This window comes from Kribbella sp. NPDC043289 (assembly GCF_056436705.1).
The window spans coordinates 334,505-390,656 of record NZ_JBWKCB010000007.1 but is presented as its reverse complement, the minus strand read 5'-3'; the positions used below and the strand labels follow the sequence as shown (position 1 = coordinate 390,656).

The 56,152-nt window shown below is 69.1% G+C and carries 53 protein-coding genes (2 of these 53 cut by a window edge); 28 read left to right on the top strand and 25 right to left on the bottom strand.

The window, feature by feature from the left end; translation table 11 throughout:
• The 8 genes from AC0662_RS34980 to AC0662_RS34945 form a co-directional block, all read left to right on the top strand.
• On the top strand, positions 1-746 hold the 3' portion of the coding sequence (locus AC0662_RS34980) for an SDR family NAD(P)-dependent oxidoreductase (protein WP_478306049.1). The gene continues 1 nt to the left of window position 1, outside the view; only the last 746 of its 747 coding nucleotides appear in the window; the start codon is cut by the window's left edge — 2 of its three bases fall inside, at positions 1-2; it ends in the stop codon at positions 744-746.
• Positions 743-1,930, top strand: coding sequence for a CaiB/BaiF CoA transferase family protein (locus AC0662_RS34975; RefSeq protein ID WP_478306047.1), 1,188 nt, complete (start codon positions 743-745; stop codon positions 1,928-1,930). The genes AC0662_RS34980 and AC0662_RS34975 overlap by 4 nt, the downstream gene beginning before the upstream one ends.
• The gene (locus AC0662_RS34970) at positions 1,927-3,018 is read left to right on the top strand and encodes a hypothetical protein (RefSeq protein WP_478306045.1); all 1,092 of its coding nucleotides are present in this window, start codon (positions 1,927-1,929) and stop codon (positions 3,016-3,018) included. Before AC0662_RS34975 ends, AC0662_RS34970 begins: the two co-directional genes overlap by 4 nt.
• Positions 3,011-3,784: an enoyl-CoA hydratase/isomerase family protein gene (locus AC0662_RS34965; protein ID WP_452200649.1), complete on the top strand. Its 774-nt coding sequence runs from the start codon at positions 3,011-3,013 to the stop codon at positions 3,782-3,784. Before AC0662_RS34970 ends, AC0662_RS34965 begins: the two co-directional genes overlap by 8 nt.
• 4 nt (positions 3,785-3,788) lie before the next feature.
• A complete protein-coding gene (locus AC0662_RS34960; RefSeq protein ID WP_478306043.1) occupies positions 3,789-4,727 on the top strand; it encodes an MBL fold metallo-hydrolase in 939 nt (312 codons plus the stop codon).
• A gap of 367 nt (positions 4,728-5,094) precedes the next feature.
• Entirely contained in the window at positions 5,095-5,958 is an 864-nt protein-coding gene (locus AC0662_RS34955; protein WP_452200653.1) for an ABC transporter permease, read from the top strand.
• A gap of 8 nt (positions 5,959-5,966) precedes the next feature.
• Positions 5,967-6,860: a carbohydrate ABC transporter permease gene (locus AC0662_RS34950; RefSeq protein ID WP_452200654.1), complete on the top strand. Its 894-nt coding sequence runs from the start codon at positions 5,967-5,969 to the stop codon at positions 6,858-6,860.
• A 4-nt stretch (positions 6,861-6,864) separates the two neighbouring features.
• Positions 6,865-8,481, top strand: a complete 1,617-nt coding sequence (locus AC0662_RS34945; RefSeq protein WP_452200656.1) for an extracellular solute-binding protein — start codon at positions 6,865-6,867, stop codon at positions 8,479-8,481.
• Between the two features lie 57 nt (positions 8,482-8,538).
• Here the strand turns inward: AC0662_RS34945 and AC0662_RS34940 are convergent, their stop codons facing one another.
• On the bottom strand, positions 8,539-9,762 hold the full coding sequence (locus tag AC0662_RS34940; RefSeq protein WP_452200658.1) for an SGNH/GDSL hydrolase family protein: 1,224 nt from the start codon (positions 9,760-9,762) through the stop codon (positions 8,539-8,541).
• Between the two features lie 211 nt (positions 9,763-9,973).
• Here AC0662_RS34940 and AC0662_RS34935 point away from each other — a divergent pair, with 211 nt between their 5' ends.
• Positions 9,974-10,816 carry an ATP-grasp domain-containing protein gene (locus tag AC0662_RS34935; RefSeq protein WP_478306040.1) on the top strand — a complete coding sequence of 281 codons (843 nt, stop codon included), beginning with the start codon at positions 9,974-9,976 and terminating at the stop codon, positions 10,814-10,816.
• Positions 10,813-13,314: a DEAD/DEAH box helicase gene (locus AC0662_RS34930; protein ID WP_478306038.1), complete on the top strand. Its 2,502-nt coding sequence runs from the start codon at positions 10,813-10,815 to the stop codon at positions 13,312-13,314. The genes AC0662_RS34935 and AC0662_RS34930 overlap by 4 nt, the downstream gene beginning before the upstream one ends.
• On the opposite strand, the gene fabV is transcribed toward AC0662_RS34930, so the two are convergent.
• Together fabV and murA are read right to left on the bottom strand one after the other, a co-directional pair.
• The gene (fabV, locus tag AC0662_RS34925) at positions 13,301-14,473 is read right to left on the bottom strand and encodes an enoyl-[acyl-carrier-protein] reductase FabV (protein WP_478306036.1); all 1,173 of its coding nucleotides are present in this window, start codon (positions 14,471-14,473) and stop codon (positions 13,301-13,303) included. The two genes, AC0662_RS34930 and fabV, sit on opposite strands and share 14 nt — an antisense overlap.
• A gap of 2 nt (positions 14,474-14,475) precedes the next feature.
• Positions 14,476-15,762 carry a UDP-N-acetylglucosamine 1-carboxyvinyltransferase gene (gene murA / locus AC0662_RS34920; RefSeq protein ID WP_452200662.1) on the bottom strand — a complete coding sequence of 429 codons (1,287 nt, stop codon included), beginning with the start codon at positions 15,760-15,762 and terminating at the stop codon, positions 14,476-14,478.
• 213 nt (positions 15,763-15,975) lie between these two features.
• Between murA and AC0662_RS34915 the strand changes: the two genes are divergently transcribed.
• Positions 15,976-16,557 carry a cob(I)yrinic acid a,c-diamide adenosyltransferase gene (locus tag AC0662_RS34915; RefSeq protein ID WP_452200664.1) on the top strand — a complete coding sequence of 194 codons (582 nt, stop codon included), beginning with the start codon at positions 15,976-15,978 and terminating at the stop codon, positions 16,555-16,557.
• Here AC0662_RS34915 and sppA read toward each other — a convergent pair.
• Together sppA and AC0662_RS34905 are read right to left on the bottom strand one after the other, a co-directional pair.
• Entirely contained in the window at positions 16,554-18,206 is a 1,653-nt protein-coding gene (sppA, locus tag AC0662_RS34910; RefSeq protein ID WP_478306034.1) for a signal peptide peptidase SppA, read from the bottom strand. The genes AC0662_RS34915 and sppA overlap by 4 nt on opposite strands.
• 74 nt (positions 18,207-18,280) lie before the next feature.
• Positions 18,281-18,613: a hypothetical protein gene (locus AC0662_RS34905; protein WP_452200668.1), complete on the bottom strand. Its 333-nt coding sequence runs from the start codon at positions 18,611-18,613 to the stop codon at positions 18,281-18,283.
• Positions 18,614-18,741: 128 nt separating this feature from the next.
• Between AC0662_RS34905 and AC0662_RS34900 the strand changes: the two genes are divergently transcribed.
• The 5 genes from AC0662_RS34900 to AC0662_RS34880 all read left to right on the top strand — a co-directional run bounded on the left by AC0662_RS34900 (position 18,742) and on the right by AC0662_RS34880 (position 23,928).
• Positions 18,742-19,083 (top strand): STAS domain-containing protein, encoded by a 342-nt coding sequence (locus tag AC0662_RS34900; RefSeq protein WP_478306032.1) that lies wholly within the window; start codon positions 18,742-18,744, stop codon positions 19,081-19,083.
• Positions 19,084-19,257: 174 nt separating this feature from the next.
• On the top strand, positions 19,258-21,240 hold the full coding sequence (locus AC0662_RS34895; protein WP_478306030.1) for a protein meaA: 1,983 nt from the start codon (positions 19,258-19,260) through the stop codon (positions 21,238-21,240).
• A gap of 32 nt (positions 21,241-21,272) precedes the next feature.
• On the top strand, positions 21,273-22,103 hold the full coding sequence (locus AC0662_RS34890) for an aldo/keto reductase (protein ID WP_478306028.1): 831 nt from the start codon (positions 21,273-21,275) through the stop codon (positions 22,101-22,103).
• 32 nt (positions 22,104-22,135) lie between these two features.
• Entirely contained in the window at positions 22,136-23,128 is a 993-nt protein-coding gene (locus AC0662_RS34885; RefSeq protein WP_478306026.1) for a Dyp-type peroxidase, read from the top strand.
• Positions 23,125-23,928 carry a family 1 encapsulin nanocompartment shell protein gene (locus AC0662_RS34880; protein WP_478306024.1) on the top strand — a complete coding sequence of 268 codons (804 nt, stop codon included), beginning with the start codon at positions 23,125-23,127 and terminating at the stop codon, positions 23,926-23,928. Before AC0662_RS34885 ends, AC0662_RS34880 begins: the two co-directional genes overlap by 4 nt.
• A gap of 3 nt (positions 23,929-23,931) precedes the next feature.
• On the opposite strand, the gene AC0662_RS34875 is transcribed toward AC0662_RS34880, so the two are convergent.
• Together AC0662_RS34875 and AC0662_RS34870 are read right to left on the bottom strand one after the other, a co-directional pair.
• A complete protein-coding gene (locus AC0662_RS34875) occupies positions 23,932-24,804 on the bottom strand; it encodes a hypothetical protein (protein WP_478306022.1) in 873 nt (290 codons plus the stop codon).
• Complete coding sequence (locus tag AC0662_RS34870) at positions 24,801-25,439, bottom strand: RNA polymerase sigma factor (RefSeq protein ID WP_452200681.1); 639 nt, start codon at positions 25,437-25,439, stop codon at positions 24,801-24,803. The genes AC0662_RS34875 and AC0662_RS34870 overlap by 4 nt, the downstream gene beginning before the upstream one ends.
• A 173-nt stretch (positions 25,440-25,612) precedes the next feature.
• Between AC0662_RS34870 and AC0662_RS34865 the strand changes: the two genes are divergently transcribed.
• Positions 25,613-26,587, top strand: a complete 975-nt coding sequence (locus tag AC0662_RS34865) for an extracellular catalytic domain type 1 short-chain-length polyhydroxyalkanoate depolymerase (protein ID WP_478306020.1) — start codon at positions 25,613-25,615, stop codon at positions 26,585-26,587.
• Position 26,588: 1 nt separating this feature from the next.
• Here AC0662_RS34865 and AC0662_RS34860 read toward each other — a convergent pair whose 3' ends face one another.
• The 4 genes from AC0662_RS34860 to AC0662_RS34845 all read right to left on the bottom strand — a co-directional run bounded on the left by AC0662_RS34860 (position 26,589) and on the right by AC0662_RS34845 (position 30,357).
• Positions 26,589-27,830, bottom strand: coding sequence for an MFS transporter (locus tag AC0662_RS34860; protein ID WP_478306018.1), 1,242 nt, complete (start codon positions 27,828-27,830; stop codon positions 26,589-26,591).
• Positions 27,827-29,035, bottom strand: a complete 1,209-nt coding sequence (locus tag AC0662_RS34855; protein ID WP_478306016.1) for an amidohydrolase — start codon at positions 29,033-29,035, stop codon at positions 27,827-27,829. The genes AC0662_RS34860 and AC0662_RS34855 overlap by 4 nt, the downstream gene beginning before the upstream one ends.
• A gap of 62 nt (positions 29,036-29,097) precedes the next feature.
• Entirely contained in the window at positions 29,098-29,736 is a 639-nt protein-coding gene (locus AC0662_RS34850; protein WP_478306014.1) for a GntR family transcriptional regulator, read from the bottom strand.
• 132 nt (positions 29,737-29,868) lie between these two features.
• Positions 29,869-30,357, bottom strand: coding sequence for a pyridoxamine 5'-phosphate oxidase family protein (locus AC0662_RS34845; RefSeq protein ID WP_478306012.1), 489 nt, complete (start codon positions 30,355-30,357; stop codon positions 29,869-29,871).
• A 97-nt stretch (positions 30,358-30,454) separates the two neighbouring features.
• On the opposite strand from AC0662_RS34845, the gene AC0662_RS34840 reads away from it, so the two are divergent.
• Positions 30,455-32,344, top strand: a complete 1,890-nt coding sequence (locus tag AC0662_RS34840) for a hypothetical protein (protein ID WP_478306010.1) — start codon at positions 30,455-30,457, stop codon at positions 32,342-32,344.
• Here AC0662_RS34840 and AC0662_RS34835 read toward each other — a convergent pair.
• Positions 32,311-33,024: an isocitrate lyase/PEP mutase family protein gene (locus AC0662_RS34835; protein ID WP_478306008.1), complete on the bottom strand. Its 714-nt coding sequence runs from the start codon at positions 33,022-33,024 to the stop codon at positions 32,311-32,313. The two genes, AC0662_RS34840 and AC0662_RS34835, sit on opposite strands and share 34 nt — an antisense overlap.
• Positions 33,021-33,485 carry a carboxymuconolactone decarboxylase family protein gene (locus tag AC0662_RS34830; protein ID WP_452200696.1) on the bottom strand — a complete coding sequence of 155 codons (465 nt, stop codon included), beginning with the start codon at positions 33,483-33,485 and terminating at the stop codon, positions 33,021-33,023. Before AC0662_RS34830 ends, AC0662_RS34835 begins: the two co-directional genes overlap by 4 nt.
• Before the next feature lie 46 nt (positions 33,486-33,531).
• On the opposite strand from AC0662_RS34830, the gene pdxR reads away from it, so the two are divergent.
• Complete coding sequence (gene pdxR / locus AC0662_RS34825) at positions 33,532-34,914, top strand: MocR-like pyridoxine biosynthesis transcription factor PdxR (protein WP_478306006.1); 1,383 nt, start codon at positions 33,532-33,534, stop codon at positions 34,912-34,914.
• Between the two features lie 301 nt (positions 34,915-35,215).
• On the opposite strand, the gene mmuM is transcribed toward pdxR, so the two are convergent.
• The 7 genes from mmuM to AC0662_RS34790 form a co-directional block, all read right to left on the bottom strand.
• On the bottom strand, positions 35,216-36,244 hold the full coding sequence (mmuM, locus tag AC0662_RS34820; RefSeq protein WP_478306004.1) for a homocysteine S-methyltransferase: 1,029 nt from the start codon (positions 36,242-36,244) through the stop codon (positions 35,216-35,218).
• The gene (locus AC0662_RS34815) at positions 36,228-37,154 is read right to left on the bottom strand and encodes an FAD-dependent oxidoreductase (protein ID WP_478306002.1); all 927 of its coding nucleotides are present in this window, start codon (positions 37,152-37,154) and stop codon (positions 36,228-36,230) included. Before AC0662_RS34815 ends, mmuM begins: the two co-directional genes overlap by 17 nt.
• A 292-nt stretch (positions 37,155-37,446) precedes the next feature.
• Positions 37,447-38,538 (bottom strand): esterase-like activity of phytase family protein, encoded by a 1,092-nt coding sequence (locus tag AC0662_RS34810; RefSeq protein ID WP_478306000.1) that lies wholly within the window; start codon positions 38,536-38,538, stop codon positions 37,447-37,449.
• A 72-nt stretch (positions 38,539-38,610) separates the two neighbouring features.
• Entirely contained in the window at positions 38,611-39,435 is an 825-nt protein-coding gene (locus tag AC0662_RS34805; protein ID WP_478305998.1) for a M55 family metallopeptidase, read from the bottom strand.
• Positions 39,435-40,769, bottom strand: a complete 1,335-nt coding sequence (locus AC0662_RS34800) for an enolase C-terminal domain-like protein (protein ID WP_478305996.1) — start codon at positions 40,767-40,769, stop codon at positions 39,435-39,437. Before AC0662_RS34800 ends, AC0662_RS34805 begins: the two co-directional genes overlap by 1 nt.
• A complete protein-coding gene (kdgD, locus tag AC0662_RS34795) occupies positions 40,766-41,680 on the bottom strand; it encodes a 5-dehydro-4-deoxyglucarate dehydratase (protein WP_452200709.1) in 915 nt (304 codons plus the stop codon). The genes AC0662_RS34800 and kdgD overlap by 4 nt, the downstream gene beginning before the upstream one ends.
• Positions 41,681-41,732: 52 nt before the next feature.
• Positions 41,733-42,611 (bottom strand): LysR substrate-binding domain-containing protein, encoded by an 879-nt coding sequence (locus AC0662_RS34790; protein WP_478305994.1) that lies wholly within the window; start codon positions 42,609-42,611, stop codon positions 41,733-41,735.
• Positions 42,612-42,712: 101 nt separating this feature from the next.
• On the opposite strand from AC0662_RS34790, the gene AC0662_RS34785 reads away from it, so the two are divergent.
• From AC0662_RS34785 to AC0662_RS34770, 4 genes are read left to right on the top strand one after another with little or no spacing between them, the layout of a single operon-like run.
• Entirely contained in the window at positions 42,713-43,723 is a 1,011-nt protein-coding gene (locus AC0662_RS34785; RefSeq protein ID WP_478305992.1) for a tripartite tricarboxylate transporter substrate binding protein, read from the top strand.
• Positions 43,720-44,253, top strand: coding sequence for a tripartite tricarboxylate transporter TctB family protein (locus AC0662_RS34780; RefSeq protein WP_478305990.1), 534 nt, complete (start codon positions 43,720-43,722; stop codon positions 44,251-44,253). The genes AC0662_RS34785 and AC0662_RS34780 overlap by 4 nt, the downstream gene beginning before the upstream one ends.
• Position 44,254: 1 nt before the next feature.
• Positions 44,255-45,763 (top strand): tripartite tricarboxylate transporter permease, encoded by a 1,509-nt coding sequence (locus tag AC0662_RS34775; protein ID WP_478305988.1) that lies wholly within the window; start codon positions 44,255-44,257, stop codon positions 45,761-45,763.
• Positions 45,760-47,007, top strand: a complete 1,248-nt coding sequence (locus AC0662_RS34770) for a glucarate dehydratase family protein (protein ID WP_478305986.1) — start codon at positions 45,760-45,762, stop codon at positions 47,005-47,007. Before AC0662_RS34775 ends, AC0662_RS34770 begins: the two co-directional genes overlap by 4 nt.
• On the opposite strand, the gene AC0662_RS34765 is transcribed toward AC0662_RS34770, so the two are convergent.
• Together AC0662_RS34765 and AC0662_RS34760 are read right to left on the bottom strand one after the other, a co-directional pair.
• Positions 46,982-47,680 carry a FadR/GntR family transcriptional regulator gene (locus AC0662_RS34765; RefSeq protein WP_478305984.1) on the bottom strand — a complete coding sequence of 233 codons (699 nt, stop codon included), beginning with the start codon at positions 47,678-47,680 and terminating at the stop codon, positions 46,982-46,984. The two genes, AC0662_RS34770 and AC0662_RS34765, sit on opposite strands and share 26 nt — an antisense overlap.
• Positions 47,665-48,780, bottom strand: a complete 1,116-nt coding sequence (locus AC0662_RS34760; RefSeq protein WP_478305983.1) for an L-talarate/galactarate dehydratase — start codon at positions 48,778-48,780, stop codon at positions 47,665-47,667. Before AC0662_RS34760 ends, AC0662_RS34765 begins: the two co-directional genes overlap by 16 nt.
• Before the next feature lie 198 nt (positions 48,781-48,978).
• On the opposite strand from AC0662_RS34760, the gene glsA reads away from it, so the two are divergent.
• Positions 48,979-50,493, top strand: coding sequence for a glutaminase A (gene glsA, locus AC0662_RS34755; RefSeq protein WP_478305981.1), 1,515 nt, complete (start codon positions 48,979-48,981; stop codon positions 50,491-50,493).
• Between the two features lie 97 nt (positions 50,494-50,590).
• On the opposite strand, the gene glmS is transcribed toward glsA, so the two are convergent.
• The 3 genes from glmS to nucS form a co-directional block, all read right to left on the bottom strand.
• Positions 50,591-52,411 carry a glutamine--fructose-6-phosphate transaminase (isomerizing) gene (gene glmS, locus AC0662_RS34750; protein WP_478305979.1) on the bottom strand — a complete coding sequence of 607 codons (1,821 nt, stop codon included), beginning with the start codon at positions 52,409-52,411 and terminating at the stop codon, positions 50,591-50,593.
• Between the two features lie 41 nt (positions 52,412-52,452).
• Positions 52,453-52,737, bottom strand: a complete 285-nt coding sequence (locus AC0662_RS34745; protein ID WP_238151128.1) for a hypothetical protein — start codon at positions 52,735-52,737, stop codon at positions 52,453-52,455.
• 96 nt (positions 52,738-52,833) lie between these two features.
• Positions 52,834-53,493: an endonuclease NucS gene (nucS, locus tag AC0662_RS34740; RefSeq protein ID WP_452201885.1), complete on the bottom strand. Its 660-nt coding sequence runs from the start codon at positions 53,491-53,493 to the stop codon at positions 52,834-52,836.
• A 49-nt stretch (positions 53,494-53,542) separates the two neighbouring features.
• On the opposite strand from nucS, the gene AC0662_RS34735 reads away from it, so the two are divergent.
• The 4 genes from AC0662_RS34735 to AC0662_RS34720 all read left to right on the top strand — a co-directional run.
• Entirely contained in the window at positions 53,543-53,866 is a 324-nt protein-coding gene (locus AC0662_RS34735) for a hypothetical protein (protein ID WP_452201883.1), read from the top strand.
• Positions 53,863-54,744, top strand: coding sequence for a class I SAM-dependent methyltransferase (locus AC0662_RS34730; RefSeq protein WP_452201881.1), 882 nt, complete (start codon positions 53,863-53,865; stop codon positions 54,742-54,744). The genes AC0662_RS34735 and AC0662_RS34730 overlap by 4 nt, the downstream gene beginning before the upstream one ends.
• Positions 54,741-55,196, top strand: a complete 456-nt coding sequence (locus AC0662_RS34725; protein WP_452201880.1) for an NUDIX domain-containing protein — start codon at positions 54,741-54,743, stop codon at positions 55,194-55,196. The genes AC0662_RS34730 and AC0662_RS34725 overlap by 4 nt, the downstream gene beginning before the upstream one ends.
• Positions 55,197-55,259: 63 nt before the next feature.
• Positions 55,260-56,152, top strand: the 5' portion of a protein-coding gene (locus AC0662_RS34720; RefSeq protein ID WP_452201878.1) for a 3-hydroxyacyl-CoA dehydrogenase family protein. The gene runs 886 nt beyond the window's last position; the window shows 893 of its 1,779 coding nt (coding positions 1-893); its start codon is at positions 55,260-55,262; its stop codon lies beyond the right edge, outside the window.

The following is a 56,152-nucleotide window of genomic DNA, read 5'->3' as shown; positions in this document are numbered from 1 at the left end:
TGGATACCGAGAGGTTCTCGGGCAAGGTCGCGCTGATCACCGGAGGCGGCTCCGGGATCGGCGCGGCCGGCGCCCGCCGTTTCGCCGCCGAGGGCGGCACCGTAGTGGTCTGTGACCGCTCCTTCGCCGCGGCCGAGAAGGTCGCGGCGGAGGTCGGCGGCACGGCCTACGAGCTGGACGTCACCGACCTGGACCGGACGCTGGAGGTCGTCGCGTCGCTGGAACGTGTCGACGTGCTGGTCAGTGCGGCCGGTGTGGACGTCTGCGACACCGTGCCGAACACGTCACCCGACGAGTGGCGGACGATTCTGGACGTCGACCTGACCGGCGTCTACAACTCGTGCCGGGCCGTGCTGCCGCGCTTCTTCGAGCAGGGCGGTGGCGCGATCGTGACGATCTCGTCGGCGATCGGCACGGTCGGGGAGCGGAACAGATCGGCGTACTGCGCGGCGAAGGCCGGTGTGGAGAACCTGACCCGCGCGATGGCGCTGGACCACGGCCGGGCCGGCGTCCGGGCGAACTGCGTGGCGCCCGGGCTGATCGACACGCCACTGATCCGCAACGGCAAGGTCGGCGGCGCGGACGATCCGGGCGCGATGCAGGCGATGGTCGACCGGCACCACGCGCTCGGCCGGATCGGCCGTCCGGAGGAGGTCGCCGCGGCGATTGCGTTCCTGGCCAGTGACGATGCGTCGTTCATCACCGGCGCGGTGCTGCCGGTCGACGCGGGATGGACGGCGCAATGAAGATCCTGGGTGGATACCGGGTCCTGGACCTGTCCGTGGCGATGGCCGGGCCGCTGGCCGCTATGCGGCTCGGCGACCTCGGCGCCGACGTGGTCAAGGTCGAGCCGGTGTCGGGTGAGTGGCAGCGGCACACGTCCGCGGGCGGTGCAGCCGGGAACGAGGTCAACGCGTCGTTCCTGTCGCTGAACCGCAACAAGCGCAGTCTGGCCGTGGACCTCAAGTCCGACGAGGGCCGCGAGCTCCTGTACGAGCTGGTCCGCACTGCCGACGTGTTCCTGCAGAACTACCGGCCTGGCGTGGCTGCCCGGCTGGGCGTCGACTACGAGACCCTGCGCGCGCTGAAGCCGTCGCTGGTCTACGTCTCCATCTCCGGGTACGGCGAGAGCGGTCCGTACTCCGATTGGCCCGGACAGGACCTGCTGGTGCAGGCCATGAGCGGTGCGCTGTTCAGCTCCGGTCGACCGGACGAGCCGCCGGTCGCTGCGCCGTACTTCCTGGCCGACGCGGTCACGGCGTACAGCGCGTTCGAAGGAGTGCTGGCCGCGCTGCTGCACCGTGAGCGGACTGGTGAAGGTCAGCTGGTCCAGGTGAACATGCTGGACGCTGTGATTGCTTTGCAGATGCAGGAGCTGTCGGTGCACACCGTCGGTGGAGTGCCCCAGACACGGTCCGAGGAGGTCCACGCGCACAGCTACATCAGAGCGCCGTACGGGATCTTCACGACGGCGGATGGGTACATCTCGCTGGCGTTCGCCAACCTGCCGGTGCTGGCTGAGGTGCTGGACGCTCCACAGCTCGCCGGTCTGGACGCGGAGCGGGACGGGTTCGCCCGCCGCGACGAGATCGCCGCTGCGGTGTCGACGGCCCTGCTGCGCGAGACAACGGAGCACTGGCTGCTGAAGCTGCGTGAGCGCGGCGTCTGGTGCGGTCCGGTGCTGTCGTACGACGATCTGCGCACTGATCCGCAGGTGATGCACAACGAGTCGTTCGTGACCTACGAGCACCCGACAGAAGGCACGGTGACAACGCCTGGGTTCCCGTACCGCTTCAGCCGGACGCCGGCCGAAGTCGACCGACCGGCGCCGCTGGTCGGTGAGCACACCGATGAGCTGCTGGCCGAGCTCGGACTGTCGCCGGCGAAGCGACAGGCCCTGTTCGACCAGGGCTCGGTGGTATCGCCGTGACGGTGCTCTTACACGGCCTCACCTGGGACCACCCGCGGGGCTATCGACCGCTGGCCGACTTCTCGTACCCAGGTGTCGAGGTGCAGTGGGACCGGCAGCCGCTGTCGGGCTTCGAGTCCACTCCGCTGGAGGAGTTGGCCAGTCGCTACGACCTGCTCGTCATCGACCACCCGGGGCTCGGTGCGGCGATCGAGGCCGGGGCACTGCTGCCGGTCGAGGACGTCTTCTCGGCGGACGACCTGGCGACGTGGCAGTCGCGGGCAGTGCCGCCGACGTGGGACAGCTATCGGCTGGAGGGGCACGGGTGGGCGCTCCCACTCGACGCTGCGACGCAGACGTGCCTCTACCGGCCGGACCGGTTGGCTAAGCCGCCAGCGTCCTGGTCCGACGTGCTGGAGCAGTCCGGTGTAGTGCTCTGCATCGCTGGGCCGCATGCCGGTCTGATGTTGCTGGGTATGGCAGGAGACCGCTCTGGCGAGCACCTCCTCGACCAGAAGCGTGCTGTGGGAGCGCTGGAGTTGCTGCGTGCTGTCTGGTCGCGGAGTGAGCAGGCGTTCGCCGAGCTCGACCCGATCGGCATCCACGAGCTGATGGGTACGGGCGACCTCGTGTGCTGCCCGCTGGTCTACAGCTACGCCTACTACGGTCAGCCGACCGCTGACCGGGCCGCCTTGGCGTGGTCTGCCGCGCCTCGGCTGTTCGCTGGAGACTCGGTGGGCAACGGCACACTCGGTGGGACCGGGCTGGCCGTGACGCCGCGGGCCTACTCGAAGGTTCTCGCGGTCACAAAGTACGCGCGCGGCCTGCTCGACGTACGGACGCAGCTGGATCTGGTGTCCGCGGTCGGTGGGCAGTCCGCGACCACGGCGGTCTGGGAGTCGCCGGCGGTCGACGCGGCCTGGAACGGGCACTACTCCGCGACGCTCGAAACGGTACGGGCGTCGTACGTCCGGCCGCGGTTCGACGGGTGGATCGGGTTCCAGGACGAGCTGTCCGAGCGGGTGCGCGAGTTGCTGGACAACGACGACGATCCGGCCGCCGCGGTGGACCGGATCGAGGACGACTACCGGAAGGTGCGCGATGGATGACGGCCGGATCCGCTTCGAGACCGACGGGTACGTCGGCCTGCTGACCCTCGACCGTCCCGCGAAACTGAACGCGGCCACCCGGTCGATGAGCACCGAACTGCTCGAGCTGATCCCGCGCATCGACGAGGACCCGTCGATCCGTGCGGTCGTGGTGACCGGGGCCGGCGAGCGCGCGTTCTCGGTCGGCAGCGACATCAGCGAACTCGACCGGTACGACGGCCCGTGGCACTTCCGGAACCGCCGCGACTATTGCGACGCCCTGCGCTCGCTGCGCACTCCGGTGATCGCCGCGGTCAACGGTTACGCGTACGGCGGCGGGCTGGAGCTGGCATTGTCGTGCGACATCCGGCTGGCCTCGTCGACAGCGAGTTTCGCGGCGGCAGAGATCAAGCTCGGCTGGATCGGCGGTGGGGGAGTGACGGCGCTGCTCGCGGCCTCGGTGCCGGCCAGTGACGCGGCGACGATGCTGCTGACCGGTGACCCGATCGATGCCGTCGAGGCGCTGCGGATCGGGCTGGTGAGCAAGATCGTGGCCGCCGACGAGTTGTTGCCCGTCGCAACCGAACTCGCACACCGGATCGCCGCCCGGCCGCCGGTCGCGGCCGCCGCCGCCAAGGCGAACCTGCGGGCGGCCTGGTCGATGGGGCTGGAGGCGGCGATCCAGTACGAGCGCGAGCTGCAGGCAGTTGCCCTGGGCACCCGGGACGCGACCGAGGGACGGGCGGCGTTCGCGGAACGGCGTACCGGAAACTTCGAGGGACGGTGACGATATGGCGACCGAGATCGCTCCCGGGATCCATCAGCTCGCGACGGACTATCCGCACGTGTGCGGGCTGCCGCTCTGGCTGCATGTGATCGACGCGGGATCCGAACTGGTGCTGCTGGACGCGGGGATCGCGTCGACCCCGGAGTCCACGACGGCACCGGAGCTGGCGGCGCTCGGACTCGGGCTGTCGGATCTGACGTTGGTCGTGAACAGTCACGCGCATCCCGATCACATGGGCGGGAACGCCGTACTGCAGAAGCACAGTGGGGCGCGGTTCGCGGCGCCGGCGTTGGAGGCCGGGTGGCTCGAGGACAACGAGCGGTTGCTGGCCGAGCTGTGGGGTTCGGACCCGGACGCGCTGGATCTGACCGAGGCCGAGCGCTCCGAGTTGCTCGAGATGCTCGACGACCGGGTCCGCATCGACGTCCTGCTGCGCGACGGGGATCGGCTGCCCGGCGAGCGAGGTCTGCAGGTGATCACGACGAGCGGCCACAGCCCGGGGCACATCGCTGTGCTCGACGAACCTTCGCGAACACTTTTCACTTTCGACGACGTACAGGGGCGGGGACGGCCGTACCTCGACAGCTCGGTCTGGCTCGCGCCGCTGTACACCGACGTCGTGCGGTATACCAACGGATTGCGCCGGCTCCTCGAGTTGGACTTCGACGCGCTCGTCCCGTCGCACGGCGACGCCCTGGACGCGACCGCCGGGCGCCGGCAGATCGAGGAGAGCCTCGCCTGGGTCGACGACGTGAACACCCTGACCGCGGACCTGTTGCGAGCGAAAGGTTCGCTGACTGTCCGTGACCTGGCCGATGCTATCGGCACCGACCTCGGCGCCTACGGCGGCGTGAACCTGCAGACCGTCCGGATGGCCCGGGCGCATCTCGAACATCTGGCCCAACAGGGTGCTGCAGAGCCCCGCTGGCACCACCGGGGCTGAACCGCCGAACCTGTCGATTTCCTGTCGAACCGGTTCAAACCAGTCGAACTTCCGGAAGACACTGCCGATTCCCGCGAGACGCACCGCGCGGAGCTGCGCGACCCCCCAAGACGCGACAATATCGAACAAAGGGGAACGGAAAGCGCTCTCCCTTGGAGGGCGTCGGCAACCATCATGGGAGTCTCGCGTGGCTCGAACAGAGGCAATTTCCGGTCTCCGGACCGGCCGGTCCACATCGGAGGAAGACACCGCCCAGCCGGGATCCGGTCCACCGGGTTCGGCTACGGACAGTAGGTCCGGCCGGCGTTCGGGAGGGAAGCCGCTGTCCTGGTGGGCGCGCGCCCGCCGGGACAAGGTGCTGCTGCTGATGGCCCTGCCCGGGCTGGTGCTGCTGCTGGTGTTCCACTACCTGCCGCTGCTCGGGAACCTGATCGCGTTCCAGGAGTACCTGCCGTTCGTGCCGCTCGGCCGCAGCGCGTGGGTCGGGCTGGACAACTTCTCGGTCATCTTCAACGGTGATGCCGAGTTCCTCAACGCGCTGAAGAACACGCTGCTGATCACCATCGTCCAGGTGATCTTCGTGTTCCCGGCGCCGATCGCGCTCGCGCTGCTGCTCAACAGCCTGCTGTCGGAGCGGATCAAGCGGGTCGTGCAGTCGGTGCTGTACCTGCCGCACTTCCTGTCCTGGGTGATCGTGATCGCGATCTTCCAGCAGATCCTCGGCGGCAGCGGACTGATCAACAACTTCCTGCGCTCGCACGGGATGAACACCATCGACTTCCTCGGAAACCCGGACGGGTTCATCGCGCTGCTCACCAGCCAGGTGATCTGGAAGGACACCGGGTGGGGGACGATCCTGTTCCTGGCCGCGCTGACGCAGATCGATCCGGGGCTGTACGAGGCCGCGCGCGTCGACGGTGCCTCGCGGTGGCGGCAGCTGTGGCACGTCACGGTGCCCGGCATCCGCAGCCTGATCATCCTGCTGCTGATCCTGCGGCTCGGCGACTCGCTGACCGTCGGTTTCGAGCAGATCATCCTGCAGCAGAACCTGGTCGGCAGACCAGCCAGTGAAGTACTCGACACGTACGTCTACAACAACGGCGTACTAGCAGGCCAATGGGGAGTCTCAGCGGCCGTTGGGTTGGTCAAGGGTCTGTTCGGCGTCGCCCTGGTGATCGGCGCCAACAAGGTCGCACACATCTTCGGTGAGTCTGGGGTGTACCAGAAATGACGACGAATATGAGTGTGCAGAAAGGCATCGACGACGCTCCTGGGATGCCGTCGCGGGCGTTGAAGGGTGTCGTACTGCTGGTGTGTTGCGCGATCGTCATCATCCCGTTCATCGGGGTGATCTCGACCAGCATCGCGAGTCAGGAGCACGTCACGAACTCCGGTGGGTTCGTGCTCTGGCCGGACGCGTTCAACCTGGACGCGTACAAGTCCATCTTCAACGGTGGTGTGGTGCAGCGGGCGCTGGTGATCAGTGTCGTGATCGCCGCCGGCGGCACGCTGATCAGCCTGGCCGGGTCCACGATGCTGGCGTACGCGCTCAGCCGGTCCGGCTCGTTCGGGCAGCGGCCGATCCTGCTGATCGTGTTGTTCAGCCTGCTGTTCAGCCCGGGCCTGATCCCGAACTACCTGGTGGTGAAGGAGTTCGGGCTGCTCGACTCGTTGCTGGCGCTGATCCTGCCGACGGCGATCAGCGGCTTCAACGTGATCGTGCTGCGGTCGTTCTTCATGAGTATCCCGGACTCGGTCCTGGACTCGGCCCGGATCGACGGGGCCGGCGACTTCCGGATCTTCTGGTCGGTCGTGCTGCCGTTGTCCAAGGCGGTGCTCGCGGTCGTCGGGTTGTTCTACGCGGTCGGGTACTGGAACGCGTTCTTCAACGCGATGCTCTACATCAACGACACCGCGAAGTGGCCGTTGCAGCTGGTCCTGCGGACGTACGTCATCAACAACACCGAGCTGAGCAGTGGTGACCTCGGTGGTGCCGGGGCGGATCAGCTGCCGCCGCAGGAGTCGATTCAGATGGCGATCCTGGTCGTGTCGCTGGTACCGATCCTGATCGTCTATCCGTTCCTGCAGCGGCACTTCGCCAAGGGCATGATGACCGGCGCGGTGAAGGGGTAACGACATGACGATCAGCAGAAGAAGACTCCTCGGCGGATCGATCGCCGCGATGGCGACGGCCGGTGGTCTCAGCGGGTGCTCCACGGTGACCCGCTCCGACGACATCGCGGCGCTGAACAAGCCGGTCGCGTTGCCGACGTACAAGAGGTTCGAGGGACCGAAGCCGGACCTGCCGCGGAGCCATCCGTTGATGCCGGACTGCTTCTACAAGTTCCCGGCGGATCCGACGAAGGTGACCGACGGGCCACCGGGCAACGGCGTCGCGGTCACGGGCTCGGCGCCGACGTCGAACCCGATCCCGCCGACGGCGGACCGCAACCCGTACTGGCAGGAGCTGAACAAGCGGCTCGGCGCGCCGCTCGAGCTCAACATCACCTCGGCGGCCGACTACTCGAACAAGTTCGCCACCGCGGTCGCGGGTGACACGCTGGGCGATCTGTTCAACGTCGACGGTGGGTTCGCGTACCTGCCGCAGTTCCTCGAGGCGCGGGCGCAGGACCTGACGGAGTACCTGTCCGGCGACGCGATCCTCGACTACCCGTTCCTGGCGAACGCGCCGGCGGACTCGTGGCGGGGCTGTGTGTTCTCCGGCGGTATCCGGGCGGTGCCGATCCAGCGTGGCGTGATGTCGTCGAACACGCTGCTGGCCCGGCAGGACCTGCTCGATCAGCTCGGCGTCGAACTCGAGACGGCGAACGTCGACGAGCTGATGAAGGTGGCCGCGGCGGTCACCGACGGGAAGAAGAACCGGTGGGCGTTCGCCGTCCCGCCGGCGGCGGCGCTGAGCGCGATGCTCGGGCTGCCGAACGGCTGGGAGGTCCGCGACGGGCGCCTCGTCCACAGCCGGGAGGTCCCGGAGCACAAGCAGATGCTGTCGATCACCAAGCAGATGCAGGCGCAGGGCCTGATCCATCCGGACGGCATCGCGAAGGCCAACCAGAAGGTCTGGTTCACCCAGGGCTCCGCGGTCCTGACGCAGGACACGTACTCGTCGATCCAGAGCTTCTACCGGCGAGCGACGAACAAGGAGTTCAGCATCACGATCCCGGTGCCGCGCGGTCAGGACGGCAAGGTCGGGCGGGTGCTGCTCGGGTCGCCGAACAACTCGATCGCGGCGATCCGGCCGAGCTCGCCGGACCGGATCAAGACGTTGCTCGGGGTGCTGAACTGGTTCGCCGCGCCGTTCGGCACCGAGGAGTACCTGTTCCGCAAGTTCGGTCTGCCCGGCCGGCACTACACGCTGAACGGGACCGATCCGCAGCTGACGAAGGACGGCGGCAGCGAGGTGTGCCTGGGTGAGTTCCCGATCCAGTACCTCGCCGACGGTCCGTACCCGCTCTACTTCCCCGGTCACCCCGAGGCAGTGGACATGGCCCACAAGCACCTCAAGGAGGTTCTCCCGACCGCGATCCTGCCGCCGACGTACGGCCTGTACTCGTCGACGCAGTCCACCAAGGGCAAGATCCTCGACACCCGGATGGATGCCCTGACCAAGGACATCCAGCTCGGCCGCAAGGACATCAACTCCTGGGACGAGGCGGTGGCCGACTGGCGGAAGTCCGGTGGCGACGCCATCCGGGGCGAGCTGGAACAGGCGCTGTCGGTCCAAGGCAGGAAGTGAAGTGACCGCGTGCACCGCCTCTCGGGGCGGTGCGCGCGGTCAGCATTACTCGCAGTACTAGTTGCAGCGGAGGGTATCGAGGTCAGGCGCGGCACCCATCGCCGCGTTGCCGGCGTCGTTGGGGTGCAGACCGTCCCCACCGTCGTACGCCGCGGCGAGGCGCGACGGGTCGGCGGGATCGCGGGTCGCCGCGTCGAAGTCGACCACACCGTCGAAGTCAGGGCTGGTGCGGATGAAGGTGTTGACCGCCTGGCGGATCGCCTCCTTCTCAGGCGTGTAGACGAACGAGCTGCCCATCGGCGTCAGCGTCCCGCCGACGATGCACCGCCCGGACGCGTGCACCCGCTCGATCAGCTGGCGGTAGCCGGCGAGCAGTTGCTCCGTGGTGGCGCCGGCGTAGATGTCGTTGATCCCTTCCAGCACGAGCACCGTCCGTACGCCGGGCTTCGTCAGCACGTCCTTGTCCAGCCGGGCGAGCGCACTCGCGCCCGCGCTCCCGGCCTTCGCGACGCCGCCGAGGACACGGTTGCCCGAGATCCCCTCGTTGGAGATCGCCAGCCGGCGCGGCTCGGGCAGTTTCGCGTACCGGTCGGCGAGGACGTCCGGCCAGCGGCGGTTCGTGTCGATCGCCGTACCGACCGAGGACGTGATCGAGTCGCCGAGGGTGGCGACCGTCTCCACCTGTTGTGGTGCGTCGACGATCGCGGCGTTGACGAAGTACCAGGCCGAGGACTCGGTTTGGTACGCCGTACTCGTCTCGTCGTCGGCGTGATCGCCGGAAGTGGACTTGTAGCTGTGCTGCATGGAGCGGTTGTGGGCGGTGATGATGCCGGTGGTGCCGACGACGTGCAGGCTCACCGTCAGGCTCGTGGTGGCCGGGACGGTCCCGGGGAGTGGATCGCTGATCGCCATCGCGCCGGGCGGGATCGTCACCGTCGTACTGCCGCTGAACGTCAGCTGCCGGCTCGACCCCGCGACCACGCTCGCGCCGGAGTCCTGCCGGCCGACGTACACCGAGTCCGACACCAGCGGCTGGTCGCCGTTGGCGTTGGAGATCCGGATCCGCAGATCCTTCCCGCCGACGGAGGTCCGCACGACGTTCCGCACGGTCACGTCGTTCAGCGTCCCGCCGGCGATGTCGTCCGCCGCACCCCAGGTCGTCACCAGTCGCGACCCGGTCTCGGACGGTCCTGACGAAGCCGCGGAGTCCACCAGACCGCCCGCGCCCACCGCCACCACCAACAAACTCGCGCCGACCCGGCGCCAAGAAGAAGTCATCATGCCCATCAAGTCACCCCCGAATAGCCATGCGTGCAATCGTTTGCACTAGATCACGCGACGAACGGCCCATTCCCCGAGCCGAACGGTCGATCGGCAGCTCGACAGGACGTGTACGCCCACCGCCGCCACTCCCACGCCTGACGCCCGTCCCGATCCCCGCGCAGTGGCCGTATACGTACTGTCGACCTGCCGGTAGTGCGACGATCGGCCCATGCTCCTCGTCCCCGCCGACCCCCTGAACCCGCGCCGCGTCGACCCGCACTTCGCCGCCCAGGCCGGCGCGGCGCGCGAGTACGGCGTTCCGGTCGCCCGGATCGACCACGACGCGTTGGCCGACCCGGCCGCCGCGGTCGCGGGCGTGCCGGCGTCGGACGATGCCGTGTACCGCGGCTGGATGATGACGGCAACGGAGTACGACGGATTCGCGGCCGCGCTCGCCGCGCGCGGGGTCACGCTGCGAACGTCGGCGGCCGACTACCGCGCGGCGCACGAGCTGCCCGGTTGGTACGACACGCTGCGGGGGCTGACCCCGGATTCGGTTTGGACCGCGGGTGACGACGTCGACGAGCTGGTGCACGCGGCTGGGCAGTTGGGCCGTGGGCCGGCCGTGCTGCGGGACTACGTGAAGTCGATGAAGCACTACTGGCACGAGGCCGCCTACGTTCCGGACGTCGCCGACGGCAGCGGAGTCGAGCGGGTCGCCCGGCGGTTCCGGGAGTTGCGGGAGGACGCGTTCGCCGGCGGATTCGTGCTGCGCCGGTTCGAGGAGTTCGAGGGGGCCGAGGCGCGGACCTGGTGGGTCGATGGGCGGTGCGCGCTGGTCACGCCGCACCCGGACACGCCGGACGAGCTGCCGGACGGACTCGAGATCGCTGAGCTGGAAGCGGTCGTGCGCGGTCTCGGGTTGCCGTTCGTGACGGTTGACGTGGTCAGGCGGGCCGACGGAGCCTGGCGGGTGGTCGAGCTCGGGGACGGCCAGGTGAGCGACTGGCCCGCGTCGCAGGACCCGGCGGGGGTGGTGGATTGTCTGTTCGGGGACAATGGACCGCGATGACGCTGACTGACGGACTTTCCGGGACCACTGAGCCTGACGACCTGTTCGACGCCTTCCAGAGGTGGGTGGGGGAGCAGGGGATCTCGCTGTACCCGGCTCAGGAAGAGGCGTTGATCGAGGTGATGACGGGGTCGAACGTGATCCTGTCGACGCCGACCGGGTCGGGCAAGAGCCTGGTGGCGACCGGCGCGCACTTCGCGGCGCTGGCGAACGGGCAGCGGACGTTCTACACCGCGCCGATCAAGGCCCTGGTCTCGGAGAAGTTCTTCGCGCTGTGTGACGTGTTCGGCGCCGACAAGGTCGGGATGCTGACCGGTGACGCCTCCGTCAACGCGAGCGCCCCGATCATCTGCTGTACGGCGGAAGTCCTCGCCAACGTCGCCCTGCGCGAAGGGGACGCCGCCGACGTCGGTCAGGTGGTGATGGACGAGTTCCACTTCTACTCCGAGCCGGACCGCGGCTGGGCCTGGCAGGTCCCGCTCCTGGAGCTCCCGAAGGCGCAGTTCATCCTGATGTCCGCGACCCTCGGCGACGTCGAGCGGTTCAAGATCGACCTGTCCCGCCGCACGGGCCGCCCGACCGCGATCGTCGCGTCCGGCGAACGCCCGGTCCCGCTGATCTACAAGTACGTCACCACCGCGCTGCACGAGACCCTTGAGGAACTGCTCACCACCCACCAGGCCCCGGTGTACGTCGTGCACTTCACCCAGGCCGCCGCGCTCGAGCGGGCCCAGGCGCTGATGAGCATCAACGTCTCCTCGAAGGAGGAGAAGGAGAAGATCAAGGAGCTGATCGGCCACTTCCGGTTCAGCAAGGGGTTCGGGCGCACCCTGCAGCGATTGGTGCTGCACGGGATCGGCGTCCACCACGCCGGCATGCTCCCGAAGTACCGGCGGCTCGTCGAACAGCTCGCGCAGGCCGGTCTGCTCAAGGTCATCTGCGGCACCGACACCCTCGGCGTCGGCATCAACGTCCCGATCCGCACCGTCGTCCTGACCGCGTTGAGCAAGTACGACGGACGCCGCCAGCGGATCCTGAAGGCTCGGGAGTTCCACCAGATCGCCGGTCGCGCGGGCCGCGCCGGGTACGACACGTCGGGCACCGTCGTCGTCCAGGCGCCGGACCACGTCGTCGAGAACGTGAAGGCCCTGGCCAAGGCCGGTGACGACCCGAAGAAGCAGCGCAAGGTGCAGCGGAAGAAGCCGCCGGAAGGGTTCGTCACCTGGGGCGAGGAGACCTTCGACCGCTTGGTCGCGGCCGAGCCCGAGGCGCTGCAGTCCCGGATGCGGGTCAGCCACGCGATGCTGCTCAACGTCATCGCCCGCGACGGCAACGCCTTCGAGAGCATGCGGCAGCTGCTCCGCGACAACCACGAGGACTCCCGGGCGCAGGTCCGGCTGATCCGCCGCGCGATCCAGATCTACCGCACACTCGTCACCGCCGGCGTCGTCGAGCGGCTCGACGCACCGGACGAGAACGGCCGGATCCTGCGCCTGACGGTCGATCTGCAGAAGGACTTCAGCCTGAACCAGCCGCTGTCGACGTTCGCGCTGGCCGCGCTCGACCTGCTCGACCCGAACGACCCGGCGTACGCGCTGGACGTGGTCTCGATCATCGAGGCGACGCTGGAGGACCCGCGCGCGGTGCTCTGGGCGCAGGAGCACCACGCCAAGGGCGAGGCCGTGAACGCGATGAAGGCCGAGGGGATCGAGTACGAGGAGCGGATGGAGCTGCTCGAGGACGTCAGCTGGCCGAAGCCGCTCGAGGAGTTGCTGGAGGCAACCTTCGAGATGTACCGGCAGACGCACCCGTGGATCGCGGACGCCGGCCTGTCACCGAAGGCCGTCGTCCGGGACATGTTCGAGCGGGCGATGACGTTCGGCGAGTTCATCGGGTACTACGGACTCGCGCGCTCCGAAGGCATCGTGCTGCGGTACCTCAGCGACGCGTACAAGGCGCTGCGGCAGACGGTCCCGCCGGACAAGGCGAACGAGGATCTCGAGGACCTGATCGAGTGGCTCGGTGAGGTCGTGCGGCAGACGGACTCCAGCCTGCTCGACGAGTGGGAGGAGCTCACCAACCCGGCCACCGAGGAGACCGTCGAGGTCGTGCCGGCAGGTCCGCGCCGGATCACCTTGAACACCAGGGCGTTCCGCGTCCTGGTCCGGAACGCGATGTTCCGCCGGGTCGAGCTGCTCGCGCTGCACCGCTGGGCCGAGCTCGGTCAGCTCGACGGCGAGTCCGGCTGGGACGCCGCCCGCTGGGCCGAGGCCGGTACGGCGTACTACGCCGAACACGACGTGGTCGGGACCGGTCCGGCCGCCCGTGGTCCCGCACTGTTCCTGGTCGAGGAGCACCCGGGCTACTGGGAGGTCCAGCAGATCATCGACGACCCCGAAGGCAACCACGACTGGCGCCTCACCGCCACGGTCGACCTCGACGCCTCCGACGAAGCCGCCGAACTGGTCCTCGAACTGGTCTCGTTCAAGCCGTTGTAGGCCACTCCACGTCGACCTCGGTCTCGGCCGCGTAGTCCACACCCGGTACGTCGAAGCCGTAGAGCCGGCGTACCTCGGCGAGGAACCAGGCCGCGTCCGCGACCTCGGCGATGTTGTCCTGGGTCGCCGACTCCCACTGGGTGCGGACGGCGGACTGGACGTCGTCCGTCAGCTCCCAGCGGTCGAGGCGGATCCGGCCCTCGTCGTCGAGGTCGAGCGGGGCCTCACCGGTGAGCTGGTCCCACAGCGCGATCGACTGCTCGACCGGGGTCTGCAGGCCGGTCACCTTGTGCAGCAGGCTGACGTAGAGCCCGATGCCGGGGATCGCGGACGACGCCTGGGTGACGGCGGCACCGTTGACCGAGGTCATCGCGGTCACGCCGTCCTTCGCGAGATTCAGCGCGGTCTGCTCGAGATCCGCCTTGGCAGCGCCGATCGAGCCCTGCCGGTACAGCGGACCGGTCAGCTCCGAGCCGATGTAGGTCAGCGCGACCGTGTTGAAACCGGGCTTGAGCAGGTCGCGTTCCTGCAGCGCGGTGATCCACCGGGCCCAGTCCTCGCCGCCCATCACCTTCACGGTCTGCGCGATCTCGTCGTCGGTCGCGACGTCGATCCCGACCTCCTGCAGCACCGGCACACCGTCCTCGAACGCGAGGCTCTTCGTGGTGTGCGGAGCACCGATCGACTTCAACGCCGACTGGTACGTCGCGCCGTCGCGCGGGTCGACGCGGCGCGGCGCGGCGACGCTGTAGATCAGGTGGTCGATCCCGCCGAGCTGCTCGGCGATCAGATCGAGGACGTCGTCCTTCGTGGTGTCCGCGAACGCGTCGGCGTTCACGAACGTCCACGACCGCCCGAGCTCGGCGGCGAGCGCGGCGGTCTCCGCAGCGCGGTACCAGCCGGCGGTCGCCGTACGGCGGGCCGTCGCGGCCTTCTCGAACGAGATGCCGATGCCGTCGACGCCGTACCGGGCCAGGCCCGCGATCGTCGCGGCGAGGCCGTAGCCCGAGCTGGAGCCGACCACGAGGGCCGTGCGGCGTTCCGGCGTACGGGACTTGACCTGCTCGGCCATGTCGCGGACGACGCGGGCGCAGCCGGCCGGATGCGAGTCGAGGAACAGGAATCCACGGCCCAGGGGCTTGATCACACGCTGCGTCATCGTCAGTTCCAATACATCTCGGGGTCGTCAGCCTCGACGACGACGTCGGCACCGAGCCGCCGCAGGTTGCCGGCGAAGTCGGTGTAGCCGCGGTGCACGTGGTGTGCCGCGGACACCCGGGTCTCACCTTCGGCCGCGAGCCCGGCCAGCACCAGCGCGGCGCCCGCGCGAATGTCGGAGGCGACGACGGGTGCGCCGGACAGCCGCGGTACGCCGCGGACGACCGCGTGATGCCCGTCGGTCTGGATCTGCGCGCCCAGCCGGGTCAGCTCCTGCGCGAACGTGAACCGGCCCTCGAACAGGTTCTCGGTGACCATCGCCGCGCCGTCACTGAGCGCGTTCAGCGCGATCACGAAGGCCTGCAGGTCGGTGGCGAACCCGGGGTACGGCAGCGTCACGACGTCCACCGGCTTCGGCCGGTCGTGCATCCGGACCCGGAAACCGGGGTTCAGCACGGTGATCTCGGCGCCCGCCTTGTGCAGCTTGTCGAGCGGCAACTCCAGGTGCTCCGCGTGCCCGTTGACCACGGTGATGTCACCCTTGGTGATCGCGGCCGCGAACGCCCAGCTCCCGGATACGATCCGGTCCGGCACCACGACGTGGTCCACCGGGTTCAGCAGCCCGTCCACGCCGGTGATCTCGATCCGCGGCGAGCCGGCGCCGTCGATGTGCGCGCCCATCTCGACCAGCATCTGCGCGATGTCCTGGATCTCCGGCTCGCGGGCGGCGTTCTCGATGATCGTCGTACCCTTCGCGAGCACCGCGGCCATCATCAGCGTCTCGGTCGCGCCGACGCTCGGGAAGTCCAGCCAGACCTCGGCGCCGTGCAGGCCCTGCGGGGCCTCGGCGATCACGAAGCCGTGCTCGATGTGCACCTTCGCGCCCATCGATTCCAGGCCGGCGACGTGCATGTTCAGCCCGCGGGAGCCGATGTTGTCGCCGCCCGGCAGTGCGACCTCCGCCTGGCCGCAGCGGGCCAGCAGCGGCCCGAGCACCGAGATCGACGCCCGCAGCTTGCGCACCAGGTCGTAGTCGCACTGGTGCTTGACCGTCCCCGGTACGGCGATCGTCGCGAGCTGATTGTCCGCGTCCACCTTCACCGAACACCCGAGCGTGTCGAGCAGTTGCGCCATGAACGTGACGTCCAGAATGCCCGGCACCTGCCGCAGCGTCGTCGTGCCTTCCGCCAACAGCGCAGCCGCCATCAGCTTGAGCACACTGTTCTTCGCCCCGGCCACCTCGACAGTGCCGTCGAGCCGTGCCTCACCCGCGATCCGAAACCGTTCCACCGGTCGACTGTAGCGTCTGCGCCTCGACATATTGATTCGGGCAGCGGCGAGCAGGTGCTCGGCGGAGTGCAGCGCAAGGCGGAGAGCGAGGTGCGGAGTGGGGTTCTCCGTGCCTCGCTCTCCAACGCGGCGCTGTGCCCGCCGAGTGCCGCGCAGTGCGGCCGAATCAATGTGTCGAGGCGCGGGCTCCCGGGGTTTGCGTAGAGTCCTGGCATGGCTGTGAACTTGACGCGGATCTACACCCGCACCGGTGACGCCGGCGAGACTCGCCTCGGCGACAACTCGACGACCTCGAAGACCGATCCGCGCCTCGCGGCGTACGGCGAGGTCGACGAGGCGAACTCCGCGATCGGGGTGGCCATCGCGGCCGGGCACCTGAACAGCGCGATCGTGGTGTTGCTCACCCGGATCCAGAACGACCTGTTCGACGTCGGCGCGGACCTGTGCAACCCGATCTCGCCGAACCCGGAGTACCCTCCGCTGCGCATCACGCAGGACTACATCGACCGGCTCGAGGGCTGGTGCGACGACTACAACGGGCGACTGACCAAGCTGCGGTCGTTCATCCTGCCGGGTGGCACCGAGGGCGCGGCGTACCTGAACGTCGCCCGCGCGGTCGTCCGGCGCGCCGAGCGGGCGGGGTGGGCCGCGGTCGAAGCGCACGGCCCGTCGGTCAACCTGCTCTCGATCACGTACCTGAACCGCCTGTCCGACCTGCTGTTCATCCTCGGCCGGGTCGCGAACCTGTCGTCCGGTGGCGACGTCCTCTGGGTCCCCGGCGGCGAGCGCGACTAACCGATCTCCCAACTGAAGGGCATGCGGAGCACACCGGCCGGCGGCAGCCCGAGTGCGGTGTAGAGACCGGTGGTCAGGCCGTCAAGCGTCAACGGTGCCGCGCTGACCGCCAGATCATCGGTCGTCGTGGGGGCGCGCAGCTGACTGAGCAGGTTCCGGTGCGGGACCGAGGTCACACCGATCTCCTCGCGGTCCAGACCGGCCCGGGTGCAGGCGAGCATCAGCGCGTGCTGGAAGCCGCCGAGCTCGTCGACGAGTTTGTGACTGTGCGCGTCGGCACCGGTCCAGACCCGTCCGCGGGCCAGCGACTCCAGGCGGTCCTCGGCCAGTCCACGGTCCTGCGCGGCCTTCGCGACGAAGTCCTTGTAGATGCGGTCGAGGGTCTCCTCCAGCCGCGCCCACTGCTCGTCGGTGAACTCCTCCTGCGCCGAGTACATCTGCGCGTTCGTGCCCTCGGACACGGTCTCGCGCGAGATCCCGATCCGCCCGAGCGCATCGCGGACGACGCCCTTACCGGTCAGCACGCCGATGGAGCCGGTGATCGTGCCGGGCTGCGCGACGATCACGTCGGCCGGCATCGCGACGAAGTACCCGCCGGACGCCGCCACGCCGCCCATCGACGCGATCACCGGTCGTCCGGTGGACCGGAGCCTCAGTACTTCGTTGCGGATCGCGTCCGAGGCGACGTACGAGCCGCCCGGGCTGTCGACCCGCAGCACGACGGCTTTGACGTGCTCGTTCGCGGCGACGGCCCGGAGCGCCGCGCCAACCGTGTCCGAACCGGAGCTGGGGCCACCCATCGGGCTGTTGGAGTTGCGCCCGACCGAGATACCGCCGGTCACCCTGACGACCGCGACCAGCGGTTTCTGCGGCCAAGGGAGGGTCTTGCGGAGTTCGTCGAGGGTGCGCGGGCCACGCCGGATGTAGCGCTCGGCGAGCAGCCTGTCGTCGTACTGCAGCTGCTTCTCGAGCTCGTCGTACACATCCGACCGGTAGCCGAGTCGATCGACCAGTCCGGCGTCGAGACCGTCCTGCGCCGGCAGAGGAGCGGTGTTGACGAGCTCCCGGACCCGCGCGGTGTCCAGACGCCGCCGTACGGCAATGCCCTCGACGATCTGCTCGTACGCCGACTCCGCTAGCCGCGACGCCATCTCGCGCGCCGGCCCGGTCATCTCCTTCTCGGTGAAGGTGTCCGCAGCGGTCTTGTACTCACGCCGCTTGCCGAACTGCGGGATCACGCCGGCCTTGTCGAGCGCACCGCGGACGAAGACGGCCTGCACGGACACACCCGTGATGGCGAGGTCACCGGACGGCTGCACCCAGATCTCGTCGAACGCCGTGGCCAGGTAGTAGGGCACCGTGCCTTGACCGGTCTCGCCGAACGACTCGGTCCACGCGACGGCCGGTTTGCCCGACGTACGGAAGTCGGTCACCGCCTCGCGCAGCTCCTGCACCTGCGCGAGTGACAGCCGGTGCCCGCCGAGGTGGGCGACCACGCCGACCACCGCGTCGTCCCGCCCGGCTTTCCGGAGTGCGCCCACCAGCTCCCGCAGGGTCGGCAGGTGCCGCGCACGGAACGCGGCGACCGGCGAAGCGGGCGGCGTCTCGAGTACGCCACGGGTCAGATCGAGCTCGAGCAGTGTCCCCATACCCCGACCCTAGACCGTGCCTGCAAGCTCGTCCGGTAGTTCGGATCGGTAGTTCGTTTCAGGAGTGGTTCGGATCAGGAGTGGTCGAGCAGGCCGCGCGCGGCGGCCTCGTCGCGCGGCCAGACGTAGATCGTCCAGCCGTCCTTGGTCCGTGCCGCGGTCGCCTTGATCCCGAAGTTCTTCAGCTTCGACACCAGCACCCGGGCCTCGTTGTAGTTCTGCACCGTACGGATGTCGGTGAGCAGGCCGAACGCGTCCCGCTCGGCCGGTTTGGTGTCGACGCGGCGGACGAGCGAGCCGCCCTTCGCCTTCGAGAACGCCCACTTGCACAGCAGCACCATCACACCGGCGAGGGCGACGGCCACCACCGGGAACAGGAAGTACTGCTCGGCGTACACAGGCTCCATTGTCTCGCGAAACAAAAGATCCGTGAGGTCTTGGCAACCTTCTGTGTCTCCAGGGAGTCTTTACGGACACAGAACGCTGCCACGCGGCCGATGTCTCGGGGGCCGCCGGAAGAGCGGAGGGCACGGACATGCTCGCACCGACCCACACCAAGCCCGACAACCCTGGCGACCCTGGAAACGTGGTTCACCTGAGCGGCATCCTCGACGTGCGCTCGGTGGGCGACGTCCGCCAAACGCTCAACCAACTGATCGACACCTCCGTCGGCGACGTGATCGTCGACCTCGAGGAACTCGACGCCGTCGACGCAACCGGCCTCGGCCTCCTGGTCGCGACCCACCGCCGGACCCAACTGCTCGGCCGCCAACTGGTCCTCTGGCACCCGCTACCGGCAGTCGTCCGGATCCTCGCGGTCACCCGCCTGCACCGAGTCCTCCACGTCGAACGCACCCCGCTACCGATCAGCGCGTAGCCGCGGATCCCCAGGCCATCACAATCGCCGGTCCGCCGGCGGCTCCCGTCTGCGCGCCCGCGGCCGGGCCGATTGTGATGGCCTGGAGATCCGTGCCGCGTGTGATCCACACCCCTGGTGACGCCGGTCACGAGGTGCGGACTCACAAGGGCACAGAGTCCTACTCTCGGGTACATGGCGACCCCCGAGAAGGACCGGCCGTGGGTGATGCGAACGTACGCGGGCCACTCGTCCGCGGCGGAGTCGAACGCGTTGTTCCGCCGGAACCTGGCCAAGGGCCAGACCGGTCTGTCGGTGGCGTTCGACCTGCCGACTCAGACCGGGTACGACGCGGACCATCCGCTGGCGAAGGGTGAGGTCGGGAAGGTCGGCGTACCGATCGCGCATCTGGGCGACGTACGGGCGTTGTTCGACCAGATCCCGCTGGCGCAGATGAACACGTCGATGACGATCAACGCGACCGCGATGTGGTTGCTCGCGCTGTATCAGGTCGCAGCGCAGGAGCAGGGCGCGCTGCCCGATGAGCTGACCGGGACCACGCAGAACGACATCGTCAAGGAGTACCTGTCCCGCGGGACGTACGCGTTCCCGCCGGACGCGTCGCTGCGGCTGACGACGGACGTGATCGCGTACACGGTCGCCAACGTGCCGAAGTGGAACCCGATCAACATCTGCAGCTACCACCTGCAGGAGGCGGGCGCGACGCCGGTGCAGGAACTCGCGTTCGCGCTCTCGACCGCGATCGCCGTGCTCGATCGGGTGCGCGACGGTGGGCAGGTGCCGCCGGAGCGGTTCGGCGACGTCGTGCAGCGGATCTCGTTCTTCGTGAACGCAGGTGTGCGCTTCATCGAGGAAACGTGCAAGATGCGCGCGTTCGTGCGGCTCTGGGACGAGCTGACGGCGCAGCGGTACGGCGTGACCGATCCGAAGGCGCGGCGGCTGCGGTACGGCGTACAGGTGAACTCACTCGGGTTGACCGAGGCGCAGCCGGAGAACAACGTGCAGCGCATCGTGCTCGAGATGCTCGGCGTCACGCTGTCGAAGAGCGCCCGGGCGCGCGCGGTGCAGTTGCCGGCCTGGAACGAGGCGCTCGGTCTGCCGCGGCCGTGGGACCAGCAGTGGTCGCTGCGGATGCAGCAGGTGCTGGCGTACGAGTCCGACCTGCTCGAGTACGACGACATCTTCGACGGATCGCACGTGATCGAGGCGAAGGTCGCCGAGTTGGTCGAGGGCGCCCGCGAGGAGATCGACCGGGTCCAGGCGATGGGTGGTGCTGTCGCCGCGGTCGAGAGCGGGTACCTCAAGCAGGCGTTGGTCGCGTCGCACGCCGAGCGCCGGCAGCGGATCGAGTCCGGCGAGCAGGTCGTCGTCGGGGTCAACCGCTTCGAGAACACCGAGCCGTCGCCGCTGACCGCGGACCTCGACACCGCCATCCAGACCGTGGATCCGGCCGCCGAAGCAGCGGCGCTGGAATCGTTGACGAAGTGGCGGGCCGAGCGCGACGCCGACGCGGTCGAGTCCGCGCTGTCCAAACTGCGCGCCGCGGCCAAGACGACCGGCAACCTGATGCCGGTCACACTCGAGTGCGCTCGGGCCGGCGTCACCACGGGGGAGTGGGCGGGTGTCCTCCGGGAGATGTACGGCGAGTACCGCGCCCCCACCGGTGTCTCGGGCTCGGTCGGGGTCTCGGCCGCCGGTGCGGAGATCGCCGCCGTCCGCGACAAGGTCACCGCGACCTCGAGCGAGCTGGGCGGCCGCCTCCGCCTCCTGGTCGGGAAGCCCGGTCTCGACGGTCACTCCAACGGTGCGGAACAGGTCGCGGTCCGCGCCCGCGATGTCGGCTTCGAAGTCATCTACCAGGGCATCCGGCTGACTCCGGAGCAGATCGTCGCGGCGGCGGTCGCCGAGGATGTGCACTGCGTCGGCCTCTCGATCCTGTCCGGTTCGCACATGGAACTCGTCCCGCAGGTGGTCGAAGGACTGCGCGAGGCCGGTCTCGAAGACGTGCCCGTGGTGGTCGGCGGCATCGTTCCCGACGCCGACGCCCGATCGCTGCAGGCGGCCGGTGTAGCCGCCGTCTACACGCCGAAGGACTACGACCTGACCGGCATGATGGCCGATGTGGTGGACGTGATCCGGAAGGCCAACAAGCTGTAGTTCAACCACGGCCTGCGTGGTAGAAGAAGTACATGACCGCGAACTCGTCCCAGCCGACTTGCAGGCTCTCCAACGGAACCGCCATCCCGGTGCTCGGGCTCGGGGTCTGGCAGGTCGACGACGGGCAGGAGTGTGAGCGCGCCGTCGCGTGGGCGCTGGAGGCCGGGTACCGGCTGATCGACACGGCGCAGGCCTACCGCAACGAGGCCAGCGTCGGGAAGGCGATCCGTGAGAGCGGTATCCCGCGGGAGGACATCTTCCTCACCACGAAGTTCTACCCGGGTGGCAAAGACGCCCGGGTCGAGGCGGAGAAGAGCCTCCAGCGCCTCGGGACCGACTACCTCGACCTCTACCTGATCCACTGGCCGCAAGGTGGCCCGACCTGGGCCTGGCCGGGGATGGAGGCCGCGGCGGACGCGGGTCTCACCAAAGGCATCGGCATCTCCAACTTCAGCGCGGCCGAGACCGCCGAGCTGGCGAAGGTCGCCCGGATCCAGCCCGCGGTGAACCAGGTCCTGTTCAGCCCGTTCGACTACCGCAAGGCGCTGCTCGAAGCCTCCGAAGCGGCGAACGTGGTCGTCCAGGCCTACAGCCCGCTCGGCACCGGCCGGCACCTCGACGACCCGGCCGTCACCCGCGTGGCCGAGGCGGTCGGACGTACTTCCGCGCAGGTCCTGATCCGGTGGGCGATCCAGAAGGGTCTGTCCGTGATCCCGAAGTCGACCCACCAGAACCGGATCGACGAGAACTTCGACGTCTTCGGCTTCGAACTGGACGACGCCGCGGTGGCCGCTCTCGACGCCCTCGACACGACGAACCAGACCGCGGACGCACTGTCCCGCAACGGCAAGTGGTGGTCCTGACAGCAAGCCGGTGACACGCGAAGGGGGCGTCCATGGTCCAGGAGGTACTGCGGCAACCGGCGAAAGCCGCGCTCTTCCTGGTCGTCGACGTCCGTCCCGGATCCGAGGACACCGCCCGTGACCTGCTCGCGGACTTCGCCGGGCTGACCCGCTCGGTCGGCTTCCGCGCTCCGGACGACGACCTCACGGGTGTCGTCGGGATCGGCGCCGCGATGTGGCGCCGGCTCTACCGGCTCCCGGTCCCGCGTGAGCTGCACCCTTTCCGATCCGTGTCGGGCGCCAAGCACACCGCCCCGGCGACCCACGGCGATCTGCTGTTCCACCTGCGGGCCCGTCGGCTCGACCTGTGCTTCGAGCTCGCCCGGCACGTGATGGCCCGGCTCGCCGGCCACGTCACGGTCCTCGACGAGGTCCAGGGCTTCAAGTACTTCGACGAGCGCGACCTGCTCGGCTTCGTCGACGGCACCGAGAACCCGACCGGTCCGGAGGCGGTCGCCGCCATCACGGTCGGCGACGAGGATCCGGCGTACGCCGGGGGCAGTTATGTGATCGTCCAGAAGTACCTGCACGATCTCGACGCCTGGCACGCGCTGCCGATCGCCGAGCAGGAACGGGTGATCGGCCGCTCGAAGATCAGCGACATCGAGTTGCCGGACGCGGAGAAACCGGCGAACTCGCACGTCGCGGCGAACACGATCGTCGACCCGGACGGGACCGAACGGCAGATCGTCCGCGAGAACATGGCCTTCGGCTCGCCGGGCGCCGCCGAGTTCGGCACCTACTTCATCGGGTACGCCGCGACGCCCGACGTGATCGAACGGATGCTGCAGCGGATGTTCGTCGGCGAACCACCCGGGAACCACGACCGGATCCTCGACTTCTCGACCGCGGTCACCGGCAGCCTGTTCTTCGTACCCACCGCGGCATTCCTCGAGAACCCACCACCCACAACCACCGTGACGAGAGTGCCCGGCAACACGGATGGATCCCTGGGCATCGGCAGCCTGAGAAGGAGTCGGACATGACGAACAACCTGCACCGCGAGCTGGCCCCGGTCTCGGATGCCGCGTGGGGCGAGATCGAGGAAGAGGCTCGGCGTACCTTCACCCGGGACATCGCCGGCCGGCGGGTGGTCGACCTGGTCGGCCCGGCCGGACCGGGACTGTCCTCGGTCGGCACCGGGCACGTCGAGCCGGTCGACGCGCCCGGCGACGGCGTCACAGCGCTCCGGCGGCTGGCTCAGCCGATCATCGAGCTGCGGGTGCCGTTCACGGTGACCCGGCAGGCCGTCGACGACGTGGAGCGAGGCGCGAAGGACTCGGATTGGCAGCCGGTCAAGGACGCCGCGAAGCAGATCGCGTACGCCGAGGACCACCTGGTCTTCCACGGCTCCGATGCCACCGGGATCCTCGGTCTCGCTCCGAGCACTTCGAACCCCGTGCTCGGGCTACCGTCCGAGGCCCGCGAGTACCCGAATGTTGTTGCCCAGGCGCTGAGCGCGCTGCGACTGGCCGGCGTCGCCGGACCGTACAGCCTGCTGCTGTCCGCCGACGCGTACACCGCGGTCGCGGAGACCACGGACCACGGCTACCCGATCCGCGACCACCTCGCCCGGCTGATCGGTGACGGCGAGATCATCTGGGCGCCGGCGCTCGAGGGGGCGCTGCTCGTGTCCACGCGGGGCGGGGACTACGAGCTGCACCTCGGTCAGGACCTCTCGATCGGGTACCTGTCGCACGACGCCGAGAACGTCGAGCTGTACCTCCAGGAGTCCCTGACCTTCCTCGCGCTGACGTCGGAGTCCAGCGTCGTACTGCGCGCCTGATCCTCAGCTCGGTCCGTAGTTCCAGAAGTAGCCCTGGCGGCAGGTCTTCGGGTCCGGATGCGGGTTGTCGCTCATCCAGACGCTGAGCTTGCCCTTGGGGTTCAGGTAGCACGAGTTGCTGAGTGCGCGGACCTCGCCGTTGGTCTTCGGGCTGGTGTACACGAGCTTGCCCGCGGCGTCGTACCCGCGGACGACGTACACCCGCCGTACCGCGTCGGTCTGCGGACCACGGACCCGGACGTACGGCGTCGCGGTGTAGAAGTAGCCGTTGCGAAGTACCGCCTCGACCGGCTTCTGGTCGCCGACGGTCACGGTGATCCGTTTGATGTGTGCGGCGTAGGCGCCGCCGCCGATCATCCGGGGCTCGACCGCGCGGTACAGGTCCTGGTTCGCACCTTGGCGCAGGACCTGCTGTACGGCGTCGTTGGCATCCAGACCGCAGGTCGTCCACAACCCGAGAGCCTTGATGACGACCCACGTCGACGTGTAGGCATCCGCCGGCGCATTGGTGAACCGGAATCCGTCGAGCACCTGGTAGCGCGGCGACTCATTGGTCCGGAGCGGCAGCTTGGTGCGGTCGTAGCAGATCTTCGCCAGCTGGGTCTTCTCCGCCTCGCTCAACGGTGTGACGGCGGTCTGCTGGGCTGCCTCGCTGACACCCGCCGTCGGCGGCTCGGCCCGGTGCCGCAGTGCGGGTACGCCGATCGCGAGGCCGGCCGTCACGGCCAGCACCGCCGCTGCGGCGAGCAGCGGGACCAGCCGGTGGCGCGGCGCGTTGGTGGGCTGGTGGGTGGACTCGTGGGCGACGATCGCGGTGAGCTCGGCGCGCTGCCGGGCGCGGGTCTCCGGACGGAGATCGGGAGGAGAGGTGATCATGCGGGCGACTCCACACTGGTCAGAAGGTTCAGTTCGCGCAGATGCTTGCGGGCCCGGGACAACCGGGACTTGACGGTGCCGAGCGGTACGTCGAGCGCGACGGCGGCCGCCTGCTGATCGAGGCCGGCCCAGATACACAGCTCGACGATCTGGCGTTCGTGCTTCGGCAGGTGCTGCAGCGACGCCTGGGCCTGCTGGATCCGCCGGTCGTCGTCGAGCCGGCCCGCGACGTCGTCGGCGTGGTCGCGGACGGTGTCGACCAGGACGTGCGCGGCCGCGATCGCCCGGCGGTACCGCAGCTTGGCGCGCCACTCGTTGCGGACGGTGTAGTCGGCGGTCCGCAGCAGCCACGGGAGCGCCGAGTTCCGGTCGAGGACGACGTCGGCGCGCCGTCGCCAGGCGTGCAGGAACACCGTCGAGGTGAGGTCCTCGGCATCGCTCCACGACCCGGTGCGCCGGTACAGGAACGCGTAGATCGCCTGGGCGTGCCGGTCGTACAACTGGCCGAACGCCTCGGAGTCGCCCTCGGTGGCACGGTCCCAGAGGTTCCGGTCGGTCATAACTACGGTCAGGCCTTCGTCCACGGCCGGGGGGCCGCTCACGAACGTCTTCCCGGTCTGATGTCGCGCATCCACGCTCCGATCTCGATCCGCTGTGCACTCCTCTCGTGTCGGGCGCCGCGCTTAGGTTCCCACTTTTTGAGCACCACATCCTGGGAGCCGGGTTTGTGGGGCGGCAGGACATGGCCGCGGTCGTCGGGAGGGTGCGATGGTCGATCGAAAGACTCCCGCCCCGGAGGTGTTGTGTGATGAAGCCCCGTCCTTTGTTCAAGCTCCGTCCTGTGTTGTCGATCCTGGTCCTGCTGGCCGGTCTGCTGGTCGCCGCGGCCCAACCGGCCGCCGCCGCGAGTCTCGAGGAAGTCACCGGCTTCGGCTCGAATCCCGGCAATCTGCGGATGTTCCGTTACGTGCCACCCGGGCTAGGCACCGGCCGACCCGTCGTGGTCGCGCTGCACGGCTGCACCCAGTCGGCGACGGCGTACGACGACGAGCCCGGTTGGGTCGCGATGGCGCAGCGGGCCGGGTTCGCGCTGCTCCTGCCGCAGCAGCAGTCGGCGAACAACTCGAGTCAGTGCTTCAACTGGTTCGAGGCGGGCGACACCGCACGCGGAGCGGGTGAGGCGCTGTCGATCAAGCAGATGGTGGACCGTACGGTGAGCGATCTCGGCTCGGATGCCGGACGGGTGTTCGTCACCGGTCTCTCGGCAGGTGGCGCGATGACGGCCGTGATGCTGGCGACGTACCCGGACACGTTCGCCGGTGGTGCGATCGTCGCCGGGCTGCCGTACCGCTGCGCGACCTCGCTCGTCCAGGCGTTCAGCTGCCAGAACCCGGGTGTCGACCTCTCCCCGCAGCAGTGGGGCGACAAGGTCCGCGCGGCCGCGTCGGGGACCCACCGGCCGAAGGTCTCACTGTGGCACGGCACCGCCGACTACACCGTTGCCTACCGCAACCTCAACGAGCTGATGGAACAGTGGACGAACGTCGACGGGGCCGACCAGACCGCCGACGCCACCGAGACCGTCAACGGCGCCACCCACAAGTTGTACGCCGACAGCTCGGGGACGACGGTCGTGGAGACCTGGTCGATTCCGGGGATGGGCCACGGTCAGCCCATCGATCCCGGAACCGGCCCCGATCAGTGCGGCACGGCCGCGCCGTACATCCTCGATGTCAACGTCTGCGCGGCCGCACACATCACCAAGTTCTGGGGACTGTCCTGAGTCAGCGGTCGCCGCTGTAGCGGAGCAGCGGTGGTGTCCAGATGCCCAGAGCCACGACCATGGTGACCAGGAGCAGCGCGCTGACGAACGTGGTGATGTCGACGCCGTAGTGCTGGGCGAACGCACCCAGTGCTAGGGACGCGACCGGCATGATGCCGATGGCAAGCTCCTGCACGCCGAGCGCGCGGCCGTGCAGGGACTCGTCCGTGGTCATCAGCAGCAGCGTGGTCTGGAGTACGCCGAAGGCCGCGCTCATCACGCCGATCGCGGTCATCACCACGAACGCCACCACGACCGTGTGAGACAGTGCGAACAGTGACCACAGCGAGCCCCAGATCGCCGTACCGACGACGAACATGCCGCCCTTGAAGCGGAAGTCGCCGAGCCACGCGATCACCAGGGACCCGGTCAGGCCGCCGACGCCGGCGCAGGTCAGCAACCAGCCGAGACCGGCCGCGTCGAGCCCGAGCGACTCCTGCGCGAACACCGGCATGAACGACTGTGCGACCGGCCAGAGCAGGGTGTTGGCGGCCAGGGTCACCAGCAGGACCGTGGACGCCAGCCGGTTCGCCGCGATCTCGCGGAGACCGCTGGTGACCATCCGGATCGCCGATCCGGTGTGCGCGCTGACGACGCGGCCGTACTCGCGCAACGGCAGCAGCAGGACGAGCGAAATGGCATACCAAAACGTCGACACCCACAACGCGGCCGGTGCGCCGAGCCCATTGATCATCAGCCCGCCGATCGCCGGCCCGACCACCTGCGTCATGTTCAGCGCCATCGAGTTCAGCGCGTTGGCGTTGCTGAGGTTCTGCCGCCCGACCAGGTCGAGCACCAGCGACGCGCGGGCCGGTTGGGACGGCGACTGCGCCAGCCCGATCGCCAGCCCACCGACGACCAGCACCCAGTACGACGCCTTGCCGAGCGACGTCAGCGTGGCGACGGTGGTGACGGCCACCAGCGCCCACGAGGCCGCGATCATCAGCAGCCGCACCCGGTTGTGCCGGTCCGCGATGGCGCCCGCGAACGGCCCGAGCAGCAGCGGCGCCAGCCGGACCGCGGTGTACACGGCGACCAGGAACTCCGAGTGCGTGGTCTCGTAGGCGAGCCACCCGAGGACGAGCGTCTGCGTCCACACTCCGCCGAAGAAGAACAGGTTCGAGAACCAGAACAGCCGGAATGCCCGGTTGTCCCGCAGCGAGCCCAGTGTCCGGTCGACGAAGCTGGCAGTCGGCGTACTCACACCTGGAGTTCGCCGTCGCGCACGACCACCTGTCCGGCGGCGATCACCATTTCCCGCCGCGGCGCGCGTACCAGCACGTCTTGCACGTTCTCGGCGTCGAGCAGCACGATGTCGGCGCGGGCTCCCGGCGTCAGGCCGTAGTTCTCCCGGTGCACGAACGACGCGGCGTGCGTCGTCGCGAGCTCGATCGCGTACGTGAGGTCCTCGTCGGCGCGCAGTCCGTGCAGCCGCGCGAACCCGCGCGCGACCTGCAGCAGGTCGCCGTCGCCGTACGGCGACCACAGGTCGCGGATGCCGTCGGTGCCGAGCCCGATCGCGACGCCGGCCGTCCGCATCTCCCGCCACGGCAGGGGAGCGGAGTTGACCGGGGCGACGGTGGTCCAGGAGATCCCGGCCGCGCCGAGCTGGTCTACCATTTCGGCCCGCCGGGCCGGCGGCAGCTCACCGAGGGCGAACCCGTGCGACACGTTCACCTTGCCGTGCAGGCCGGCCTGCAGCGTGCGCTCCGCGATCAGCTCGTACTGGAACGCGCCGAGGTCGCCGCGGTCGTGCAGGTGGATGTCGATCCCGACCCCGCGCCGGGCCGCGATCTCGAACAGCGCGTCCAGCTGACCGACCGGGTCGCGGTCGATCGAGGCCGGGTCGAGCCCGCCGATGCTCGTCGCGCCCTCGGCCGCGGCCTGGTCGAGCAACTCGAGTACGCCGGGACGCCGCAGTACGCCGTCCTGCGGGAACGCCACGATCTCGATGTCGACGGCGCCGCCGAGAGCCGCGGCCGCCTCGTGCACGTTGGCGATCCCGCGCAGGCCGACGCCGAGGTCGACGTCGACGTGCGTGCGGGTGGCCGTCGTTCCGTGCCGGAGGAACTCGCGGAGGACAGCCTCCGTGCCGGCGACGCTGGGGATGCCGTACTTGTCCCGCTCGGCGCGCTCGTGGGCGATCCGGCCCTGCGTCGTCGCCTCACCGCCGTACGAGACCCAGGGCTGGCCCCACCAGCTCTTGTCGACGTGCGCGTGTGCGTTGACGAAGCCGGGGAGGGCGAGCAGGCCACGACCGTCGATCCGCTGCTGATCCGACGCCTCTGCACCGGAACCACCTGCTGAGGTGGTCGGAGTGATGTCGGAGATGGTGCCGTCGACGATCGTGATGTCGACCGCGGCACCGCCCCACGGGCGCACGTCAGCAAGGAGGAAGGAGGAGGTCATGTCCACAATGGTATACCAAATTTCAGGCGCCCCGACCCGTGTGGAAAGCGCTGGTATACCGGTCAGTCCATCCCGCGGCTGTCCCGGAACAGGGCCTGCGACTGGGCCAGATGTTCGCCGGCGAGCCGCTCGGCCTGCTCGATGTCCCGGTTGGCGATCGCGGTGAACAGTTCGAGGTGCTGGCCGCCCACCGCGAGCAGGTCGTCGTGCTGGGTCAGCAGCCAGCGCATCCGGCTGCGGAGTGGCCGCTCGATCTCGATCAGCAGCTCGTTGGAGGCGAGTTCGGTGACGAGCTCGTGGAAGTCGGCGGCCTTCCGCCGGGCGACCACCGCATCGCCGGCCCGCGCTGCCACGAGCTGTTCGTCCAGGATCGCCCGCAACCGGTCGAGCCCTTCGCGGGTACGGCGCTCCGCGGCCAGCCGGAACGTCAGCGGTTCGAACGCGGTCCGCACCTCGGTGAGGTCCGCGATGTCGGAGTCGGTGAACCTGCGCACCACCGCCCACGATCGCGGCCGCAGCGTCACCAGGCCTTCGCTCACCAGCGCCTTCAGCGCTTCGCGGACCGGCACCCGGCTGACGTCCAGTGCGGCTGCCAGCTCCCGCTCGACCAGGCGTTCGCCGGGCGGCCGGACCCCGTCCAGGATCTCGTCCCGCAGCCGCCGCGTGACCCGCTCGGTCTCGGACTCTCGACTCTCGTGCATCGACCTCTCCAGCGTTTGGTATACCAATTCAAGCATGCCGTCCGCTGGCGCAGACGCCCCGAGGGCTGGTCAGCCTTCGCGTCGAGGCCCGGGTCCGCTCCTTGCACCGAGGGCTGGTCGGTGCGGATCCGCTCAGCCGGCCTTCGCCTGGATCAGGTCGTCGACGGCCTTCGGGATCGTGGTCTCGAAGTCGAGGAGCTTCGCCCACGTCAGTGTGACAGTGATGACCACCATCTCGTCGTACAGGCCCCGGACGCCGGCCAGCCAGCCGGCGTACTGCTCCTCGTCGGCCATCACCTTGCGGCCGGCCACCAGGTAGCCCTCGGGGATGCCGTCGAACAGGCTGACCTCGGCGGTGCCGCGGAGCAGCAGGACCTTCGGCGGGAAGGCGCCGGTGTCGATGGTCAGCGCGACCTTCGGATTCTTCCGGAGTGCGGCGACCTTGGCGGACTTCGGGAGGGTCGCCATCGCGAGCTTGTCGCCATCCATCCAGAACCCGATCGGGATCACCCGCGGGTCGCCGTCGAGGCCGTCGTAGGCGAAGCGGGCCGGCTCGGGGCCGTTCAGGAGCTGCTGGGCGTACGGCTTGGCGAGGATCTCGGCGATCTGCTGCTGGTTCATCCTGGTATCCCATCTGCGCGGTCTGTTCTCAGTGGTCCGTTCTCATCAGGGGGACGGAGCCGCGCCATGGTTCTCGACATCGATAGGTTGAGGAATCGTGGAAAGTTTTGAACTCGGTCGCGGGCAGGTCCAGGTCGCCGACGACGGCGCGGTCGCGCAGGTGCTGCACCCCGACGGCCGCCGGGTGCTCCTCGACGACGGCGTGGTGCACGACACCCTGCACGCCTGGGGCAAGGGTTTCGTGATCACCGACCAGGGCGCGTACCGCTTCGACAACCCGGCGTTCACCCGCTGGCGCAGCACCGGCATCGACCTGATGTACCGCTTCGGTGACCTGGAACTCCGCGTCGGCCGCCGCTTCGGCGAACAGTGGACCGAAACCTACGAGCTCCGCAACACCGGATCCGAGCCCGTCGAGATCGGTTCCCTCGCGATCAGTACGCCGTACCGCGATGTGTACACGTCGAGTCGGGAGAGTCTCACCGGTTCCGTGCACGCGCACGTCTGGACCGGCGGCGCGGACGCCTGGGTCTGGGCGGTGCCGATGGACGGCAGCGGATCCGGCCTCGGTCTGCAGGTCAAGGAGGGCGAGCTCTGGGCGTACTCGGTCGAGTCCCGCGAGCCCGGCACGAGCAGCAACATCCGCGGGCACATCTACCTGCACGTCACCGACCACGCCCGCGCACCACACGCGATGGGCGGCCAACCCGCCATCACGCTCGCGCCCGGAGCGTCGTACCGCTGGACCTGGCAACTCGCCTGGTACGACGACCTATCGGCCTTCCACGCCGACCGCCAACCGCTGATCGACGCCACCCGCCTGGCCGCCGAGGTGGGGGAGTCCCTCGAGCTCACCGGCACCGACCCCCGCGAGCTCACCAGCGACGAGCCCGGCATCCAGTACGTCGAGGCGACGGACGGCACGCGGACCGCCCGGATCTCGGTGCTGTTCCACGAGCCGCTCCGGGTGATCGCCGAGCGCCGCGTTCGGTTCGTCCTCGATCACCAGCGCCGGCCCGAGCTCGCCGACAGCCGCAAGTACGCGTTCGTGCCGTACGACAACGACAGCGGCCTGACCGTCCTCTCCAGCGCCTGGCGCGACTGGTCCGATGCGAGGGAACGAATCGGCATGGCCCTGCTCCTGCAGGAGGTCCGCGACCGTGGCTGGGGCGATCGCGCCGAACTCGACGAGGCCTTGGCCGGCTACGAACAATTCGTCCGCGAGCACCTGATGGACGACAACGGCACGATCCAGGACGACAGCATCCACCAGAACGCCGTACGCCTGTACAACTTCCCGTGGTTCGCGCGGTTCCTGCTCGGCCAGGGCGACCGCGACGGCGCGACCCGCATCCTGAACCGGTACTACGAGCTCGGTGGCGACCACTTCCTCGCGTTCGACCTCGGCCCGCTGCTGACCGAGCTCGGCCTACGCGACCACCTCTTACGCCACGCGAAGACCTTCATCTCCTACGGCGACGAGCTGCCGCCCCACGAGGTGAATTACGAACAGTCGATGGTCGCGCCACTCCTCGAGCTGCTCGTTTCGGCATACCAAAGTGCGCCCGACGAGATCGACGGTGCCGAGCTGACTCGCCGCCTGCCCTGGCTGACCGCGTTCGCCGCGGACCAGCCCGACGTACGGCTGCGGCATGTGCCGATCCGGCACTGGGACGGCTACTGGTTCGGCCGGCTGCGGTTGTGGGGCGACGTCTTCCCGCACTACTGGTCAGCGCTCAGCGCGATCGTGTACGGCGCTTGGCCGCGCGAGCTCGTGACGCCCGAACAGGCCGATTGGCTCGAGCGTGCCGAGGACGCGATCCTCCGCGCGAACCTGGTCAGCTTCGCCGCGGACGGATCGGCGACCTGCGCGTTCGTCTACCCGAGCAGTGTGAACGGGCAGCCCGCGCACGTCGCCGATCCGCTGGCGAACGACCAGGACTGGGCTCTCGTCTATGCATTACGCAAGCTCGGGAGCAGCTCCTGAAGCTGGGCCATCACGTATTGGTGCACGCTGGTCCCGTAGGAAATCCGCGTCGCGCCGGCCGCCGCTAACTGGGCCGGCGTGGGACCGGACGGTGCAGCGTGCCCGTTGATCGGCCCGCCGACCCCCTCGACCACCTGGGCCAGTAGCGGCACTGGCGCCAGGATCGGGTAGACGCAGTCGGCCCCGGCGCGGCGGTACTCGCGCCCACGCCGTACCGCCTCGGCGACGGGGTCGTCGACGGGACGGATGAACGTGTCGACCCGGGCGTTGATCACCAGCTCGGCGCCCGCGGTCGCCCGTACCTCGGCCAGGTAGTCGGCCTGCTGCGCGACGTCCACCAACGCGCCGTCGACCGAGTCCTCGAGGTTGCAGCCGACCGCACCGGTCGCCAGCAACCGTTCCGCGAACTCCTTCGCCGGCAACCCGTACCCGGCCTCCATGTCAGCCGTCACCGGTACGTCGACGGCTCGGGCGATCCGCGCCACGGCGGTGAACATCTCCTCCGGCGGGGTCAGCTGCCCGTCGTCGTACCCGAGGACGCGGGCGACCGCGCCGCTGCTGGTCGCGACAGCGGGGTAGCCGGCGTCGGCGATCAGGCGCGCGCTCACCGGGTCCCACGTGTTCGGCAGGATCAGCGGGGTGCCGCCGTGATGCAGCGCCCGGAACTGTGCGGCCGTCATGGCTTGTAGTGGCCGGGCTCCATCTTCCCGGTGACGCCGATGCGGGTCCACATGTTGATCGTGATGATCAGCGCGATCAGCCGGGCCAGGTCCTTCTCGTCGAAGGCCTGCGCCGCGACGTCGTACACGTCGTCCGGGACGTGGTCGACGCTCACCAGCGTGATTGCCTCGGTCAGCTGCAGAGCGGCCTTCTCCTGGTCGGTGTAGAACTTCTGCGCCTCGCGCCAGACCGGCAACAGGGCGATCCGCTGCTGCTGGTCCTCGCCGAGCTCGCGCAGGTCGAGGGAGTGCATGTCGGTGCAGTACGCGCAGCCGTTGATCTGCGAGGCCCGGATCCGGACCAGGTGCGCGAGCTTCGGGTCCAGCCCGGTGTCGGACACCCGGTCCAGCTCGATCATGGCCTGGTAGAAGTCCGGGGCCACGTTGGCCAACTTCACTCGTCGCGTCGTCGATGTGCTCATGTGTCTAAGTTAGGCGGGAATCGGCCCAGGTGTATGGTCCACTTCCATGGAGGATCGAGGGGCCAATTCCGCGGGCGCGGACCTGCACCTGGAGCTCGGCGCGACCCGCGGGCGCGGCGACCTGGTGCAGGCGCTACACACGTCGATCCGGACCGGTCGGCTGCCGGCCGGGACCCGGTTGCCGTCGTCGCGGTCGCTGGCGAAAGACCTCGGCATCGCCCGGAACACGGTCGCGGACGCCTACGGGCAGCTGGTCGCCGAGGGCTGGCTGACGGCGCGGCAGGGATCCGGGACGGTGGTGGCGAACCGGGCCGCCGTACCGCCGGCGCCGGCCGTTGCGTTGCCGGAGGCCCACAGCTTCCGGTACGACCTGACGCCCGGGGCACCGGATGTCGCGACGTTCCCGCGGACGGAGTGGCTGGCGGCGGCGCGGAAGGCGCTGACCGTGGCGCCGAACGAGGCGTTCGGGCTCGGCGATCCGCGCGGCCGGATCGAGCTGCGCCGGATGCTCGCGGACTACCTGGCCCGGGCGCGCGGGGTGCGGGCGGATCCGGAGCGCATCCTGATCTGCTCCGGGTACGTGCAGGCGCTGAGTCTGCTCAGCGAGGCGATCAAGAACCTCGGCGGTACGACGATGGCGGTCGAGGAGTTCGGGTACGGGCTGCATCGCGACGTGATCCGGGCGCGCGGGCTGGAGGCGGTCGCCGTACCGGTGGACGAGCTCGGAGCGCAGACGTCGCGCCTGACCGGGCAGGGCGTACTGCTGACACCGGCACACCAGATGCCGACGGGCGTGCCGTTGGCGCCGGAGCGGCGTACCGCTGCTGTCGAGTGGGCGCGGGAGTCGGGGGCCGTGTTGATCGAGGACGACTACGACGGCGAGTTCCGGTACGACCGACAGGCGGTCGGTGCGTTGCAGGCGCTCGATCCGGAGCGGGTCGTCTACACCGGTACGGCGAGCAAGAGCCTCGCGCCGGGCCTGCGCCTCGCGTGGATGGTCCTCCCGCAACAACTGATCGAACCAGTCGTCGCCGCTAAGCGCACCGCGGACTTCCAGACAGCCACCTTGGAACAACTGGTCCTCGCCGAGTTCATTGCCTCCGGCCACTACGACCGGCATGTCCGGCGTTCCCGCCTGCACTACCGCCGGCGCCGCGACCGCCTCGTCGAACTCCTCGCGGTCCGGGCCCCGACCGTCGAGGTGGCCGGCATCTCCGCCGGTCTGCACGTGCTCCTCGATGTGCCTGGTGACGCCGACGACATCGTCGCCCGCGCCGCCCGACAAGGCCTCGGCCTCGCCACGCTCACGACGTACCACTTCAACCCCACCCCAGCCACCCGCCAAGCAGTCATCGTCGGCTACGGCACCCCACCCGACCACGCCTACCCCGGCGCCCTAGACCTCCTCTGCCAGGTCCTGGGCGTATAGCGCACGGATGTCCCACTTGCCGACTCGCACCCCAGCCGCGCGCCCTCGCCCTAGCGGCGCGACCCGCCTGGCGCGCCCCCACCTGGCGCGCCCCCGCCTCGCGCGCCCAGCCGCCCGCCGTGCTTCGGGGAAACAAATGGCCGCCATACGACCATTTCTTTCCCAAAAGCCACGACGACCTCGTCCAGCGCGCCGAAGGTGAAAGACTACGGATGCCGCGTCATTGCCCCGCCTGTGGATAAGTCAGGCCGCGCATCAGCCACTCTGGATAGACTCAAGCAGGAAGAACAGGGGCGCGCAGCTACGCGACGGCGACCGCAAGAGCACGAATGTCCGCCGGCCCGACCCGGCAACAACCGCCAATGTACGTCGCTCCAGCCGCACGCCACTCGGGGGCGAACCGCACCGGCCCGGCACCGTCTCCGACCCACGCCCGCCGGACCGCGTCCCACGCGTCGCCGCGGTTGGGATAGGCGATCGCCGGCTTGCCCGTGACTGCCACGGCGGTCTCCACCGCGGCCTGCACATCCGCGGGTTTGCAGCAGTTGATGCCGACGGCAATCACCTGGTCGATGTCGGGGATGGCGAAGGCGTCGGCGAGAGGTTGGCCGGCGCGGGTGTGCAGACCTTCGACGGAGTACGAGAACCAGGCGCGGACGTCGAGCTCGGCGAGGAGCTTCACCAGGACCTCGGCCTCGACGGTGTCGGGGATGGTTTCGATGGCGAGTAGGTCGGGTCCGGCGCCGGCGAGCAGTTCGAGACGCGGGCCGTGGAAGTCGCGGAGGACAGACGTGGGGACGCCGTAGTTCCCGCGATACTCCGAGCCGTCCGCGAGCATCGCGCCGTACGGACCAACCGAGGCAGCAACCAACCGACGCGAAGCGGCCGCGCCAACGCGGCCGCTTGCGCGCGCGTCGAGCCCTTCGGTGTCGCTCGGCCGGGGGTCGGGCTCGACGGTGCGGACCGAGCGGGCGTCGAACTCGACGGTGCCGTCCGACCGGGCGTCTGACCCGACGGTACCGCTCGGGCGGGCTTCGAGCTCGTCGCGGACCTCGCGGGCGATTTGGACGCTGCTGGCGATCAGGCGCTCGGCCTCGGCTCGGTCGACGCCGGCTCGTGCGAAGCCGGCCACGCTGGCCTGGTAGCTGGCGGTGGTGGCGACCATCGCGCCTGCTTCGTAGTACGCACGATGCACCGCCGCGATCTCGGCCGGGTTATCGCGCAGCAGGCGTGCCGACCACAGTGCATCGGACAGGTCGTGGCCGCGGTCCTCCAGGGCGTTCGACAGACCGCCGTCCAGGACGACCAGGGGGTCAGACGCTGCGGACAAGTTCGAGGACCTCGTCCGCGCAGCCCCAGGACAGGGTGACGCCTGAGCCGCCGTGGCCGTAGCAGTGGATGACGGGCTCACCGGTCCGGGTCCGGACGAGCTCGCAGCGGATCGCCGGTCGCGCCGGGCGGAGACCGACGCGCTGCCGGATGATCTTCGCCGTACGCAGCTGCGGAACCAGCTCCGCCGCCCGCTCCAGGATCGCCTCGGTGGTCTTCGGGTCGACGGTCAGGTTCCAGTCACCCGGTTGGCTGGTGCCACCAACGACCACGTCCTTCTGCCGCGGGATCACGTAGGTCAACTCGTCCGGCGCCCGGTCCGCGAGCAGCCACTCGGTCAGCCCGCACGGCTCGACGGTCAGCACCTGACCACGGACCGGCGTCACGGTCGGGTCGCTCGCCGTCAACCGCGCGCCCAGCCCAGCGCAGTTCACCACCAGATCGGCCTCGGTCGGCAGCGCGGACAACGCAGCACGCGTCAAGGTCCCACCCGCCGCCTCGAGCCGTTTCACCAGCGCCGGCAGGTACGCCGGCATGTCGATCACCGGTGCCGTGAACGACCACCCGTCGACGAACCCCTCCGGCTGCGACGCCACCCGGGTGAGATCCGGCAGTACGTCGGCCCACCGCGGATCCGGCGTCGGCTCCACCAGGAACTCACGCCCGCGCCTCATCAGCACGGATGGCTCGACCTCCGCCAGCTTCGCGAGCTCCTCGTACGTCGTCCGCGACCAGCCGGCCACCCGGTCTTCGGGCGCCGAGAGGTACGGGTACCAGAGTGCGGCGGCCACCGATGACGTCGTCTCCAACGGCAGGTCGCGGGCGAACACCGCCACGTCGTACCCGCTCTCGGCGAGCCGGATGGCACAGCTCAGCCCGATCACGCCCGCACCCACCACGATCACGCGCATTCACAGATTGTTACGCGTCAACGGCAATCACGCCACCGCCTCCTGCTCGCCGCGACCCGATCCACCGGACCTGCACCACTCACCAAACCCGCCGAACGACCGCTCGCCGACGACAGCTGAGCGTGCCGATGCCGGCGCCGCGCTGCTTGGTGAGTGATGGGGGTGCGGACGCCCAGGCCATCACAATCGGCGGGTATGGGCCAGGCCCGCGCTTGGCAGGTGGCTGTGGGGCGGATTGTGATGGCCTGGCGGTTCGTGACAACTCAAGGCACGTTGATCGCGAGGGATCCGGTCAGTGCAGGTTGACGGCGAGGGAGTAGAAGCGGGTGATCTGCGTGGCGCCGTTGTTGTCGTCCGACATCAGGTACAGCTGGCGTCGTCCGCCCGGCAGGTAGCCGCCGAGTGCGAGCGCCTCGACGTTGTCCAGCAACGGATTCGGCTGCGGCTGCTTCGCGACCGCACCGGACGGCGGGCAGTTCACCAGATCGAACACCAGCTTCTTCTGCAGGAACACCGTTTCCGGCGCATCCGCGAGCGACGCCAGCTTGGTCACGTCGGTCGCCCGGCGCAGGGAGACCGAGAACACCCGGATCGTGTTCCCGACACCAGGGGTGAACGTCCGCTCCATCGAGATGAGCTCCGTCGGGCTCACCCACCCGAGGTCGTCGAGCGCGAGCCCAGGGTCCGGCTTGTACGCGTACTGCGCGACCGGCCGGTACTCGTGACCGGGAAGACCGAAGTACCGGATGATGCGGTTCCGGGTGCGGTTGTTCGCGTCGGTCCCGTCCGAGGCGAGCGGGCCCTCCATCCCGGCGTACAGCGAGAGGCCGTCGCGGCTGGCGGCCAGCGACTCGAAGGTCGCGTTGTTCGTCGCCTCGCCGGCCGGCGCGACCTGGAACCGCGCGGGGACCGGAAGCTCGCCGATCTGCAGACCGTCCGAGAGCCGGAAGCGCCGGATCGACGGCTCCCGTTCCGAGGTGGCCAGGATGGTGCGGTTGCCGCGCTCGACGACGAGTCCTTCGCCGTCGAAGTCGCCCCCGGTGTACGGCGTACCGTCGGGCCGCTTGAGGATCGTCATCCCGTCGACGGCGACCGAGGTGGGCTTGCTGTTCACCTTCAGGTCGAACACCCGGGCCGGCGTAGTCCCGACGTTGTCCACCAGCGCGACCGCACTGTGCGGCCCGGTCAGGTTCATCGCCGACAGCCCGGCCACCGGCTGCCCGTCGAACGTGGTCTTGTCCAGCGCGTCACTGAAGCCGAGGAACGTCGCGTCCGGCGAGCAGGCACCGCCACTACGACTACTGGTACTGGTTGCCGATGCGGTCAGCGAGGTGGTGAGAGCGGTCAGGACAACTGCTGCGGCCAGCGGCTTCTGCCAACGCATACCCAGGCTCCTAGGGGAGAGACGACACCTGGGATCAAAACCTATCGTGCACAACAGCAGCTGAACGCCCGGTTACTCCAGGACTCCGCGGCTCAGGAACACCATCGCGATGAAGGTCCGGTACAGCTTCAGCGGGTCGTCATTGCGTAGGGCAACGACTTTGTCCTCGCGCCGTTCGACACCACGGAGCTCACCGGCCAGTTCGGCGAACGCGCGACTGTGGAACCGGACGGTCAGCTCGGCCGGCAGCGTGATGCTCGGGACCCGGATGTCGCTCAACCGGGCGAGCGCGCGCCGGGCGCCGTCGTGGATCAACTCGCGGGCCCGCTCGGGATGCACCGACAGCGCCGCGTTGTGCGAGATCGAGTCCTTGACCACGACCGACTCGATCTCCGGGCAGAACGGCTGCGCCTCGTCGATCGTCACCCGGTCGCCCGAGATCAGCACGACGGGCACTTGATGCGCGAGCGCCACCAAGGCATTGATGCCGGCCTCACCAGTGATCGCGCCGTTCAGCCGTACTTCGGCGATCGCGCGCGGGTTGTACGTGTGGTGCAGCACGGATCCCGTCGCCCCGGCGGACCCGTGGTACGAGATGAAGAAGACCGCGTCGAAGGAGTCGTCCAGGCCCTGCATCATGTACAGCGGTTTGTGCTTGCCGGACAGGTAACTCGCGCTGCCCGCGAGCGCGTCCGGGCGCAGGTTCTGCATCGTCGAGTGCGAGTCGTTCACCAGGAACTCGGTCCCGCCGGCCGCCAGCGCGCCGTCGATCGCGGCGTTCACCTCGGCCTGCAACTGACCCCGGTAATACTCGTACTCCGTAGCGGGTCCGCGCGCCTGACTCCAGTCGACGACCCCCGCCGTACCCTCCATGTCGGTAGACAAGTAGACCTTCATCACCGCACCATACAAGGCCGTTTCGGGTCGAAGGCCCAGTCCTCGATCAGGTACTGCATCGCGATCTCGTCGTTCCGCGCGCCGAGACCGTGCTTCAGGTACAGCTCGTGCGCGGCGTCGAGTGCGTCGCGGTCGAGCTCGACGCCGAGACCGGGACGCGCCGGTACGGCGATCTCGCCGCCGGTGATCCGTAGCGGTTCTTTCGTCAGCGCCTGTCCGTCCTGCCAGATCCAGTGCGTGTCGAGCGCAGTGATCTCGCCGGGCGCCGCCGCGCCGACCTGGGTGAACATCGCGAGCGAGATGTCGAAGTGGTTGTTCGAGTGCGAGCCCCAGGTCAGCCCGAAGTCGTGGCACAGCTGCGCGACCCGGACCGATCCGGCCATCGTCCAGAAGTGCGGGTCGGCGAGCGGGATGTCGACCGCGTCGGTCCGGACCGCGTGCGCCAGCTCGCGCCAGTCGGTCGCGATCATGTTGGTCGCCGTCCGCAGCCCGGTCTGCCGTTTGAACTCGGCCATCGTCTCCCGGCCGGAGAACCCGGGCTCGGCACCGCACGGGTCCTCGACATACGCCAGTACGTCGTCCAGACCCGAGCAGACCGCGACGGCTTCGCGGACCAGCCACGCGCCGTTCGGATCGACCGTGATGCGCGCCGACGGGAACCGCTCGTGCAACGCCCGTACCGCGTCGATCTCCACATGCGGATCGAAGACGCCGCCTTTGAGCTTGAAGTCCGCGAACCCGTACCGCTCCTGCGCCGCCTCGGCCAACGCCACCACAGCCTCGGCGCTCAGCGCCGGCTCGCGCCGCAGCTGCGTCCACCGATCCTCACCGGCGTCCGTCGAGTACGGCAGATCGGTGCGCGCGGTGTCGCCGACGTAGAACAGATACCCGAGCACAGGTACGGCGGCTCGCTGCTGCCCCTCGCCGAGCAACTCCGCGACGGGCACCCCGAGGTACTGGCCGAGCAGATCGAGCAACGCCGACTCGAGCCCGGTCACCGCGTGCACCGTCGTTCGCAGGTCGAAGGTCTGCATCCCGCGGCCGCCCGCGTCGCGGTCCGCGAACGTGGACGAGATCGCGCGGAGCAGTTGGCGGTACCGCGACAGCGGCTCGCCGATCAGCGAGGCGCCGGCTTCGCGGAGTGTGGTCGTGATCTTCTCGCCGCCCGGGACCTCGCCGAGGCCGGTGTTGCCCGAGCTGTCGGTGACGATCACGACGTTGCGGGTGAAGAACGGCCCGTGCGCGCCACTCAGGTTGAGCAGCATGCTGTCGTACCCGGCGACGGGCACGACCTCGACCGAGGTGACAGTCGGTGTCGTGTGTGGCGCTGTCACTTGACCTTCCCGATCAGCTCGGTCAGCTGTGCGACCTCGTCCGCGGTCAGGTCCTGCAGGGGCGGGCGGACCGGCCCGGCCGAGCGTCCGATCACGTTGACGCCGGCCTTGACGATCGAGACGGCGTACCCCTTGGTCTTGTCGCGGATGTCGAGGTACGGCAGCACGAACTCGTTCAGCTTTTGGTATACCGCCGCTCGGTCCTGCGCGCGGACGTCGGCGTAGAAGCCGAGCGCGAACTCGGGGACGAAGTTGAAGATCGCCGACGAATAGGTGCTGTACCCGAGCTGCAGCAGCGGCAGCGCGAACGTCTCGGCCGTCGGCAGCCCACCGATGTACGTGAGCCGCTCGCCGACCCGGGCGTAGGTCCGCGTCATCATCTCGACGTTGCCGACGCCGTCCTTCAGGCAGACCAGGTTCGGGTTCCGGTCCGCGAGCTCGGCGACCGACACGTCGTTCAGGATCGCGTTCGCCCGGCTGTAGACCGTCACGCCGAGACTCGTGCTCCGGCAGACCGCCGACACGTGCTCGACCAGACCAGCCTGTCCGGCCTCAGTCAGGTACGGCGGCAGCAGCAGGATCCCGTCCGCACCGGCCGCCTCGGCTGCCTGCGCGCCTGCGATCGCCGAGGCGGTCCCGCCGGTCGCCGGCGCGATCACCGGGACCCGCCCGTTCACCTCCGAGACGGCAGTGCGGACGACGGTGTCGATCTCGGCCGGCGTCAGCGAGAAGCCCTCGCCGGTCCCGCCCGCAGCGAACAGACCCGCGACGTCGTACTGGCTCAGCCAGGACAGGTGCTCGCGGTACCCGGCCTCGTGGAAGCTCAGGTCCGGGTGGAAGTGCGTCACGGGGAACGAGAGCAGCCCGGTCTTCAGCTGCGCGGCGAGTTCGGTGGGGGAGTAATGGGTCACGCGACTCAGCGTAGGAAGACTCGTGGATACCTGTCCAAGATCGTTTTTGGATCTAGTGATGCTCTGGGAGCATCGTGAGCACGCGCTGCAGCACCGGGCTCGTCGCGTCCCGCCGCCAGATCGCATGCAGCTCGACCGGTTCGCCGACGCCGTCCAGGTCGCAGTACGTGACACCCTCAACGCCCAGACCGCGCGCTGCGGCCGGGACCAGCGCGACTCCGCGACCGGCCGCAACCAGCAGGATCACGGTGAGGATCTGCTGGACCCGCTGCTCGATCCGCGGATGCGACGCGGCGAGGAACCGGACGGTCAGCTCGTGGAAGTACCGGGCCTGGGTCGGCGAGTAGCTGATCACCTGCTCGCCGGCGAAGTCGGCCGCCCGCAACGGCCGGCCGAGCGCCGCGAGCCGATGGTTGCCGGGGACAACGGCACACAACGGCTCCCGGAACACGATCCGGGAGTCCAGTACGTCGGAGTCGAACGGCGGCCGCCCGAGCCCGAGATCGAGCTCACCGCGCAGCAGGCCGTCGATCTGCGCCGGCGTGACCCGTTCGTGCAGGATCACGTCGACGTCCGGCAGTTCCTCCGACATCAGGCGCAGCAGCGGGCCGAGAGTACGGATCGCGGAGGTTGCGGTGAACCCGAGCCGCAGTGTCCCGGCCGCACCCTGGTCGACCCGGCGCGCGAGATCGCCCGCGGTCTCGACGAGGGCGAGCAACCGGCGGGCCTCGGTGAGGAACGCCTGCCCGGCCTCGGTCAGCTCGACCTTGCGGTTGTCGCGTTCGAGCAGCCGGGCACCGACGGCGCGTTCGAGTTTCTGCACCTGGCGGCTCAGCGGCGGCTGGGTCATGTTCAGCCGATCGGCGGCGCGGCCGAAGTGCAGTTCCTCGGCGACGGCGACGAACGCGCTCAGCTGGTCGAGCGAAAACATGATTCCCGAAAGGTATCACTCGATGCCTTATCGGCCTTGGACACGCATGATCGCCGCTTCCTACGCTCACGCAATCCCACTCTGCGTAGAGGAGGAGTTCCATGCTGTTAGGCAAGCCCGACCGCCGCGTCCTGGTGATGGCGGTCAGCGCGGTCTCTGCATCCGTTCTGCTGGCCGGCTGCGGTGGGGTCAAGACGACCTCCACCGGCGGCAAGGGCGACTACCCGACCGGCAACATCCAGATGAGCGTCGGCGCGTCGCCCGGCGGCAGTACCGACCTGATCACCCGCGCGATCGCGGAAGGCGTCGGCAAGGACCTCGGCGTCTCGGTGCCGGTGGTCAACAAACCCGGGGCGAACGGCGCACTGAACGCCAAGGAACTCCAGTCCGCCAAGCCCGACGGCTACAAGATCGCGGTGCAGAACGCGTCGCTGTTCACGATCACACCGCTCGCCGTCTCCCCGAACGAAGTGGTGAAGCTCGACGACTTCGACCTGCTCGGCGGGATCTCACAGGACGACTACGTGCTGATCGCCCCGGTCGGTTCGGGCTACAAGTCGATCGCCGATCTGAAGAAGGCGGGCAAGAACGTCAAGTACGGCACCACCGGTGTCGGGACCGGCGCGCAGTTGGCGTCGGCGCTGACGTTCAAACAGGCTGGTATACCAGCGACCGACGTACCGTTCGACGGTGGTGCTCCGGCGCTGACCGCGCTGCTCGGGAGTCAGGTCGACGTGGCAACGATCCAGGTCGGTGACGGGATCGAGCAGGTGAAGGCGCGCAAGGTCGTCCCGCTGGCGGTGTTCTCGGCCGAGCGGATCAAGTTCCTGCCCGACGTGCCGACCGCCAAGGAGCAGGGGTACGACGTGGTGGTCTCGCAGTACCGCTTCCTGACGGCACCGAAGGGGACGCCGGACGATGTGAAGACGAAACTCGCCGACGCGGCGAAGAAGACGTACGCGACCGACACCTACAAGAAGTTCAACGACGCGCACTGCCTGACGCCGATCGAGGTGTCGCCGGACGAGGTTCGGAAGATCCTCGACGGGTACGCGACGAAGTACAAGGCGCAGCTGGATCAGTTCGGGATCTCGCTGGCGGCGAAGAAGTGAGTGCCGCCGAAGAACTGCGTGCTGCCGGACAAGCGAGTGCTGCCGGAGACCAGGAGACGCTGCTTGCGGAGCTGGCCGAAGAGCGGCCGCCGCACGCGGGGCCGTGGTCGCAGCTCGGGGCCGCGGTCGTGGCCGGTCTGATCGGCATCGGGGGACTGGTCGGGTCGCTCGCGCTCGGGCTCGGGCGGTTGACCCAGCCGGGGCCGGGGCTGTGGCCGTTCGTGATCAGTGTCGTCGTCACAGTGCTGGCCGTGGTGCTCGCGCTGGTCGGCCGGCACGGGACGGATACGGAGCAGTTCTCGCGGTCGAGCGTGCTGACGGCGGTCGCCGTCGCGTCGCTGGTCGTCTTCGCGGCCTTGTTGCCGGTGATCGGGTTCGAGATCCCGTCGCTGCTGCTGGCGTTCGTGTGGCTGCGGTTCCTCGGCAAGGAGTCGTGGGTGTCGTCCGTCGCGGTCAGCGTGGGCACGGTGGCGGCGTTCTACGTGCTCTTCGTGCTGCTCCTCCAGATCCCACTGCCGAGGCTGATCTGACATGAACTTTCTCAGCCCGGTGGTCGACGGTTTCGGCGTCGTCCTCGAGCCGATGAACCTGTTGTACTGCCTGATCGGCGTCGTCATCGGCATGCTGATCGGCGTACTGCCCGGCCTAGGCCCGGCCGCGACGATCGCGATCCTGCTGCCGATCACGTACGGCGTCGAGCCGGTGTCCGCGATCATCATGCTGGCCGGCATCTTCTACGGCGCCCAGTACGGCGGAACCATCACGTCCGTCCTGCTCCGCCTCCCCGGCGAGGCGTCCTCGGTGGTCACGGTCTTCGACGGCTTCGCACTCGCCAAACAAGGACGAGCCGGTACGGCGCTCGGCGTCGCGGCGATCGGCTCGTTCATCGGCGGCACGGTGTCGATCATCGGGCTGACGCTGCTCGCCCCGCTGGTCGCGAAGGTGGCGCTCGACTTCGGTCCACCCGAGTACGCCGCGCTGTCGTTGTTCGGCGTACTGCTGGTGGCGACCGTGGGGAACGGTGGTCGGACGAAGGCGGTGATCGCGGCGGGGCTCGGATTGCTGCTCGCCACGGTCGGCCGGGACACGTTCACGGGAGCCAGCCGGTTCACCTTCGACAGCCTGAACCTTGCCGACGGCATCGACTTCGTGCCGATCGCGATGGGGCTGTTCGGGCTCGGCGAGATCCTCTACAACCTGGAAGAACGGCATACCAGACAGCAGCAGCCGGTCGCGGTCGCGAACGCCTGGCCGTCGCGGGCCGATCTGCGGCAGTCCCGCGGTGCGATCGGGCGCGGTTCGGTGATCGGGTTCGTGCTCGGCGTCCTGCCCGGTGGTGGCGCGACCCTGTCCTCGCTGGTCGCGTACGCGGTGGAGAAGCGGCGGGCGAAGCAGCCGGAGCGCTTCGGCCGTGGCGCGGTCGAGGGGGTGGCGGCGCCGGAGACGGCGAACAACGCGGCGGCCACCTCGTCGTTCATCCCACTGCTGACGCTTGGTATACCAGCGAACGCGACGATGGCGTTGATGTTCGGCGCGCTGCTGATCCAGGGCATCCCGCCCGGGCCGCAGCTGGTGTCGGAACATCCGGACCTGTTCTGGGGTGTCGTCAACTCGATGTACCTCGGCAACATCCTGCTGCTGATCATGAGCATCCCGCTGGTCGGGCTGTTCGTGAAGATCCTCAAGGTCCGGCCCGCGGTACTGGCGCCGATCACGGTGCTGATCACGCTGCTCGGCGTCTACACCGTGGCGAACCAGGTCTTCGACATCTTCTTGGTGATCGCGTTCGGTGTGCTCGGGTACCTGATGAAGAAGTTCGGTTTCGAGCCGGGGCCGCTGGTGCTCGCGTTCGTCCTGGGTAGCGTGATGGAGACCGCCGTACGGCAGTCGTTGCTGATCTTCGGTGGCAACCCGGCCGGCTTCTTCACCCGCCCGATCTCCGGCACGGTGCTGGCGGCGCTGGTCGTCGTCCTCGCGCTGCCTGCGGTTCGGCGGCAACTCAAGCGACGGCAGCTCAACCGACAGAAGGAACTCGTATGACGGGCATCTCCAGCATCGACCTGACCCCAGTGGCCTTCGCCGATCCGCCACTGCTCAACGTCGTCGGCGTCCACGAACCGTTCGCGCTGCGGACGATCGTGCGGGTGTGGACCGACGAGGGGCTGGTCGGGCTGGGGGAGACGTACGCCGCGGACGACCACCTGGAACGGTTGCGGGCGGTCGCCGCCGTGCTGCCCGGGCTCGACGTCTTCGACCTCAACGGATTGCGCCAGCGCGTCCGCGACGTACTGACGTCCGGTGGTACTCAAGTCGGCGGGATGCTGAACCTGCAGGATCCCGCCGACGTGGTGCTGTCGCCGTTCGAGGTCGCGCTGCTCGATCTCCAGGGCAAACTACTCGACCGCCCGGTGGCGGACCTGCTCGGCGGCGCGGTGCGGGACGAGGTGCCGTTCAGCGCGTACCTGTTCTACAAGTGGGCCGCGCACCCGGGTAACGACGCGGACGAGTGGGGCGAGGCGCTCGATCCGGAAGGCATCGTGCGGCAGGCCCGGAAGATGGTCGACGAGTACGGCTTCACTGCGATCAAGCTCAAGGGCGGCGTGTTCGCTCCGGAGCAGGAGGCCGAGGCGGTCCGCGCGCTCGCGGAGGCGTTCCCGGAGCACAAGCTGCGGATCGATCCGAACTGCGCGTGGACCGTCGACACCTCGGTACGGGTCGCGCGGGAGCTCGACGGAGTACTCGAGTACCTCGAGGATCCGACGCCCGGGATCGACGGGATGGCGGCCGTAGCGCGGCAGACCGACATCCCGTTGGCGACGAACATGTGCGTGATCGCGTTCTCGCACCTCAAGCCGTCGGTGCTCGCGGACGCCGTCCAGGTTGTGCTCTCGGATCACCACTACTGGGGCGGACTGCGGCGGTCCCAGTTGCTGGCAGGGATCTGCGACACGTTCGGGATGGGGCTGTCGATGCACTCCAACTCGCACCTCGGGATCAGCCTGGCGGCGATGACCCATCTGGCCGCCGCCACGCCGAACCTGACCTACGCGTGCGACACCCACTACCCCTGGAAGACGGAGGACGTGATCAAACCCGGCGTACTCTCCTTCGACTCCGGGAGCGTGCGCGTGCCGACCGGGCCCGGTCTCGGGATCGAGCTGGACGAGGACGCGGTCGGGGCCTTGCACGAGCAGTACCTGGCGTGCGGGCTCCGCAAGCGCGACGACACGGCGTACATGCGGACGGTCGATCCCGGGTTCAGCCCGAATACTGCCCGCTGGTGAGGCGGTGGCGGGTGTTCGCCAGGTGCACCCGCGCCGCCGCCCGGGCCGCCTCGGGGTCGGCGCGTTCGATCGCGGCGTGGATGTTCTCGTGCTCGTGGATCACCCGGGTCAGGTGGTCCGGGTCGGACATCTCGTACGCCGGGTCGAGTTGCGTGCGAGGCAGCATGATCATCATCGGCCCGAGCTCGCCGATCAGGTCGCTGTAGAACCGGTTGCCGGAAGCAACGGCGACCTTGAGGTGGAACGCGAAGTCCGCCTCGACTGACCGGCTCGGGTCGTCACCGACCCGCCGGAAGCCGTCGAGCGCCCGCTCGATCGCCTTCAGCTGATGATCGGTACGCCGGCTCGCGGCCAGCCCCGCCGCCTCACTCTCGACGCCGACCCGGAAGTCCATCAGATCGAGCACGTCCTGGTGCGAGCGGACCGCGCGCAGTCCCGGCGTACGGTCCGGGACCTCGAGGACGAACGAACCGCGGCCCTGGAAGGTCTCCACCAGACCGGCCGCCTGCAGCCGCGAGACGGCCTCGCGGACGACGGTCCGGCTGACGCCGAACTCCTCGACCAGGCTGTTCTCACCCGGGAGTTTCGCGCCCGGCGCGATCTGCCCGCCGAGGATCCGCTGCTTCAGGTCCTCGACGATCTGCTGGGCCAGACCGCTCACCGGAACTCGCACTTGTCGACGGTCCAGCGCGCGCACTGCTCGCTGGTGGTGAACCCGAGACCCGGCCGGTCCGGCACCAGCATCCGCCCGTCGACGGTCTCCAGCCGCTCGTTGAACAAGGGGTTCAGCCATTCGAAGTGCTCGACCCACGGCTCCCGCGGGTACGCCGCCGCGAGGTGCAGGTGGATCTCCATCGCGAAGTGCGGCGCGAGCTGGAGACCGTTGTGGTCGGCCAGCGTCGCGAGCCTGAGGAACGGCGTGATGCCACCGATCCGCGGCGCGTCGGGCTGGATGATGTCGGCCGCCCGGGCCTCGATCAGCCGCACGTGCTCGCCGACACTCGACAGCATCTCGCCGGTCGCGATCGGCGTATCGAGCGCCGCCGCGAGCTGCGCGTGCCCCTCCGCGTCGTACGCGTCCAACGGCTCCTCGATCCACACCAGATCGAACTGCTCCAGCACCCGCCCGAACCGCAACGCCGTCGGCCGGTCCCACTGCTGGTTCGCGTCCACCATCAGTGGTACGTCGTCCCCGAGGTGTTCCCGCACCGCGCGGACCCGGTCCAGATCGATCCGCGTGTCGGGCTGGCCGACCTTGATCTTGATACCGCCGATGCCGTCAGCCAGCGACTTCGACGCGCGTTCCTTGACCTCCTCGATCGGTGCGTGCAGGAAGCCGCCGGATGTGTTGTAGGCGCGGACCGAGTCCCGGTGCGCGCCGAGTAGCTTCGCCAGCGGGAGGTCGGCCCGCTTCGCCTTCAGGTCCCACAGCGCGATGTCGATCGCCGCGATCGCCTGGGTCGCGACACCCGACCGGCCCACCGAGGCGCCGGCCCAGAGCAACTTGTCGTACACCTTCGCGATGTCGGACGGGTCCTCGCCGATCAGGTTCGCCGCGACCTCCTTGGCATGCGCGTACTGCGCCGGCCCGCCGGCTCGTTTGGAGTAGCTGAACCCGATGCCGTGCTGGTCCTGCTCGGTCGCGATCTCCGCGAACAGGAAGACGATCTCGGTCATCGGGCGCTGGCGGCCGGTCAGCACCTTGGCGTCACTGATCGGCTGCTCGAGCGGGAGGACGACGGAGGAGAGCTGCACGTGGCGGATGCGGTCCATGGCGAGTGATCGTACAAGTAGAGAACTTGTCTGACAACAGGTCCGGCAAGTGGTCTGACAGGGCAAAAGTTTTGACGTTTCTGTAACACCAGGTGACCATTCCGGAAACACTCGGCCGGGAGGCTGCTGCCCCGCCGACAGCGTGGTCGTGCGCCGGCCTGCCGCCACAGGCGCCGTCATCTGGGGAAGGAAGCAGTCATGGACCTGTCGGAGCAGCAGCTCCAGGCGTTCGGGACGATCGACACGGACGGCGACTCCCGCATCTGGACCTGGGAGCTACTCAGCCGGCTCGGACAGACCGGGATCCAGCCGACCGACCCGCGCGTGCGAGCCGCGCTGGCGAGTGTTGTCGACCCCGGCGACCGCCTGGCCGGGATCGGCAGCCAGCCGGTGCAGATCAACCTGGATCAGTTCGCCGAGATCGTGAACCACGGTGACGGACTGGTGGGCCGGGCATTGACCGGCGATCTGGCCGTCTCGCCGGAGGAGTTCCAGGAGTTCGCCCGTGGCGTCCAGGCGGCGTACGCCGACCTGCTGCCGAACCGGGACGGCAACGTCGCCGACTACATCCCGACGCTGCGCGACGCCGACCCGGAGCGGTTCGGGATCGCGATCTGCACGGCCGACGGCCAGACGTTCTCGATCGGCGACGCCGACCTGGGGTTCAGCGTGCAGTCGACGTCGAAACCGTTCACCTACGCGATGGCGCTCGAGGAACTCGGGCCGACCGAGGTCCACCAGTGGGTCGGCCAGGAGCAGAGCGGCGGGACGTTCAACGACTACCGGCTGTCCCTCGGCGAGGGCCGCAGGCCGCACAACCCGATGATCAACGCCGGCGCGATGGCCACCCTCGCACTCGTTGACCACGGCAAGCAGACCAGCGACCGGTTCCGTACAGTGCGCGACACCTGGACCAGGATGATGGGTCAGGCGCCGGGCTTCGACCAGGAGACGTACCTGGCCGAGAAGGCCACCGGTGACGGGAACCGCGGGCTGGCGAGCCTGATGAAGGCCGCGGACATGCTGAAGGCGGAGCCGGGGGAGGACGGCGCGGCCCGGACGGCCGACTTCTACTTCCAGATCTGTTCGCTGGAGGTGGACGCGCAACGGCTGGCCGCCGCCGGCGCCACGCTTGCGAACGGCGGCGTCGCGCCGTACTCCGGGGAGCGGGTCTTCTCCCACGAGACCGCGGCGCGGGTGCTGTCGGTGATGGGCCACAGCGGGATGTACAACGACTCCGGGACATTCTCCGACCAGGTCGGGCTGCCGGCCAAGAGCGGGGTGTCCGGCAACGTGATGATGGTGGTGCCGTCGAAGCGGCTGGCCGTGGTCACCTTCTCGCCCCGCCTGGACGCGGCCGGCAACTCGGTCCGCGGCGTCGAGGTGTGCAAGCGACTGGTCAACGACTTCGGCCTGCACCCGTACCGCGGCCTCGGCGCGGATCGCCAGCGCACCACCGGACTGAACACCACCGGACTGAACACTGCCGGACTGAACAACGCCGACCGACGGGCCGAGGCAGCCGGCGCCGCGCACCACGCACTGAGCGGCGTCTCCCGCCCCGGCACCCGAACCGCCACCGATCGCACCACGACCGACCGCACCACCACCGACCGCAGCACCACCGAGGGCGCCGCTAACGACGGCTCCACTGCCGACCGCATCGCTGCGCAGGTGGCTCGGAGCAGCGCCCCGACGGGTCACCAGATCTGATCGCGGATCCCCAGACCATCACAATCCAACGGCCCCCGCCACGACGAGCGTGGCGGGGGCCGCTGGGTGCTGATTGTGATGGCCTGGCGGTACGTACTTACTCGACGGTGACCGACTTCGCCAGGTTGCGCGGCTTGTCGACGTCGTGGCCGAGGGCGACCGCCGCGTAGTACGCGATGATCTGCAGCGGGATGGTCAGCAGGATCGGGTCCAGCTCGGCCTCGTTCTTCGGTACGACGATCTTCGCCGCGACCCCGTCCGGTACGTCGACGCCCGGGTGCGTGACGACGTACAGCGGGCCGGAGCGGGCGCCGATCTCGTGCAGCGCGCCGATGTTCCGGTCGAGCAGCTCGTCGTCGGGGACGATCGCGACGCTCGGGACGTCCGGCGAGATCAGCGCGAGCGGACCGTGCTTGAGCTCGGAGGTCTGGTACGCCTCGGCGTGCCGGTACGAGATCTCCTTCAGCTTCTGCGCACCCTCGCGCGCGACCGGGTAGCCGCGGGTCCGGCCGACGAAGAACAGGCTCTCGTGCTGCGCGAGGCGGCCGGCGATCTTGGCCAGCTCCTCCTCCTGCGCGACGATCGCGGCGATGTCCTCGGGCAGCTTCTTCAGGCCGTCGATCAGCCGGCGGCCGTCGGCGGGGGAGACGTCGCGGATCCGGCCGAGGTGGATGCCGAGCATCGCGAACCCGACCGCCATGTTGGTCAGCGCCTTCGTCGACGCGACCGAGACCTCCGGGCCGGCGTGCAGGTACACACCGCCGTCGACCTCACGGGCGATGCTCGAGCCGACCGCGTTCACCAGGCCGATCACGCGACCGCCCTTGCGCTTCAGCTCCTGCACCGCGACCAGGGTGTCCAGAGTTTCACCGGACTGCGAGACCGCGACGTACAGCGTGTCCCGCTCGACGACCGGGTTGCGGTAGCGGAACTCCGACGCCGGCTCGGCGTCGGCGGGGATCCGGGCGACCTCCTCGATGAACTGCGCGCCCATCTGACCGGCGTAGTACGCCGAGCCGCAGCCGAGGATCTTGACCCGCTTGATTTCCCGGGCCTCGCGGGCGTCCATGTTCAGGCCGCCGAGGTGCACGGTGTGGAAGCGCTCGTCCAGACGGCCGCGGATCACCCGGCCGACGGCGTCCGGCTGCTCGTGGATCTCCTTCATCATGAAGTGCTCGTGCAGGCCGCGCTCGAACTCCTCGGCCTCCCACTCGACCGTCTTCGCGGTCTTGTTGGTCGGCGAGGCGTCCTGGGTGAAGGTGCGGTAGCCGTCGGCGCGGACGGTGGCGAGCTCGCCGTCGTCCAAGTAGACGACCTGGCGGGTGTAGCGGATCAGCGCGGCCGCGTCGGAGGCGACGTGCATCTCGCCGTCGCCGATGCCGAGGATCAGCGGGCTGCCGTTGCGGGCGACGACGATCCGGTCCGGGAAGTCCAGGTCGACGACCGCGATGCCGTACGTGCCCTCGATCCGGCGCAGGGCGGCCAGCACCTTCTCCTCGAGGGTGTCGCCGTCGGCCTGCTCGATCAGGTGCGCGAGCACCTCGGTGTCGGTCTCGGAGCGCAGCTTGACGCCGGTGTCCTCGAGCTGGGTGCGGATCGCTCCGGCGTTGTCGAAGATGCCGTTGTGTACGACGGCGATCCGCTCGTTGCCGCTGGCGTGCGGGTGGGCGTTGTCCTTGCTCGGACCGCCGTGGGTGGCCCATCGGGTGTGGCCGATGCCGAGCTTGCCGCCGAACCGCTTGGGCAGCGACGCCTCCAGCTCGCGGACCCGGCCGGCGTCCTTGTGCACCTTCAGCTCACTCGAGCCGAGGACGGCGACCCCGGCGGAGTCGTAGCCGCGGTACTCGAGCCGAGCCAGTCCGTCCACCAGGATGGGCGCGGCCGGCTTGGTGCCGACGTACCCGACGATTCCGCACATGGAGTGGTTGCCCCTTCGTAGGTTTTGCGGGAGGAGGCCCGTCAGCCGTAGACGATCCGTCGCAGCTGCCGGGCGGAGAGTTCGGGTGAGCGGACCGGCCAGTGCCGGAGCTCGGTGCCGAGGCGCGCGAAGATCTCGTCGTTGCGGGCGCCGTAGGTCTGCAGCTCACGGTGCCGGCGCCGGACGTACTCCTCGGTCGTCTCGGTGAAATAGGCCAGTACGTCGGCGACCACGCGCCGCGCGACATCCGCCGACAGTCCGGTCGTCCGGCTGACCTGATCGGCCAGCTCGTCGACCGGCTCCACGGCCGCCGCCTCACTGATCACGCGTCAACCATGCAGCGTTTCCCGGTCCATGGCAAAGGATCTGCCCGAAATCGGGCAAATTCCTTGCTTTGTCAGGATCTAGAACAGGCGCAGTGGTTAGAACAGGCGCAGCACGTCGGACTCCATGCCGCGGAGGACGTCGTAGTCGACCGTCAGGCACTCCAGGCCGCGGTCGGTGGCCAGGAACTGGGCCTGGGGCTTGATCAGCTGCGCGGCGAAGATCCCGCGGACCGGGGCGAGCAGCGGGTCGCGGTTGAGCAGCTCGACGTACCGGGTCAGCTGCTCGACGCCGTCGATCTCGCCGCGACGCTTGATCTCGACCGCGACGTGCTTGCCGTCGGCGTCCCGGAGCAGCAGGTCGACCGGGCCGATCGCGGTCGGGTACTCCCGGCGTACCAGCGTCCAGCCCTCGCCGAAGGTGGTGACGTGCTCGGCGAGCAGTTCCTGCAGGTGCGCCTCGACGCCGTCCTTGATCAGCCCGGGGTCGGTCCCGAGCTCGTACGAGGTGTCGCTGTGCACCTCCTCGAGCGTGATCCGGAGCTCCTCACCCGCCTTGTTGGTGACGCTCCAGACCCCCTCTTCCTCCGTCAGCTTGCACGGCGGCGACATCCAGTTCAGCGGCTTGTACGACCCGCCGTCGGCGTGGATCAGCACCGACCCGTCCGCCTTCACCATCAGCAGCCGCGGCGCCATCGGCAAATGAGCCGTCAGCCGCCCCGAGTAGTCGACAGAACACGTAGCAATCACCAAGCGCACGAGAAAGCACCGTAGTGCACGGACCGGGGGGAGTGGGAGGGTGGTGAGCATGATGCCGAAGGTGAGCGAGCGGGCGATCGCCGAGTACGACGCGGTCGCGGCGGGGCTGGAGTCGGCCGGCGTGGTGCGGGGAAGCATGTTCGGCATGCCCTGTCTCAAGGTCGGCAAGAAGGTGCTCGCCGGGATGTTCGGCGACGCGATGACGTTCAAACTCCCGCCCGCGGCGCGCGAACAGGCGCTCGCGCTGCCGGGTGTCGAGCAGTTCGATCCCGGCATGGGCCGGCCGATGAAGGAGTGGGTGAAGATCCCGCTCGCCCAGTCGGCGGTCTGGCCCGACTACGCCGCCGACGCGCTGGAGTACGTCGCGAAATGAACCTCATGTGCCCGGCCCGGATCCTGCTGCTGCCCGGAGACGTTCAGGACGCGGCCGTCGCGGAACGGATCGCCCAGGTGTACGCCGGACCGTTCGAGGCGGCCGCCGGTTCGCGCCTGGCGGAGAGCCTCGGCGTACGGCTGACCGTCGTTCCCGAGCTCACCCAGCGCCCGGACGCGGAGCTGCAGTCGATCGCGGACCTGCACCGCGGCGAGACGGTCGTCGTCCTCGGCCTGAACCTCGGCTTCAAACTCCCGGCGATCGTCGAGCACACCGGCGACGGCTGGACCCGGGTCCCTTCGGACAACGAGGTCACGCTCGCGGCGTACGAGCGGGCCGCGGACAAGTTCCGCGCCACGATCGCGGAGGATCCCAACAACGACCTGATCGACCTGCTCGCCGCCCGGATCGCCCCGGGAGCGCGCGTACTGGAGCTCGGCAGCGGGACGGGCCGCGACGCCGCGGAACTGGAGCGCCGCGGGTACGTCGTCCGCCGGACCGACGCGGCACAGGCGTTCGTCGACATGATGCGCGCGGACGGGTACGCCGCCGATCGGTTGGACGCGATCACCGACAACTACGGCGGCCCGTACGACGCGGTGTACTCCAGCGCGGTGTTCCTGCACTTCGACCGGGCGCAACTTACCGACGTACTGCGGAGGTCCGCGCGGGCGACGAAGGTGCTCGCCTTCGCCACCCGCGAGGGCAAGGGGGAGGAGTGGTCGAACCGGCACCTCGATCTGCCCCGGCACTTCGTCCTGTGGCAAGAGGAACCCTTGCGTGAGCTGCTGACCGCGACCGGCTGGACGGTCGAGCGCCTGGAGCGCAGCGACTCCCGGATCGGCACCTGGTTCCAGGTCCTGGCGGTGCGCTCGTGATCCGGGCCGGCGTGGTGCTGCTGTCCGCGGCCGGGATCGCGGCGATCGAGCGGGTGCGCGAGGGCCGGACGTACCACGTGCTGCCCGGCGGCCAGGTCGAGGACGGGGAGAGCCCGGCCGAGGCCGCGCGGCGCGAGACACACGAGGAGCTCGGGCTGCTGGTGAAGATCCGCGGCGAGGTCGCGGTCGTGCACTTCGGTGACAGCACGCAGCACTACTTCCTCGCCGAGCACATCGGCGGCGAGTTCGGCGCTGGCGAAGGCCCCGAGATGGGCAGCCCGGCCGACTCCGAGCGAGGCAGCTACCGCGCGGTGTGGTTGCCGCTGACCGGGCTCGCCGAGCGGGACCTCAAACCCGGCCCGATCGCGGCCGCGCTGGAGGCCGCGCCGGATCCGCTCTGGCTCCTGGAGGGCTGGATGGAGACGCCGGTCGTGTACGACGAGACGGTGTGAGCTTGACCTCCCGGTGACCCAACTCATGGGCGGACCAGTACCGGGACTGGCATAGTGCACAGCATGGCTCGGGAATTGACGACTGTGGGTGTGGTGGGTCTCGGCACGATGGGCGCCGGGATCGCCGAGGTGTTCGCGCGCAACGGGCTGACCGTGGTCGGCGTCGAGCGTGACGAGGAAGCCGCGAGCCGCGGCCGGGGTCACATCCAGCACTCCACCGACCGGGCCGTGAAGCGCGGCAAGCTGTCCGTCGAGGACCAGCAGGCGCTGTTCGACCGGGTCACGTTCGCCACCTCGATGGAGGCGCTCGCGGACTGCGACCTGGTGATCGAGGCGGTCGTCGAGCGGCTCGAGTTGAAGCGCGAGATCTTCGGCGCGCTGGACAAGATCGTCCGCGAGGACGCGATCCTCGCCACCAACACCTCGTCGTTGTCGGTCACCGAGATCTCGGTCGCGACCCAGCGCCCGCGGCGCGTCGTCGGCATGCACTTCTTCAACCCGGCGCCGGTGCAGGAGTTCGTCGAGGTGATCAAGACCGTCGTCACCGAGCCGGACGTGGTCGAGGACGTGCAGGCGCTGGCCCGCCGTCTCGACAAGGTCCCGGTGGTCGCGGCCGACCGGGCGGGCTTCATCGCGAACGCCCTGCTCTTCGGGTACCTGAACCACGCGGTGTCCATGGTCGAGTCGAAGTACGCGACCCGGGAGGACGTCGACGCGGCGATGCGGCTCGGCTGCGGGTACCCGATGGGACCGCTGGCGCTGCTCGACCTGATCGGTCTGGACACGGCGTACGAGATCCTCGACACGATGTACAAGCAGGGTCGCAACCGGCTGCACGCGCCGGCGCCGATCCTGAAGCAGATGGTCACCGCCGGTCTACTCGGCCGGAAGACCGGACGCGGTTTCTACACCTACGAGTCGCCCGACTCGCCGGTCGTCGTGGACGACGAGCACAC

Excerpts from the sequence above, each read along its gene's own strand:
- AC0662_RS34805 (WP_478305998.1), bottom strand. The coding sequence starts at position 39,435 with ATGAAGGTCTACTTGTCTACCGACATGGAGGGTACGGCGGGGGTCGTC.
- AC0662_RS34775 (WP_478305988.1), top strand. The coding sequence starts at position 44,255 with ATGAACTTTCTCAGCCCGGTGGTCGACGGTTTCGGCGTCGTCCTCGAG.
- AC0662_RS34855 (WP_478306016.1), bottom strand. The coding sequence starts at position 29,035 with ATGACCTCCTCCTTCCTCCTTGCTGACGTGCGCCCGTGGGGCGGTGCC.
- fabV (WP_478306036.1), bottom strand. The coding sequence starts at position 14,473 with ATGACGCAGCGTGTGATCAAGCCCCTGGGCCGTGGATTCCTGTTCCTC.
- AC0662_RS34960 (WP_478306043.1), top strand. The coding sequence starts at position 3,789 with ATGGCGACCGAGATCGCTCCCGGGATCCATCAGCTCGCGACGGACTAT.
- glmS (WP_478305979.1), bottom strand. The coding sequence starts at position 52,411 with ATGTGCGGAATCGTCGGGTACGTCGGCACCAAGCCGGCCGCGCCCATC.
- AC0662_RS34830 (WP_452200696.1), bottom strand. The coding sequence starts at position 33,485 with ATGAGCACATCGACGACGCGACGAGTGAAGTTGGCCAACGTGGCCCCG.
- AC0662_RS34885 (WP_478306026.1), top strand. The coding sequence starts at position 22,136 with ATGGTCCAGGAGGTACTGCGGCAACCGGCGAAAGCCGCGCTCTTCCTG.
- AC0662_RS34940 (WP_452200658.1), bottom strand. The coding sequence starts at position 9,762 with ATGATGACTTCTTCTTGGCGCCGGGTCGGCGCGAGTTTGTTGGTGGTG.
- glsA (WP_478305981.1), top strand. The coding sequence starts at position 48,979 with ATGGACCTGTCGGAGCAGCAGCTCCAGGCGTTCGGGACGATCGACACG.
- AC0662_RS34850 (WP_478306014.1), bottom strand. The coding sequence starts at position 29,736 with ATGCACGAGAGTCGAGAGTCCGAGACCGAGCGGGTCACGCGGCGGCTG.
- pdxR (WP_478306006.1), top strand. The coding sequence starts at position 33,532 with ATGGAGGATCGAGGGGCCAATTCCGCGGGCGCGGACCTGCACCTGGAG.
- AC0662_RS34815 (WP_478306002.1), bottom strand. The coding sequence starts at position 37,154 with ATGCGCGTGATCGTGGTGGGTGCGGGCGTGATCGGGCTGAGCTGTGCC.
- AC0662_RS34945 (WP_452200656.1), top strand. The coding sequence starts at position 6,865 with ATGACGATCAGCAGAAGAAGACTCCTCGGCGGATCGATCGCCGCGATG.
- AC0662_RS34935 (WP_478306040.1), top strand. The coding sequence starts at position 9,974 with ATGCTCCTCGTCCCCGCCGACCCCCTGAACCCGCGCCGCGTCGACCCG.
- AC0662_RS34735 (WP_452201883.1), top strand. The coding sequence starts at position 53,543 with ATGATGCCGAAGGTGAGCGAGCGGGCGATCGCCGAGTACGACGCGGTC.
- AC0662_RS34790 (WP_478305994.1), bottom strand. The coding sequence starts at position 42,611 with ATGTTTTCGCTCGACCAGCTGAGCGCGTTCGTCGCCGTCGCCGAGGAA.
- AC0662_RS34905 (WP_452200668.1), bottom strand. The coding sequence starts at position 18,613 with ATGGAGCCTGTGTACGCCGAGCAGTACTTCCTGTTCCCGGTGGTGGCC.
- sppA (WP_478306034.1), bottom strand. The coding sequence starts at position 18,206 with ATGGGGACACTGCTCGAGCTCGATCTGACCCGTGGCGTACTCGAGACG.
- AC0662_RS34845 (WP_478306012.1), bottom strand. The coding sequence starts at position 30,357 with ATGAACCAGCAGCAGATCGCCGAGATCCTCGCCAAGCCGTACGCCCAG.
- AC0662_RS34965 (WP_452200649.1), top strand. The coding sequence starts at position 3,011 with ATGGATGACGGCCGGATCCGCTTCGAGACCGACGGGTACGTCGGCCTG.
- AC0662_RS34810 (WP_478306000.1), bottom strand. The coding sequence starts at position 38,538 with ATGCGTTGGCAGAAGCCGCTGGCCGCAGCAGTTGTCCTGACCGCTCTC.
- AC0662_RS34930 (WP_478306038.1), top strand. The coding sequence starts at position 10,813 with ATGACGCTGACTGACGGACTTTCCGGGACCACTGAGCCTGACGACCTG.
- AC0662_RS34865 (WP_478306020.1), top strand. The coding sequence starts at position 25,613 with ATGAAGCCCCGTCCTTTGTTCAAGCTCCGTCCTGTGTTGTCGATCCTG.
- AC0662_RS34760 (WP_478305983.1), bottom strand. The coding sequence starts at position 48,780 with ATGGACCGCATCCGCCACGTGCAGCTCTCCTCCGTCGTCCTCCCGCTC.
- AC0662_RS34880 (WP_478306024.1), top strand. The coding sequence starts at position 23,125 with ATGACGAACAACCTGCACCGCGAGCTGGCCCCGGTCTCGGATGCCGCG.
- AC0662_RS34835 (WP_478306008.1), bottom strand. The coding sequence starts at position 33,024 with ATGACGGCCGCACAGTTCCGGGCGCTGCATCACGGCGGCACCCCGCTG.
- AC0662_RS34975 (WP_478306047.1), top strand. The coding sequence starts at position 743 with ATGAAGATCCTGGGTGGATACCGGGTCCTGGACCTGTCCGTGGCGATG.
- AC0662_RS34730 (WP_452201881.1), top strand. The coding sequence starts at position 53,863 with ATGAACCTCATGTGCCCGGCCCGGATCCTGCTGCTGCCCGGAGACGTT.
- AC0662_RS34900 (WP_478306032.1), top strand. The coding sequence starts at position 18,742 with ATGCTCGCACCGACCCACACCAAGCCCGACAACCCTGGCGACCCTGGA.
- AC0662_RS34770 (WP_478305986.1), top strand. The coding sequence starts at position 45,760 with ATGACGGGCATCTCCAGCATCGACCTGACCCCAGTGGCCTTCGCCGAT.
- AC0662_RS34890 (WP_478306028.1), top strand. The coding sequence starts at position 21,273 with ATGACCGCGAACTCGTCCCAGCCGACTTGCAGGCTCTCCAACGGAACC.
- AC0662_RS34950 (WP_452200654.1), top strand. The coding sequence starts at position 5,967 with ATGAGTGTGCAGAAAGGCATCGACGACGCTCCTGGGATGCCGTCGCGG.
- AC0662_RS34785 (WP_478305992.1), top strand. The coding sequence starts at position 42,713 with ATGCTGTTAGGCAAGCCCGACCGCCGCGTCCTGGTGATGGCGGTCAGC.
- AC0662_RS34915 (WP_452200664.1), top strand. The coding sequence starts at position 15,976 with ATGGCTGTGAACTTGACGCGGATCTACACCCGCACCGGTGACGCCGGC.
- AC0662_RS34955 (WP_452200653.1), top strand. The coding sequence starts at position 5,095 with ATGGCCCTGCCCGGGCTGGTGCTGCTGCTGGTGTTCCACTACCTGCCG.
- AC0662_RS34875 (WP_478306022.1), bottom strand. The coding sequence starts at position 24,804 with ATGATCACCTCTCCTCCCGATCTCCGTCCGGAGACCCGCGCCCGGCAG.
- AC0662_RS34895 (WP_478306030.1), top strand. The coding sequence starts at position 19,258 with ATGGCGACCCCCGAGAAGGACCGGCCGTGGGTGATGCGAACGTACGCG.